This window comes from Variovorax sp. P5_A3 (assembly GCF_056400665.1).
In genome coordinates, this window is the sequence record NZ_JBFUKW010000011.1 from 111,274 (window position 1) to 168,944 (window position 57,671).

At 66.7% G+C, this 57,671-nt stretch carries 47 protein-coding genes (2 of these 47 only partly in view); 23 read left to right on the plus strand and 24 right to left on the minus strand.

The window, feature by feature from the left end:
- Positions 1-598 carry the end of a metallophosphoesterase gene (locus AC1D3B_RS18845; protein ID WP_478192183.1) on the plus strand. The gene continues 884 nt to the left of window position 1, outside the view, so only the last 598 of its 1,482 coding nucleotides appear in the window; its start codon lies off the left edge, out of view; its stop codon occupies positions 596-598.
- A gap of 1 nt (position 599) precedes the next feature.
- Positions 600-2,555, plus strand: a complete 1,956-nt coding sequence (locus AC1D3B_RS18850) for a CHAT domain-containing protein (protein WP_478192184.1) — start codon at positions 600-602, stop codon at positions 2,553-2,555.
- A 22-nt stretch (positions 2,556-2,577) separates the two neighbouring features.
- On the opposite strand, the gene AC1D3B_RS18855 is transcribed toward AC1D3B_RS18850, so the two are convergent.
- The 6 genes from AC1D3B_RS18855 to argS all read right to left on the minus strand — a co-directional run bounded on the left by AC1D3B_RS18855 (position 2,578) and on the right by argS (position 9,045).
- Positions 2,578-4,164, minus strand: coding sequence for an RNA polymerase factor sigma-54 (locus AC1D3B_RS18855; RefSeq protein ID WP_478192185.1), 1,587 nt, complete (start codon positions 4,162-4,164; stop codon positions 2,578-2,580).
- A gap of 121 nt (positions 4,165-4,285) precedes the next feature.
- Positions 4,286-5,080 (minus strand): LPS export ABC transporter ATP-binding protein, encoded by a 795-nt coding sequence (gene lptB / locus AC1D3B_RS18860; protein WP_478192186.1) that lies wholly within the window; start codon positions 5,078-5,080, stop codon positions 4,286-4,288.
- On the minus strand, positions 5,077-5,766 hold the full coding sequence (gene lptA / locus AC1D3B_RS18865; RefSeq protein WP_478192187.1) for a lipopolysaccharide transport periplasmic protein LptA: 690 nt from the start codon (positions 5,764-5,766) through the stop codon (positions 5,077-5,079). The genes lptB and lptA overlap by 4 nt, the downstream gene beginning before the upstream one ends.
- Positions 5,767-5,889: 123 nt before the next feature.
- Entirely contained in the window at positions 5,890-6,537 is a 648-nt protein-coding gene (locus AC1D3B_RS18870) for a thiol:disulfide interchange protein DsbA/DsbL (protein WP_478192188.1), read from the minus strand.
- 82 nt (positions 6,538-6,619) lie between these two features.
- Entirely contained in the window at positions 6,620-7,357 is a 738-nt protein-coding gene (locus AC1D3B_RS18875) for an SPOR domain-containing protein (protein WP_478192189.1), read from the minus strand.
- Positions 7,358-7,371: 14 nt separating this feature from the next.
- Positions 7,372-9,045, minus strand: a complete 1,674-nt coding sequence (gene argS / locus AC1D3B_RS18880; protein ID WP_478192190.1) for an arginine--tRNA ligase — start codon at positions 9,043-9,045, stop codon at positions 7,372-7,374.
- Between the two features lie 141 nt (positions 9,046-9,186).
- On the opposite strand from argS, the gene AC1D3B_RS18885 reads away from it, so the two are divergent.
- Positions 9,187-9,447 (plus strand): hypothetical protein, encoded by a 261-nt coding sequence (locus AC1D3B_RS18885; protein ID WP_478192191.1) that lies wholly within the window; start codon positions 9,187-9,189, stop codon positions 9,445-9,447.
- Positions 9,448-9,578: 131 nt separating this feature from the next.
- Here the strand turns inward: AC1D3B_RS18885 and AC1D3B_RS18890 are convergent, their stop codons facing one another.
- Genes AC1D3B_RS18890 through AC1D3B_RS18900 form a run of 3 tightly spaced genes read right to left on the minus strand, consistent with a single transcriptional unit; the run spans position 9,579 to position 13,051 of the window.
- The gene (locus AC1D3B_RS18890) at positions 9,579-11,630 is read right to left on the minus strand and encodes a fused MFS/spermidine synthase (protein WP_478192192.1); all 2,052 of its coding nucleotides are present in this window, start codon (positions 11,628-11,630) and stop codon (positions 9,579-9,581) included.
- Between the two features lie 6 nt (positions 11,631-11,636).
- A complete protein-coding gene (locus AC1D3B_RS18895; RefSeq protein ID WP_478192193.1) occupies positions 11,637-12,095 on the minus strand; it encodes a DUF2214 family protein in 459 nt (152 codons plus the stop codon).
- A complete protein-coding gene (locus AC1D3B_RS18900; protein ID WP_478192194.1) occupies positions 12,092-13,051 on the minus strand; it encodes a LysR family transcriptional regulator in 960 nt (319 codons plus the stop codon). Before AC1D3B_RS18900 ends, AC1D3B_RS18895 begins: the two co-directional genes overlap by 4 nt.
- Positions 13,052-13,272: 221 nt before the next feature.
- On the opposite strand from AC1D3B_RS18900, the gene AC1D3B_RS18905 reads away from it, so the two are divergent.
- Positions 13,273-13,626: a VOC family protein gene (locus tag AC1D3B_RS18905; protein WP_478192245.1), complete on the plus strand. Its 354-nt coding sequence runs from the start codon at positions 13,273-13,275 to the stop codon at positions 13,624-13,626.
- A gap of 3 nt (positions 13,627-13,629) precedes the next feature.
- On the opposite strand, the gene AC1D3B_RS18910 is transcribed toward AC1D3B_RS18905, so the two are convergent.
- Complete coding sequence (locus AC1D3B_RS18910) at positions 13,630-14,820, minus strand: CaiB/BaiF CoA transferase family protein (protein ID WP_478192195.1); 1,191 nt, start codon at positions 14,818-14,820, stop codon at positions 13,630-13,632.
- Positions 14,813-15,745 (minus strand): hydroxymethylglutaryl-CoA lyase, encoded by a 933-nt coding sequence (locus tag AC1D3B_RS18915; protein WP_478192196.1) that lies wholly within the window; start codon positions 15,743-15,745, stop codon positions 14,813-14,815. The genes AC1D3B_RS18910 and AC1D3B_RS18915 overlap by 8 nt, the downstream gene beginning before the upstream one ends.
- Positions 15,746-15,851: 106 nt before the next feature.
- Here AC1D3B_RS18915 and AC1D3B_RS18920 point away from each other — a divergent pair, with 106 nt between their 5' ends.
- The 4 genes from AC1D3B_RS18920 (at position 15,852) to AC1D3B_RS18935 (ending at position 19,836) form a co-directional block, all read left to right on the plus strand.
- Entirely contained in the window at positions 15,852-16,592 is a 741-nt protein-coding gene (locus AC1D3B_RS18920) for an IclR family transcriptional regulator (RefSeq protein ID WP_478192197.1), read from the plus strand.
- A gap of 153 nt (positions 16,593-16,745) precedes the next feature.
- Positions 16,746-17,159, plus strand: coding sequence for a hypothetical protein (locus tag AC1D3B_RS18925; protein ID WP_478192198.1), 414 nt, complete (start codon positions 16,746-16,748; stop codon positions 17,157-17,159).
- Positions 17,156-17,428: a hypothetical protein gene (locus tag AC1D3B_RS18930; protein ID WP_478192199.1), complete on the plus strand. Its 273-nt coding sequence runs from the start codon at positions 17,156-17,158 to the stop codon at positions 17,426-17,428. Before AC1D3B_RS18925 ends, AC1D3B_RS18930 begins: the two co-directional genes overlap by 4 nt.
- Before the next feature lie 233 nt (positions 17,429-17,661).
- Complete coding sequence (locus tag AC1D3B_RS18935) at positions 17,662-19,836, plus strand: malate synthase G (RefSeq protein ID WP_478192200.1); 2,175 nt, start codon at positions 17,662-17,664, stop codon at positions 19,834-19,836.
- A gap of 21 nt (positions 19,837-19,857) precedes the next feature.
- On the opposite strand, the gene AC1D3B_RS18940 is transcribed toward AC1D3B_RS18935, so the two are convergent.
- The 4 genes from AC1D3B_RS18940 to AC1D3B_RS18955 form a co-directional block, all read right to left on the minus strand.
- The gene (locus AC1D3B_RS18940) at positions 19,858-21,123 is read right to left on the minus strand and encodes a DUF1501 domain-containing protein (protein ID WP_478192201.1); all 1,266 of its coding nucleotides are present in this window, start codon (positions 21,121-21,123) and stop codon (positions 19,858-19,860) included.
- 15 nt (positions 21,124-21,138) lie between these two features.
- A complete protein-coding gene (locus AC1D3B_RS18945) occupies positions 21,139-22,629 on the minus strand; it encodes a DUF1800 domain-containing protein (RefSeq protein WP_478192202.1) in 1,491 nt (496 codons plus the stop codon).
- 129 nt (positions 22,630-22,758) lie between these two features.
- Positions 22,759-23,454 carry a ProQ/FINO family protein gene (locus tag AC1D3B_RS18950; RefSeq protein ID WP_478192203.1) on the minus strand — a complete coding sequence of 232 codons (696 nt, stop codon included), beginning with the start codon at positions 23,452-23,454 and terminating at the stop codon, positions 22,759-22,761.
- Positions 23,455-23,523: 69 nt separating this feature from the next.
- Positions 23,524-24,456 (minus strand): LysR substrate-binding domain-containing protein, encoded by a 933-nt coding sequence (locus AC1D3B_RS18955; protein WP_478192204.1) that lies wholly within the window; start codon positions 24,454-24,456, stop codon positions 23,524-23,526.
- An 82-nt stretch (positions 24,457-24,538) separates the two neighbouring features.
- On the opposite strand from AC1D3B_RS18955, the gene AC1D3B_RS18960 reads away from it, so the two are divergent.
- The 6 genes from AC1D3B_RS18960 (at position 24,539) to AC1D3B_RS18985 (ending at position 29,646) form a co-directional block, all read left to right on the plus strand.
- Positions 24,539-24,856 carry a DUF2917 domain-containing protein gene (locus tag AC1D3B_RS18960; RefSeq protein ID WP_478192205.1) on the plus strand — a complete coding sequence of 106 codons (318 nt, stop codon included), beginning with the start codon at positions 24,539-24,541 and terminating at the stop codon, positions 24,854-24,856.
- Positions 24,857-24,982: 126 nt separating this feature from the next.
- Positions 24,983-26,161: an acetyl-CoA C-acetyltransferase gene (locus AC1D3B_RS18965; protein ID WP_478192206.1), complete on the plus strand. Its 1,179-nt coding sequence runs from the start codon at positions 24,983-24,985 to the stop codon at positions 26,159-26,161.
- Position 26,162: 1 nt separating this feature from the next.
- A complete protein-coding gene (locus AC1D3B_RS18970) occupies positions 26,163-26,957 on the plus strand; it encodes an enoyl-CoA hydratase-related protein (protein WP_478192207.1) in 795 nt (264 codons plus the stop codon).
- 4 nt (positions 26,958-26,961) lie between these two features.
- Positions 26,962-28,125 carry an acyl-CoA dehydrogenase family protein gene (locus AC1D3B_RS18975; RefSeq protein WP_478192208.1) on the plus strand — a complete coding sequence of 388 codons (1,164 nt, stop codon included), beginning with the start codon at positions 26,962-26,964 and terminating at the stop codon, positions 28,123-28,125.
- 43 nt (positions 28,126-28,168) lie between these two features.
- Entirely contained in the window at positions 28,169-29,425 is a 1,257-nt protein-coding gene (locus AC1D3B_RS18980) for a 6-phosphofructokinase (protein WP_478192209.1), read from the plus strand.
- Entirely contained in the window at positions 29,425-29,646 is a 222-nt protein-coding gene (locus AC1D3B_RS18985; protein WP_478192210.1) for a cysteine-rich CWC family protein, read from the plus strand. Before AC1D3B_RS18980 ends, AC1D3B_RS18985 begins: the two co-directional genes overlap by 1 nt.
- Here the strand turns inward: AC1D3B_RS18985 and AC1D3B_RS18990 are convergent.
- Positions 29,637-30,962, minus strand: coding sequence for a zinc-binding metallopeptidase family protein (locus AC1D3B_RS18990; protein ID WP_478192211.1), 1,326 nt, complete (start codon positions 30,960-30,962; stop codon positions 29,637-29,639). The genes AC1D3B_RS18985 and AC1D3B_RS18990 overlap by 10 nt on opposite strands.
- 112 nt (positions 30,963-31,074) lie before the next feature.
- On the opposite strand from AC1D3B_RS18990, the gene AC1D3B_RS18995 reads away from it, so the two are divergent.
- The 3 genes from AC1D3B_RS18995 (at position 31,075) to AC1D3B_RS19005 (ending at position 35,655) form a co-directional block, all read left to right on the plus strand.
- Entirely contained in the window at positions 31,075-32,532 is a 1,458-nt protein-coding gene (locus AC1D3B_RS18995; RefSeq protein WP_478192212.1) for an MFS transporter, read from the plus strand.
- Positions 32,533-32,565: 33 nt separating this feature from the next.
- Positions 32,566-33,339, plus strand: coding sequence for a class II glutamine amidotransferase (locus AC1D3B_RS19000; protein WP_478192213.1), 774 nt, complete (start codon positions 32,566-32,568; stop codon positions 33,337-33,339).
- 108 nt (positions 33,340-33,447) lie between these two features.
- On the plus strand, positions 33,448-35,655 hold the full coding sequence (locus AC1D3B_RS19005) for a TonB-dependent receptor (protein ID WP_478192214.1): 2,208 nt from the start codon (positions 33,448-33,450) through the stop codon (positions 35,653-35,655).
- Here the strand turns inward: AC1D3B_RS19005 and gshB are convergent.
- The 8 genes from gshB to leuS all read right to left on the minus strand — a co-directional run bounded on the left by gshB (position 35,652) and on the right by leuS (position 47,099).
- Entirely contained in the window at positions 35,652-36,599 is a 948-nt protein-coding gene (gene gshB / locus AC1D3B_RS19010; RefSeq protein ID WP_478192215.1) for a glutathione synthase, read from the minus strand. The two genes, AC1D3B_RS19005 and gshB, sit on opposite strands and share 4 nt — an antisense overlap.
- A gap of 1 nt (position 36,600) precedes the next feature.
- Positions 36,601-37,878, minus strand: a complete 1,278-nt coding sequence (locus tag AC1D3B_RS19015; protein WP_478192216.1) for a benzoate/H(+) symporter BenE family transporter — start codon at positions 37,876-37,878, stop codon at positions 36,601-36,603.
- Positions 37,879-38,003: 125 nt separating this feature from the next.
- Positions 38,004-39,872, minus strand: coding sequence for a potassium transporter Kup (locus tag AC1D3B_RS19020; RefSeq protein WP_478192246.1), 1,869 nt, complete (start codon positions 39,870-39,872; stop codon positions 38,004-38,006).
- A 149-nt stretch (positions 39,873-40,021) separates the two neighbouring features.
- Positions 40,022-41,317, minus strand: coding sequence for a glutamate--cysteine ligase (gene gshA, locus AC1D3B_RS19025; protein ID WP_478192217.1), 1,296 nt, complete (start codon positions 41,315-41,317; stop codon positions 40,022-40,024).
- 182 nt (positions 41,318-41,499) lie between these two features.
- Positions 41,500-42,789 carry a glutamate-5-semialdehyde dehydrogenase gene (locus tag AC1D3B_RS19030; RefSeq protein WP_478192218.1) on the minus strand — a complete coding sequence of 430 codons (1,290 nt, stop codon included), beginning with the start codon at positions 42,787-42,789 and terminating at the stop codon, positions 41,500-41,502.
- 81 nt (positions 42,790-42,870) lie between these two features.
- A complete protein-coding gene (holA, locus tag AC1D3B_RS19035) occupies positions 42,871-43,935 on the minus strand; it encodes a DNA polymerase III subunit delta (protein WP_478192219.1) in 1,065 nt (354 codons plus the stop codon).
- A 6-nt stretch (positions 43,936-43,941) separates the two neighbouring features.
- The gene (locus tag AC1D3B_RS19040) at positions 43,942-44,460 is read right to left on the minus strand and encodes an LPS-assembly lipoprotein LptE (RefSeq protein WP_478192220.1); all 519 of its coding nucleotides are present in this window, start codon (positions 44,458-44,460) and stop codon (positions 43,942-43,944) included.
- Positions 44,457-47,099: a leucine--tRNA ligase gene (gene leuS / locus AC1D3B_RS19045; RefSeq protein WP_478192221.1), complete on the minus strand. Its 2,643-nt coding sequence runs from the start codon at positions 47,097-47,099 to the stop codon at positions 44,457-44,459. The genes AC1D3B_RS19040 and leuS overlap by 4 nt, the downstream gene beginning before the upstream one ends.
- A 112-nt stretch (positions 47,100-47,211) precedes the next feature.
- On the opposite strand from leuS, the gene AC1D3B_RS19050 reads away from it, so the two are divergent.
- The 6 genes in view from AC1D3B_RS19050 to AC1D3B_RS19075 are tightly spaced (at most 35 nt apart) and all read left to right on the plus strand, a layout consistent with a single transcriptional unit that may run on beyond the window.
- On the plus strand, positions 47,212-48,834 hold the full coding sequence (locus AC1D3B_RS19050) for an alpha-glucosidase (protein WP_478192222.1): 1,623 nt from the start codon (positions 47,212-47,214) through the stop codon (positions 48,832-48,834).
- Positions 48,824-50,983 carry a 1,4-alpha-glucan branching protein GlgB gene (glgB, locus tag AC1D3B_RS19055; RefSeq protein WP_478192223.1) on the plus strand — a complete coding sequence of 720 codons (2,160 nt, stop codon included), beginning with the start codon at positions 48,824-48,826 and terminating at the stop codon, positions 50,981-50,983. The genes AC1D3B_RS19050 and glgB overlap by 11 nt, the downstream gene beginning before the upstream one ends.
- A gap of 14 nt (positions 50,984-50,997) precedes the next feature.
- Positions 50,998-53,064, plus strand: a complete 2,067-nt coding sequence (glgX, locus tag AC1D3B_RS19060) for a glycogen debranching protein GlgX (protein WP_478192247.1) — start codon at positions 50,998-51,000, stop codon at positions 53,062-53,064.
- Between the two features lie 35 nt (positions 53,065-53,099).
- Positions 53,100-54,395: a glucose-1-phosphate adenylyltransferase gene (gene glgC, locus AC1D3B_RS19065; protein ID WP_478192224.1), complete on the plus strand. Its 1,296-nt coding sequence runs from the start codon at positions 53,100-53,102 to the stop codon at positions 54,393-54,395.
- A 2-nt stretch (positions 54,396-54,397) separates the two neighbouring features.
- Positions 54,398-55,858: a glycogen synthase GlgA gene (gene glgA / locus AC1D3B_RS19070; RefSeq protein WP_478192225.1), complete on the plus strand. Its 1,461-nt coding sequence runs from the start codon at positions 54,398-54,400 to the stop codon at positions 55,856-55,858.
- A 31-nt stretch (positions 55,859-55,889) separates the two neighbouring features.
- On the plus strand, positions 55,890-57,671 hold the 5' portion of the coding sequence (locus AC1D3B_RS19075) for a glycogen/starch/alpha-glucan phosphorylase (protein ID WP_478192226.1). Its footprint extends 690 nt past the window's final position; only the first 1,782 of its 2,472 coding nucleotides appear in the window; its start codon is at positions 55,890-55,892; the stop codon falls past the right edge of the window.

Genomic DNA, 57,671 nt, shown 5'->3' on the forward strand with positions numbered 1-57,671 from the left:
GGGCGGAAGCGCCGAAGACATGCTGCTCGACGCCGAGCGCAATCTCGGCAAGCCCAGGTCGCCGACGGCGCAGGTCGACGGCACGCTGGGGACGCCCCAGTTGATCATCGACCGATTGACCGGTTGGTTGACCGGCGTCAGCCAGGCCGAGGCGCTGCGCCGTGCGCTGCTGGACTGGCTGAAGGACGACAAGTCCTTCGACATCCATGACCGCGACGACACCTTCGACAAGGTCACGGCGGCGGTCGGGCCGGCGATCGACTTCATCGTCACCGGTCACACGCACCTCGAGCGCGCGATCGACATGGGCCAGGGGCGCTACTACTTCAACAGCGGGACGTGGATACGCCTGCTCCAGTTCACGCCGGCCATGCTCGCACGGGAAGACGCGTTCACCGAGGTGTTCAACGTGCTGGTCGACGGGCGCATGAAGACGATCGACGAAGCGCGCATCGGCGGACAGCCGTTCGTCATGGACCAGACCAGCGCCGTGTCGATCAGCGCCGGTCCGGGCGGTGGGACCGTCGGGGCGCTGGTGCATGTCGAAGGCGACGGAACCGGCGAACCGCGCGAGATCCAACGCTACACGAGAGGATGAGATGAGCGATACATCCGACGTCCGGGATATTCGCCTGGAGTTCCTGCGCTCAGGGCCTGCACACAACCAGCTGCTGTCGCCGCTGACCGCCTACATGGCGCTGTGCGGCGCCGACGGGCCGGTCAGCGTGCATCTGCCTTTCGAACACGCGCAATTGCTCACGCGGCTGAATCGGCTTCGCTATGAAATCGACGGCACGCCCATTGCGGCATCGCAGCGGGCGGCCGAACTGCAGGAACTGGGCGAAGCGATCGCACGGGTGCTCGGCAAGATCCCGGAGCTGGTGTCGGAGCTTCGTTCGGCCCGCGGGGATACGAGTCGCCTCGTCAACATACGGCTGCTGATCTCGGCCTTCGAACTGGGCCTGGTGCCATTCGAAGCGACGATGTCGCCGGCCGACACCTCCGGCTCCGGTGCGCCGCTGTTGCTGCGCACGCTCACCAACATCACGCGCGAGATTCGCCGCGGTCGGCCGCTCCAGTCGGAGTGGAACCGCGCGCCGAAGATCCTCTACGCCTTTGCATCGCCGTCAGGCTTTGCCGCCGTGCCGGCACAGGCGCACCTGGAGGCACTGCGCCGCGCCATCGACCCGTGGGTCAAGGCCAGGGACACGCCCGCCGAACGCGTCGTCGAGGTGCGCAAGTTGCTTACGGTGCTGCCCAATGCCACGGCGCGCAGCATCAGCGATGCCTGCCAGGCCGAGGATTACACCCACGTGCACCTGCTGGCGCACGGTGCGCCGCTGCCCGGCTCGGACCGCCGCTACGGCATCGTGCTATGCAAGGAAGGCGAGGCCACCGAGCACATCGTCGTCGACGGGCAGAGCCTCGCGATGGCGCTCAAGAGCATGAACTCCAACGGCCGGGCGAAGCAGCCGCCGACGGTGGTGAGCCTGGCGACCTGTGATTCCGGCAATGCCAGTTCGGTGCTGACACCGGGCGGCAGCATCGCGCACGAGCTGCACGCGCAGGACATTCCGTGGGTCATCGCCTCGCAGTTTCCGCTGTGGATGCGGGCGTCGAACGTCGCGGCGGAACTGCTCTACAGCGGACTGCTTGCAGGCAACGATCCGCGCTGGGTCGTGCATGAACTGCGACAGCGCCTGAGGATCGACCTGCCGGACACCCACGACTGGGCCAGCATCGTGGTGTACGCAGCCGTCGCGCCGGACCTGGAAGCCCAGGTGGACGCCTTTCGTAGCCGGCAGACCAAGTCGAAGATGGAGGTCAAGTTCGACCGGATGGACTCCCTGGTGCGTGGCAACGAGACGGACCCGGCCCGGCCCGGCACACCCATCAGCACCGAGACCGCCGCCGAACTCGACCAGCTCAGCGACCAGATCCGCGTCGACCTTGCGGCCTGGCGCGACAGGCCGGTCGCGCAGCGCAATCTCAAGGAGAAGGCAGAACGCCTCGGGATGAGCGCAGCCAGCGAGAAACGCATCGCCATCATCCACGCGCTGGTCGGCAATGTGGCTCGCAGTACCGAGGCTTATCGCAAGTCGCGCGAGTTCTACGAAGCGGCACTGAAGATCGAATCGGTCAATCACTGGGTGATGACGCAGTATCTGTCGCTCGCAGCCATTCCCGCGCTGGCGCCGGATGAGGGAGCGCTGAGTGCGTTGCGCACCGAGTACGGCAAATGGTGGCTGGTGGCCTGGCAGCTGGCGCAATGGCAGCTTCGTACGGCGGCCATCACGGATCGGGTTTGGGCGCACGGCACGCTGGCAGAGCTGGAGCTGCTCGGTGCTGTTTATGGGGGCGACGCATTCCAGCCCCAGGTCGCCAGGGATCGCATCGTCGAGCATTGCAGGCAGATCCGCGAGTTGTCGACGGATTCGTTTCCGGTGCTCTCGACGCAACGCCAGTTCAGGCGCTATGTGGATCACTGGTCGCGCATGCAGTGGGAAGGGCTCGCGCAGGCGGCGCTGGTGACGCTGGAAGGGCGCGAGGCCTGACCTGAGGCCCCTCGCAGGCCCTTCAGAGCGCCTTGCGCAGATTCGCGGGTGCGATGCGCAGCGCTTCGCGGTATTTCGCGACGGTGCGCCGGGCGCATTCGATCCCCTGCTCCTTGAGCATCTCGGAAATCTGGCTGTCGGACAGTGGTTTCTTCAGGTCTTCCGCACTCACGAACTGCTTGATCAGCGCGCGCACCGCCGTGCTCGACGCATTGCCGCCCGTTTCCGTGCCGAGCGCCGAGCCGAAGAAGTATTTGAGCTCGACCGTGCCGTAAGGCGTCGCCATGTACTTGGCAGTGGTCACGCGGCTGATGGTGGACTCGTGCAACCCGAGTTCGTCGGCGATCTCGCGCAGCACCAGCGGACGCATGGCGAGTTCGCCGTGCACGAAGAAGCTCTTCTGCCGCTCGACGATGGCGTTCGACACGCGCAGGATGGTGTCGAAGCGCTGCTGGATGTTCTTGATGAACCAGCGCGCCTCCTGCAGGCGCTGCGAAAGCGCCTGGCTGCCCTCGCCCTTGTGCTGCTTGAGCGCACCGGCATAGATGTCGTGCACGCGCAGGCGCGGCATGACTTCGGGGTTGAGCATCACGCGGAACTTGGTGTTGGTGCCGTTGCCGACGCGCGTGACGATCACGTCGGGCACGACCACGTTGCGCTCCACGTCGACGAAGCGGCGCCCGGGCTTGGGCTCCAGCTTCGCGATGAGCTGCAGGGCGGCGCGGACTTCCTCTTCGTTGCTGCGGGTGAGCGTGGCCAGGCGCTTGAAGTCGCGACGGGCGAGCAGTTCCATCGGTTGCTTGCAGATCGCGATGGCGGTCTTGCGCACCTGTGCCTCGTCATCGGTCTCGTCCTCGTCGGCCAGGGCGCGCAGCTGGATGGTCAGGCATTCGCCCAGGCTGCGCGCGCCCACGCCGGACGGCTCCAGGCTTTGCAGCAGGCCGAGCCCGACCTGGAAGTGGTGCACGAGGTCGTCGAACTGGTCGTTGTCGTTGCCCGCGAGGCCGGACGCCAGGGCGGGCAGCGAGTCTTCGAGGTAACCGTCTTCGTTGAGCGACTCGATCAGGAAACGGAGTGCCGCGCGATCGGTTTCGCTCAGGCGCAATCCCAGTGCCTGCCGGTGCAGGAAGGACTGCAGCGATTCCTGGCTGCGCGCGAGTTCGGTCGCGTCCGTGCGCTCGTCGTCGCCGAGGTTGTTGGCACGCGCGGGGGCGTCGCCGCCCCATTCGCTGTCGTCGGGCGCGAGGTCGATCGTGCCATCGCCTTCCCAGTCGGGCTCGCCATCGGCGGTGTCGGCTGTGGCGACTTCGGTGTCGCCAGTGGCCGCGACGGCGACTTCCGGCGCAGACGCCGACGGGCCGGGCGTGAAATCGCCCTCCCCATCGGCAAACCGATCGTCATCGCGAACCGGCGTATCGGCCGTCTCCAACCCGAACTCCTCGCGCGTAGCCTCCTCGGCCGTGCGCTCGAGGAATGGGTTGTCATCAAGCATCTGCTCGACTTCCTGCGTCAGCTCGAGCGTGGAAAGCTGCAACAGCCGGATCGACTGCTGAAGTTGAGGCGTCAACGCGAGATGCTGCGAAACCCGCAGCGACAAACCCTGCTTCATGGAGATAGTGAAACCCTCTTGACCAGAAGGCCGCCGCGCCCGGCCGCCCGTAGCGGCCGGCCTGCCCCCGGCAGGGGGTAGGCGGAGCACGAAGTGCGGAGCCTGGGGGCGAGCAACATGTTCACATCCGGAAATGTTCGCCGAGGTACACGCGCCGCACCTCGGCGTTGTCGACGATCTCGGCCGGCGTGCCCTGGGCCAGCACATGCCCGTCGCTGATGATGAAAGCGTGATCGCAGATGCCCAACGTTTCACGCACGTTGTGGTCGGTGATCAACACGCCGATGCCACGTTCCTTCAGGAAATTGATGATCCGCTGGATCTCGATCACCGCGATCGGGTCGATGCCCGCGAAGGGCTCGTCCAGCAGGATGAAGCGCGGCTGCGTGGCCAGGGCGCGCGCGATCTCGACGCGGCGACGCTCGCCGCCCGACAGGGACAGCGCGGGGGAATCACGCAGGTGGTCCACGCGCAGGTCGGCCAACAACTCGGTGAGGAGTTCCTCGGTGCGCTGCTTCGACAGCGAAACCTGGCGTCCGTTGGCGTCGGGCTCGCGCTGCAGTTCGAGCACGGCGCGGACGTTCTCCTCGACCGTGAGCTTGCGGAAGATCGATGCTTCCTGCGGCAGGTAGCTCAGGCCCATGCGCGCGCGCCGATGGATCGGCATGTGCGCGATCGGCTCGCCGTCGATGGTGATGTCGCCGGCATCGGCGCGCACCAGGCCGACGATCATGTAGAACGAAGTCGTCTTGCCGGCGCCGTTGGGCCCCAGCAGGCCGACGACTTCGCCCTTCTGCACACCCAGCGTCACATCCTTGACAACCTTGCGGCTGCCGTAGCTCTTCTGAAGCCCACGCGCCTCGAGGCGGCTGCCCGGAGCGCCTGCGCCCTCGCTCATGCCTGCGGTTTCGATCACTTCTTTGACTCTCCGCCAAGGGTGGTGGTGGCGCGCAACCCGGTGCCCGGCGCAGGGGCCGGGGCGGGCGCGGCGGCGGCCGGCTTTCCGCCGGCGGCGGGTGCCGCTGGAGCGGCCTTGGGGGTGAGGATCGCCTTGACACGACCACCCGGCTGGGTCGCAACGCCGGCATTGGGCGGCAGCGAGGACCCGTTGACGGTGAAGGTGTCGTTGCTCTGGTCGTAGACGATCAGCGGACCGCTGCTCTCGTCGTTGGGCGTCGCCCCGATCAGTCGGCGCATCACCGCGCGGCGGATGAACTTCACGTTGTCCGCACGGCTGTCGTATTCGATGACTTCGCCCTCGCCCTCGATCCACTCGTCGGGACCCGAGTCACGCTTCTGCTTGTAATAAGCCAGCTTGCCCGGCGCCGCGGTCACGACGCCGTACTGGTAGCCCTCGGGGTCCTGTCGGACGTCGATCTTGTCGCCACGGATGATGATCGTGCCCTTGGTCACCACCACGTTGCCCGTGAAGACGCTCGTCTGCTTCAGATCGTCGTAACGCATCGAATCCGCCTCGATGTTCATCGGCTTGGCGCGATCGGCCTTCTCGGCGTGCGCGCCCGATGCGAACCCGGCCAGCGCCAGGGCAACAAGCAGTCCACGACCGAGATGGCGAAGGGGGGAGGAAGGTGGCGAGATCATAGAGGCACGAAACTTGCTGCGCATTGTATGCGGCCGACGGATTCGGTCTCGCCGGGCGCCGACAAAAAAAGCCCGCCGAAGCGGGCTTCACGGACGGACGGGTGGTCGGACCACCCCGTTTGCTCAACCCTTGCGGGCTTCGCCGATGAGGAAATCGACGGCCTGCAGCGCACGGTCGAGCGAGCCGGCGGTATCGCCGTCCACGTACCAGCGGCCGGCCACGCCGAGCGCCGGAACCCCGGCGACCTGGTAGTCGCTGGTGAGCTGCGCGGCGCGCTTGGCCTTGCCGGAGACCGAGAAGGACTTGAACAGCTCGGCGAACTTCTTGGCATCCAGCCCCGGCTGCTTCTCGACCCAGGCGAGGATCGCCGCGTCGCCGGTCATCGGCACGCGCTCCTTGTGGATCGCGTTGAAGATCTTCTGCTGGTACTCGTCGACCTTGCCCATCGCTTCGAGCGTGTAGTACAGACGCTGCTTGGCTTCGGTGTCGTTGCCGACGAAGGGGACCGGAATCCGCTTGAAGTTGACGTACGGGGGCAGTTTCTTGACCCAGGCTTCGAGTTGCGGCTCGAAGGCCGCGCAGTGCGGGCAGTTGTACGAAAAGAATTCGACCACCTCGACCTTGCCGGCCGGCGTGTCGACCGGCGCGGGCTTGCCGAGCACGATGTAGTCGGTGCCGGCCTTGGGCGGGCGCTGCTGGGCGTGCGAGGGGGCCACGAGCGGAAGAAGGCCCAGCGAGGCGGCGGCCAGCGAAAAGTCACGACGTTTCATTAAGAGGTTCTCCTATCGGCTGAAAGAGCCCGCGCTCCGGAGTGGAGTTCCCCGAGGGCGCGAAGTAAAGATAAGTGAAAGTTCAGCGCTGGACGCGGACCAGGGCCGATTCGAGACCGCCGCTGTCGAGGCGCTCCTTGAGTTGATCGGCATCGTCCTTCTTGTTGAATGGGCCTGCGCGCACGCGATAGACGGTGCGGCCGGCCTGCTCGCGCTCGGTCACGCGGGCTTCGACGCCCATGAGCGACAGCTTGGCGCGCTGCGCCTCGGCGTCCTCGGACGTGCGGAATGCGCCAGCCTGCACGAAGTACATGAAGGGATCCGTACTGGCGCTCGAACTGCTGCTGCTCGCGCCGGAGCGCGCCCTGGCGAGGTCGCCCAGCGGATCGCTCGACGGCGTGGCATTGGCCTCGGCCGGAACTGGCGCGGTGCGTGCCGTGCGCGGCGGCGTGGTGGTGGTGGCCGGCGTATCGCTGCCGCGAGCGCCGGGCGCGACCACGACCGGAACGGGTGCGGATGGCGGATTGAGCGGACCGACGGTCGCAGGTTGCGTAGACGCTGCGGCCGTGGCGGGGGTCGGTGCCGGCGTCGCACCACGGGCCGGCGCAGCCGACTTGCCCGCGAGCGGCGCATTCGGATCCCAGTCGCGGTTCTTGCGTGCCTCGGCCTCGTCCTGCTCGGCGCCGCCGCGCTGCGTCTTGGTCATGAACGGGATCGGCACCTTGGTCACGTAGACCGCGATACCGAGCGCCACGCCGAGCCCGAGCACCAGGCCGATGATCAACCCGATGACGATGTTGCCGCTTTGTCTTTGTTTCATGGTGGAGGTGGAAATCACATCTTTCTCGGCGCGCTGACGCCGAGAACAGCGAGGCCATTGTGCAGCACCTGCGCAGTGGCGGCGACGAGCGCCAGGCGGGCCAGCTTCACGGGTTCCTCGTCGACCAGGATGCGCTCTGCGTCGTAGTAGCTGTGGTAGCTGGCTGCGAGCTCGCGCAGGTAGAAGGTGACGTCGTGCGGCGCGAAATCCTTCGCGGCCGCGGTCAGCATGGCCGGGTACTTGGCGAGCTGCAGCAGCAGCGCCTGGGAGGCCGGACTTTGCAAGGGCGAGAGATCCACGTTCTCGAGCGTTGCGACGTCGCCGCCCCAGGCGGCCAGCACGGAGCAGATGCGCGCATGGGCGTACTGCACGTAGTAGACGGGGTTGTCGTTGTTCTGCGCAAGCGCCAGGTCGATGTCGAAGGTGTATTCGGTATCGGGCTTGCGGCTCAGCAGGAAGAAGCGCACCGCATCGGTGCTGGTCCACTCGATCAGGTCGCGCAGCGTGACGTAGCTGCCGGCGCGCTTGCTGATCTTGACCTCTTCGCCGCCACGCATCACGCGCACCATGGTGTGCAGCACGTAGTCGGGATAGCCGGCCGGAATGCCGACGCCTGCCGCCTGCAGGCCGGCGCGCACGCGTGCGATCGTGCCGTGGTGGTCGGTGCCCTGGATGTTGACGACCTTGTGGAACCCCCGCTCCCACTTGGCGATGTGGTAGGCCACATCGGGCACGAAGTAGGTGTAGGTGCCGTCGCCCTTGCGCATGACGCGGTCCTTGTCGTCGCCGTACTCGGTCGACTTCAGCCACAGGGCGCCGTCCTGCTCGTAGGTCTTGCCGGCGTCGATCAGTTTCTGCACCGTCGCCTCGACGCGGCCGCTGGTGTAGAGGCTGGACTCGAGGTAGTAGTTGTCGAACTTGACCTGGAAGGCCTTCAGGTCCAGGTCCTGCTCGTGGCGCAGATAGGCGACGGCGAACTGGCGGATCGAATCGATGTCGTCGACGTCGCCGCTTGCCGTGTACTCGCGGTCGTCGGAACGGACGGTCTTCTTCGCCTTGAAGTCCTCGGCGATGTCGGCGATGTATTCGCCGTTGTAGGCCTGCTCGGGCCACTCGGCATCGCCCGGCTTGAAGCCCTTGGCGCGCAGTTGCGTGCTGTTTGCGAGCGTCTGGATCTGCACGCCCGCGTCGTTGTAATAGAACTCGCGCCAGACGCTGTCGCCCTGCGTCGCGAGCAGGTTGCAGATGGCGTCGCCGAGCGCGGCCTGGCGGCCGTGGCCGACGTGCAGCGGCCCGGTCGGATTGGCGGAGACGAACTCGACCAGCACGCGCTCGTCATGCGCCGGCTGCTTGCCGAAGTCGGCGCCGGCGGCCAGAACTTCGCGCACGACCTGCTGCTTGGCGGCGGTCTTCAGGCGGATGTTGAGGAAGCCCGGGCCGGCGATCTCGATGGCATCGACCCATTGGGCGAACGCCGGAGTCGCCTGCAATGCGGCACTGAGTTCTTCCGCCAGTTCACGCGGCTTGCGCTGGAGCGGCTTGGCGAGCTGCATGGCCGCCGTGCTTGCGAAGTCGCCATGCGCCGCGACCTTGGGCGACTCGAACGCGGCTTTGCTGCCGGCGCCGGGCGAGAGGGATTCGAGCGTGTTCGCGAGCGCCGCGAGCAGCTCCTGTTTGACCAATAGCATTCGCGAATTTTACCGGGGGCAAAACCGCCCGCCTCAACGATCGTCAATGAAGGTCATCCAACTGTGAAGGTCGGCCGTTAGGATGGTCAGCCCCGGGGCGGGGGAACACCTGTCACAACTTTCCTCAAGGACCACTCCATCATGAAAAAGCTCCTTTCCCTGCTGGCTCTGGGCGCCTCGCTCTCGTTCGGCGCCGCACACGCGCAATCCGCCTGTGACGCGCAAGCCGCGGACAAGAAGCTGAATGGCGCCGCCAAGACCAGTTTCGTCAAGAAGTGCGAGAAGGACTCCAAGGCTGCTGCGGCGTCGACCTGCGCTTCGAAGGCGATCGACAAGAACGGCAAGCCGCTGGCCGGTGCCGCAAAAAACAGCTTCATGAAGAAGTGCGAATCCGCGGGCTAGCTGGCTCGCCCCCAGGCTTGCTCACTTCGTGTAGCCGCCCACCCCCCTACCGGGGGCAACACCGGCGGCCCGGCGGAGCCGGTTCCGCGGTGTTTCATCAAAGGGCCTTGCTGCACGGGCTTGGCGACTGGCTATTTCAGGACGCCGAAGAGGTTGTTGTAGTCGTCGGTCCAGGGCTCCAGGCCTGCGATCTGGTTGATCTTTGAACTGGCCATTCGGATGGCGTCGCTGGTCAGCCGTGCGGGGTCGCGGGCGACCAGTACCCAGTCGGTGTTGCGCAGGGCCGGGTTGGTTGGCTCGTCGTGGACCAGTGCGACATGCAGGCCCTTGGCCAGTGCGATCTTCTCCACCACCGGCGCGAGTGCCAGAAATCTGTTGGTGACGTGGAAGGCGATGATGCCTTCCGGGCGCATGTGCCGCAGGTACACGTCCATCGCCTCGGACGTGATCAGGTGGATCGGCACCGAATCGCCCGAGAACGCATCGACGGCGAGCACGTCGAAGGCCTGCGATGGTTCGCGCTCCAGGGCCAGGCGGGCGTCGCCGAGCACGCGTTCGATGCGGGCCGGGCTGTCAGCGAGGAAGCTGAATTCGCCGTCGGCCAGCTCGAACACTTCCGGATTGATTTCGTAGACGCGGTAGACGTCACCCCGCCGTCCATAGGTGGCCAGCGTGCCGGCGCCCAGTCCGATGAGGCCGACATGTCGTGGCGCGGGCGGCGCCGCCGCGATGGCCAGTCCGATGCCCGAACTGGGCCCGTAGTAAGTGGTGGGTTCGCGACGACGATCAGGGGCGAGGTACTGCTCGCCATGCTTGACCGAGCCGTGGTACATCTGGCGTACGCGGTCCTTCGCGTCGCCGCGCAACATGTCGAGCGTGACCAGCGTGCCGTAGAAGTTGCGCTGCATGCGGCGCACACCCGTTGCGTCGCTTTCCACCTGCAGGACGAGGAACCACGCGCAGGCACCCGCCAGCGCAAGCGAGGCCGCCATGCCGACGCGCCGCTGCCGCCAGAGCACGGCCGCGATCAGCGCGCACAGCGTGAGGCCGACGCCGAGTTCGTAGTACGCGGGCAGCACATGCGGCGCGATCAGTCCGACGCTGACGCCGCCGAGCGCACCGCCCAGCGACAGCATCAGGTAGAAGCGCGTCAGGTAGGCACTGCCGGGCCGCAATTGCGCCATCTCGCCGTGCAGGAACATGCACAGCGCGAACAGGCCGAGGACGTAGATCGGCAGGGCCGTCCGCAGGTTGGAACCCAGGTTGTCCTGCAGCCCGAACGCGCACAGCGCCAGCATCACCGCCGCGAGCGGCACGAAGACCGCGCGGCGGTACCAGCGATCGCTCTCGAAGGTCAGCACGAAGCTCAGCAGGTAGACAGACAGCGGCAGCACCCAGAGGAAAGGGATGGCCGCGACGTTCTGCGTGATGTGGTTCGTGATCGCGAGCAACAGCCATGAGCCCAGCGCCGGCAGGGCGAGCCACATCAAGTGATTGGCGAGTCCCGGCCTTCTCGTCGGCGTCGGCGTCAACGGCGTCGCCTCGACGTTCGGCTTGCCGCCGTCAGGCGGCACGGGCGCAGCCCAGTACCGCGCCACGTACAGCGTGGTGATGGCGCACAGCACCACGAACACACCGTAGGCCAGCGACCAGCCCCAGGCCTGCTGCACCACCGTGCTGCGCGGCTCGATCAGCACCGGATAACTCAGCAGCGAAGCGAGCGACGCGAAGTTGGAGAGGGAGAAGTACCGGTACACCTGTGCGCCCCAGGGAGTCCGAGCGACCCACGACTGGACCAGCGGCCCCGTGGTCGACAACAGGAAGTACGGCAGGCCGATCGTGCCGAGCAGCAGTCCGAGAATCCACAGCGTGGGGTCTTCGGCGCCGGTCGGCTTCCAGCGCGCGCTGGTCACGATCGGAAGGAAGGCCAGGCTCAGCAGCAACAGCCCGACGTGCAACTTCGCTTGTGTCCGCGAACCGAGCCGGCGCGTGGTCCAGTCCGAGTACGCGTAACCCGCGAGCAGCACGACCTGGAAGAAGACCATGCAGATCGACCACACCGCCGCCGACCCGCCGAACCACGGCAGGATCTGCTTGGCAATCAGCGGCTGGACCAGGAAAAGCAGGAAGGCGCTGGTGAAGATGGTGCCGGCGAACAGTGCCTTGATGCTTGCCGGCCGCATGGGAGGCTAGCTCCTTGCGCCGAAGCCACGTGCCAGAAACACGGCGACGAGCGGGATCAAGGCAATGATGTGCGCCTGGATCATCACCAGCTTGCGCGTCTTGCGGATCTCGGCCTCGGCCGGCAGCGATCCGCTCGACCGCAGCGCCTTGCGCCAGCGAAAGTAGGTGAGCGTGGGAAAGATCGAGATCACGCCCACGATGATGAAGAGCGTGAGCTTCACGTGCAAGAGAGGATTCGTCCAGTACCAGGCCGTACCCTTGATGCCCCACCAGGTGCGTGCCACGCCCGTGGCGAGCACCGCGATCGCGGCGATGCCGTAGACCATGTCGACCTTCGCCAGCCGCTCGACCACCGCGGCGTTGAGCCATTCCACGCGGCACAGCGCGGCCTCGCTCGCGATGAAGACGACCATCGTGAGGATGGCCAGCAGGTGCAGGTAGGCAAGGATCGCTTCGAGCGTCATCGTGGGGTTTCCTTCGTTGTCGGGAGCGCAAGGATTGTGCCGCCCCAGAACTCCGGGCGTGCGTACTGCGCTTTCAGGAAATCGAGCCACAGGCGCACCCGCAAGGGCAGGTGCTTGCGCTGCGGGAAGACCGCGTAGATGCCGTTCGGCGGTGCGGCGAACTCGTCGAGCAGGGGCACCAGCAGGCCGGCGTCGATCTCGGCCTCGACCTCCCAGGTGCTGCGCCAGGCGATGCCGTGCCCGGCGAGGCACCAGTCGTGCAGCACCTGCCCGTCGGAGCAGTCGAGCGGACCGGTCGGCTTGAGGTGAATCACCTCGTGTTCGCCGTCGCCGGCCGGCACGCGAAAGGCCCAGCCACGAGTCTGCGAGGCGTCGCTCGACAGGCTGAGGCAGGCAAAGCGCGACAGTTCGCCCGGGTGGCGCGGCGCGCCGTGCCGGCGGACGAACTCGGGCGTCGCGACGCAGAGGCGCCGGTTGTCGGCAAGCCGCAGGCTCACCAGCGATGAATCGGGCAGATCGCCGACGCGCACCGCGCAGTCGAAGCTCTCGCCCGCCATGTCGACCAGCCGATCGCTCAGGTTCAGCGAGATCGTGACCTCCGGATGGAGTTCGTGAAAGCGCGGCACCAATGGCGCCACGTGCCGACGGCCGAAACCCGCCGGGGCGGTCACGCGCAGATGCCCGCTGGCCTTGACGCCGCCCGCGCTCACGCTGGCCTCCGCATTCGCAAGCTCGACCAGCAAGCGCTGGCAGTCCTCGAGGAAGGCGCTGCCCTCGTGCGTGAGCGAGAGCCGGCGCGTGGTGCGCAGCAGAAGCTTGACGCCCAGCCGCTCTTCGAGCGCGTCCAGCCGCCGGCCGATGATCGCCGGCGCCACGCCCTCCGCCTTGGCCGCCGCCGTGAGGCTGCCGCGCGTGGCGATCGCGACGAAGGATTCGAGTTGCTTCAGGCGGTCCATGGCCGGGGATTATGCGTAGCGCATTCTCGAAAACCGCGGTCGCCCTGGCTCAGTTCCGCTTCAAGGCCGGGGTGATGCCGCTGCTCGGCGCCTGACACTGACGGATGGCGGCATAGGCATTCCTACGGATGGCGGGCGGGCCGCGATCGGCCTACAAGGAGTGCGTCAGGACTGTCCGGAGCACCATCGTGAACCCACTTGCCTCCAGTCGCGTCACCTGCATGCTTCCCGTGAAGGATCTCGCCCGCGCGCGGCACTTCTATGAGGATTCACTGGGCTTGGAACCGCTCGGCGCCAAACCGGACGGCAAGTTCATCTACCACTGCGGCGGCACCGAGCTCGCGCTCTTCCCCAAGCCTGAAGGCACCAAGGCCGAACACACGGCGTTGAGTTTTCGTGTCGAGCACATCGGCGATGCCGTGAAGGCACTGGAACAACGCGGCGTGCGCTTCGCCGACTATGACCTGCCCGGGCTGAAGACCGTCGAGCACGTGTGCGTGCTCGGCTCCGAGAAGGCCGCGTGGTTCGAGGACACCGAGGGCAACATCCTCTGCCTGCACGAGGACCTCGCCTGAGCCTCAATCCCCGGTCACGGCCTGCTGCGCCTTGAGTTCGGCGATCTGCGCGTCGCTGTAGCCCACTTCCTTGAGCAGCGCATCCGTGTGTTCCCCGAGCAGCGGCGGCTGCAGGCGGATGCCCGGCCGTTCGCCGCCGAGCGTGAAAGGCATCAGCGGCACCTTCGACTGGCTGCCGTCGTTCATGCGGATCGGCGCGAGACCGCCGGTCGCGTTGAGGTGCGGGTCGTCGAACAGGTCCTGCGGCTTGGTGATGGGCGCGAAGGGCAGCTCGTTCTTCTCGAACACGGCGCTCAGTTCTGCTGCGCTGTGATCCGCGAGGTGCGAGCGCAGGATCGGCATCATCCATTCACGCGAGAGCACGCGGTCGTTGTTGGTCTTCAGGCGCGGATCGGCCAGCATCTCGTCCAGTCCGAAGGCCTTGCAGAAGACGGCCCACTGCCTGTCGCTGACGACGGCCAGGAAGATCTGCTCGCCGTCCTTGACGGTGAACACGTCGTACACGCCCCACGCGGAGATGCGGCTCGGCATCGGGTCGGCCGCCTTGCCGGTGGCCGCGAACTGCATCATGTGCTGCGCCACCAGGAAGATGTTGTTCTCGAACAGCGCCGACTGCACCTCGCAGCCCTTGCCGGTGAGTTCGCGCTGGCGCAGCGCCGCCATCGCACCGATGGCGCCGAACATGCCGCCCATGATGTCGTTGACGCTGGTGCCGGCACGCAGAGGATCGCCGGCACGGCCGGTCATGTAGGCCAGGCCGCCCATCATCTGCACCACTTCGTCGAGCGCGGTGCGGTGGTCGTACGGGCCGGGGAGGAAACCCTTGTGGCTCACGTAGATGAGGCGGGGGTTGAGCTTGTGCAGGCGGTCGTAGTCGAGCCCGAGCTTTTTCATCGTGCCGGGCTTGAAGTTCTCGCTCACGATGTCGGCGGTCGCGATCAGGCGCAGCGCGGCCTCGACGCCCTCGGGCTTCTTGAGGTCGAGCGCAATGCTCTTCTTGTTGCGGTTGAAGGTGGGGAAGAAGCCGGCGCCGGAGCCCAGCAGCCGCCGCGTGTTGTCGCCTTCGATGGGCTCGACCTTGATGACCTCGGCGCCCAGGTCCGCGAGCAGCATGCCGCAGGTTGGGCCCATGACCATGTGGGTGAACTCGACGACGCGGATCCCCGCGTAAGGCAATGGTGCGGAGTCAGACATGTGCGTTTTCCTGCGCGAAGCCCTTGGGCAGCCCGGCCTCGGGCGTCATGCCGTAGACGGGTTCGCCCGGCAGGCCGGCAATGAGCGGCGCGCGGGCCGCGATGAGTTGGTTGATGTCGATACCGGTGCAAACACCCATGGCCTCGAACATGAAGACGAGATCTTCGGTGACAACGTTGCCCGACGCGCCCGGCGCATACGGACAGCCGCCCAGGCCGCCCAGCGACGAATCGAAGGTGCGAACGCCTTCTTCGTAGGCAGCCAGGCAGTTGGCAAGTCCGAGCCCGCGGGTGTTGTGCATGTGGGCGGCACCCGCCTTGTCGCCAAGTTCCGCGCGCAGCCGCCTGAAGAGACGATGGACCTGCGCCGGATTGGCATAGCCCACCGTGTCCGACAGGCCTGACTCGTCGGCGCCCGCGGCCACGCATTGCACCGCGAGGCGGATGACCTCGTCCTCGGGCACATCGCCTTGCATGGTGCAGCCGAAGGCCGTGGAGATGCCGGCTTCGAGCTTGATGTGCGGCGCAATCTCGCGGCGCAGGTCGGAGATGGCGCGGACCTCCTCGACCATCTCCTCGCGCGTCTTGCGGACGTTGGCGAGCGAATGTGCCACGCTCGCGGACACCGGCATCGTCAGCTTTTGCACGCCCGCTGCGATCGCGGCTTCGGCGCCTCTGCGGTTGGGCACCAGCGCCATCACGGTCAGCCCCGGCAGCGTGATGGCATGGCGAACCACCTCGGCAGCGTCCGCCATCTGCGGCAGCAGCCTGGCAGGCACGAAGGAAGCGACCTCGATCTCGCGGAGGCCGGCCTTGTGGAGCGCGTCGATCCAGCGCAGCTTGTCGGCCGTGGGCATGGTCGCCTTCACCGACTGCAGGCCGTCGCGCGGGCCGACCTCGCTGATGAGGACTTCTGGGGTTGTCATGGGAATCGACTCCTGGAGCGGCGGCGTTTGACAGTTCTATCTTATAGAACTACATTCCGTAAAACAGAATTAGACTGGCGCGCGCCCTCCCTGTCAAGTCCAGCCCATGCCACGCAAAGCCCAAACCGAATCGGTGTCCGACCTGAATGCAGCGCCCGGTGGCGCTGCCGCGGTCGATCGCGCACTGAGTCTCCTCTCCGCTTTCCAGGCCGGTGACGATGCGCTGACGCTGGCGCAGTTTGCCGAGCGCACGCAGCTCTACAAGAGCACGGTGCTGCGCCTGCTCGCCTCGCTCGAACACGCGCGCCTGATCCGCCGGCAGGATGATGGCCGCTACACCCTCGGCACGGAAATCGCCCGGCTGCATGCGCTCTACGCCGCGTCGTTCTCGCTCGACGCCATCGTGATGCCGGTGCTGCGCGATCTCGTGGTCGCCACCGGAGAAAGCGCCGCGTACCACGTGCGCCAGCAACAGGGTGACGCGTGGGCACGACTGTGCCTCTATCGCGTCGACTCGCCGCACCTGGTGCGCGACCACGTGCGCGCCGGTGACCTGCTGCCGGCCGACCGCGGTGCCGGCGCGCGCATCCTGATCGCTTTCGGGCCGGACAGCGAACGCCCGCGCGGTGCGAAGGAGCGCAAGTTCTATGCTGAGATCCGCGCCCAAGGCTACTGTGCATTGGTCGGCGACCGCACCGCCGAACTCGCCGGCATCTCCGCACCGGTGTTCCATGCCGACGGCACCTTGGCTGCGGCCGTCACGCTGACCATGCCGACGCACCGCTACGACAAGCACTACATCAAGCCGGTGCAGGCGGCGGCGCGGCGGCTCAGCGGTTGGGTCTAGCGGACTCGGCGCGCGTTATTCGTCGCGCTGGACACTGCATTGTCGATCCCGCAAATTCGCGTCTCGCCAGCGGTACGGGGCAGCGAAAGTTGACCTCTTCCGTGCGGCACGGCTTGAACGATTTCAACGAGGCAGTGACTCAGGGAGTTGCACATGAAACGCCCCATCGACATGTCATTTGATGTGATTCACCTCATCGATCGCAGCGAGCCTGAAGAGCGGGCCATCATGGCGGTCCGGCGCGACGACCTCGACGCGTTGCTTGCCGCGAACAAGGCCGCCGGCGAGCGCCTGCAGGCCATGGTCCGGCAACAGCGCGAGCTTCTCGGCGAAGCCCTTCAGCGCATGAAGGAGTCCGGGATCATCCCGGAGGGTGACCGCGACACCACCGCCGACCTCGCGCGCAAGATCTGGAACGAGGCGTCCATCGAGCTGAAGGCCTACACGGAGCGGGCGTTCAGCGCACAGATCGACGCCATGGTCGGCATCGGCAAGCGCGCGGGCGAGCGTGTCTTCGAGATCCGCAACCTCATCAAGGCACAACGGATAACGGATTCGCGCCCATGACTGACAACAATCCCAAGGGCATGCGGTCCGCCTTTCCCAAGGACCTGGCGTGGGACATCTTCACGCTCGATTGCATGCTGGCCACGATCGTGGCCATGGCGCTCGCTGCACTGGCCAGCCTGAGCGACGACATCTCGCAGCGGCTTGCCGACTCCGAACGCTGGATCTGGGTGACCGCGGCGACGCTGGGCATCGTCGCGCTCGTCTGCCTGCTGCGCCTCGCACTCACCGACGACGAGTTCTCGCCACTGAACGCGTGGGACGACTGACCGTCCGCCGCTTCCGGCCCGCCTGCCGGTAGGCGGCGGAACTGGCGCCGCCGTTGAACGCAAACACCGACCGCTATGGCCCAATGGGGCCTGTGCCCATTGGTCGGTCGTCATGGCGCTCGAGCCTTCGATTACCTTCAATTTGGTCACTGATCATTCACATTTTCGGCTCTTACTCGCCAGCCAGGTATCGAATAAAGTCCTCGGCTGCACCCTCTCAAGGAGAAAGAACCATGACCGCCCGCACCACCGTTCACGGCCTCCAGGTCGCCGACGAACTCCACCGCTTCATCGAGGACAAGGTCCTGCCCGCCACCGGCGTTGCCAGCGACACCTTCTGGAAGGGCTTCGACGCCATCGTCAGCGAGTTCGCGCCGAAAAACATCACCCTGCTCGCCGAGCGCGACCGCCTGCAGGGCGAGATGGACAAGTGGCACAAGGCGCACCCCGGCCCGATCGCCGACATGCCGGCCTATCGCGCCTTCCTGGAATCGATCGGCTACCTGTTGCCGCAGCCGAAGGACGTGCAGACCACCACGTCCAATGTCGACGCCGAACTCGCCCTGCAGGCCGGCCCGCAACTGGTGGTTCCCATCCTCAACGCGCGCTACGCGCTCAATGCGGCAAACGCACGCTGGGGCTCGCTGTACGACGCGCTCTACGGCACCGACGCGATCCCCGAAACCAGCGGCGCGGACAAGGGCAAGGGCTACAACCCGGTGCGCGGCGCGAAGGTGATCGCGTTCGCGCGCAACGTGCTCGACCAGGCCGCTCCGCTGGAGAACGGCTCGCACAAGAACGCGACCGGCTACAAGGTCGAACACGGCAAGCTGGTGATCGCGCTGCAGAGCAGCAGCACGGAGCTCAAGGATCCGTCGCAGTTCATCGGCTACCAGGGCGATGCAGCGGCGCCGAAGTCGGTGCTGCTCAAGCACAACGGCATCCACCTCGACATCCAGATCGATCGCAGCACCGCCATCGGCAAGAGCGATGCGGCCGGCGTCAGCGACGTCGTGCTCGAAGCGGCGCTTTCGACCATCCTCGACCTCGAGGACTCGGTCGCCGTGGTCGACGCCGAAGACAAGGTGCTCGCCTATTCGAACTGGCTGGGCATCCTGCAGGGCACGCTGACCGAGGAAGTCGTCAAGGGCGGCAAGACCTTCACCCGCGGTCTCAACCCCGACCGCGAATACACCGGCGCCGACGGCAAGCCGGTCAAGCTGCATGGCCGCTCGCTGATGTTCGTGCGCAATGTCGGCCACCTGATGACCAATCCGGCCATCCTGTACGCGGGCGGCAAGGAGATTCCGGAAGGGATCATGGACGCGGTGATCACCACGACCATCGCCACCGTCGACCTGAAGCGCAAGGGCAACTCGCGCACCGGCAGCGTCTACATCGTCAAGCCGAAGATGCACGGCCCCGCCGAAGTCGCGTTTGCGAGCGCACTGTTCGGCCGTGTCGAGGAACTGCTCGGCCTGCCCGCCAACACCGTCAAGCTCGGCATCATGGACGAGGAACGCCGCACCAGTGTGAACCTCAAGGCCTGCATCGCCGAAGCCGCCGCGCGCGTGGCCTTCATCAACACCGGCTTCCTGGACCGTACCGGCGACGAGATGCACACCGCGATGTACGCCGGTGCGATGCTGCGCAAGGGCGACATGAAGACGACGCCGTGGATCCAGGCGTACGAGAAGAACAACGTGCTGGTCGGCCTCTCGTGCGGCCTGCGCGGCAAGGCGCAGATCGGCAAGGGCATGTGGGCCATGCCCGACCTGATGGCCGCGATGCTCGAACAGAAGATCGCCCATCCCAAGGCCGGCGCGAACACCGCCTGGGTGCCTTCGCCCACCGCCGCGACGCTGCATGCGCTGCACTATCACCAGGTGAGCGTGGCCGATGTGCAGAAGCAGTTGGAGAAAATCGACGCCAACGCCGAGCGCGACAACATCCTGAACGACCTGCTCAAGGTGCCGGTCACGGCGCACGTGAACTGGACCGACGCCGAGCGCCAGCAGGAGCTGGACAACAACGTGCAGGGCATCCTGGGCTACGTGGTGCGCTGGATCGACCAGGGCGTCGGCTGCTCGAAGGTGCCGGACATCCACGACATCGGGCTGATGGAAGACCGCGCGACGCTGCGCATCTCGAGCCAGCACATCGCCAACTGGCTGCTGCATGGCGTCGTGACGAAGGAGCAGGTCGACGCGACCTTCCAGCGCATGGCCGCCGTCGTGGACCAGCAGAATGCCGGCGATTCGCTCTACCGGAACATGGCGGGCAACTTCGACACTTCGGCCGCATACAAGGCGGCGCAGGACCTGGTCTTCAAGGGCATCGAGCAGCCGAGCGGCTACACCGAGCCATTGCTGCACGCATGGCGGCTGAAGGTGAAGGCAGCGGGCTGATCCGCCAGGAGCCGGGCGGGATCAAGCGCGAATCAGATCCCTCGCCCCGGCAGGGTCGGCGGCAAAGCCGGGGAAGACCTCTCCCAGGCGCGCGTCGGGCAGGCGCAGATGCCGCTCGGCCACTGCCGCCAGCACCTGCCTGAAATCGGTGGTCACGGCCAGGTCGCGACCTTCATGCAGGGCGCTGGCGTCCAGACCGGGCCAGCGGCCGTGGACCTTGCCACCGGCCACCTTGCCGCCGAGCAGCCACATCGCGTTGCCGTGTCCATGGTCGGTGCCGCCGTTGCCGTTCTGGTGAACGGTGCGGCCGAACTCGGACATGACGACGACCACGGTGTCGCTCCATACGGGTCCGAGCCGGGTGCTCAGCACCTGCAGTCCCCTCCCCAGCGGCCCGAGGCGATTGGCGAGTTGCCCTGTCGCGGCGCCCTGGTTGGCATGGGTGTCCCATCCGCCCAGGGCCACGAAGGCGAGTTGCACGCGATGGTCGTTGCGCATCAGCGCAGCCAGGCGCGTTGCATCGTCCGGGAAGCCGTTGGGCAGCGGCGCGCCGTTGTTGGCAGCCTGCATCTCGCGGTCCAGGCTGTCCTTGTTGATCGAAACCATCACTTCCTGGTGCGCCTTGCGGGATTCCTGGTAGGCACGCGACAGGGCATCGTCGCCGGCATAGAGCTGGCCGAAGGCGCTGGCGATCTGCGGGCGGTCGAGCAGCGTCGGCTTGCCCGCCGCCGCACCGAGCGGGACATTCGCGACCGTGTTGCGGCCCGCGTAGATGCGCGGCAACACCGGGCCCATGCTGATGGCGCGCGTGGCAGCGGCCGGGCCATCGGTCTCGTCCGGCAACGTGCCCAGGAGGCGGTTGAGCCAGCCGTCTGCGGTCGACTTCCGTCCCGGTGTGCCGGACTCCATGTAGTCCTGGGCGTCGAAATGCGAGCGCGTGGCATCCGGCGATCCCGATGCCTGCACGAAGCCGAGTTGGCCGGCCTGCCAGAGCGGCATCAAGGGCGCCAGCGCCGGGTGCAGGCCGAAGCGGCCGTCGAGGTCCAGCACACCGCCATCGGCGCCGGGACGTGGCAGCGCGATGGAAGAGCGCGCGCGGTAATAGCCATCGTCCGCATACGGCACGACCACGCTCAGGCCATCGACCGCGCCGCGCAGAAAGACCACGACCAGTCGGGGCGGCGATGGGCCGCGGACGTCTCCCACGGCCGCCATGGCGGATCGACCGACAGGCAGCAGCACAGCCCCCGACTGCACAGCGAGCTTCAGCAAATCGCGACGCAACATGGTGGACTCCTGCAATCAGTGGCGCATGAAATCGGGGCTGCCCAATACAAGGGCCGCGCGCAATTCTGGTGTGACATCAGCCATGGCGGCCCGCGTCTTCACGGAAACGCCGCTGCCGAGCGTGGCCAGCAGCGCATCCGCGTCGACGGGCCCTGACGGCGCATTGGGCAGGCGACCCGCCGCGAGCGCCGTCGCGAATCCGATGCGGCGGGTGATGGCGTCCGGGTTGAGCCAGGCCTCTTCGGTGTTCTTGTAGCCGTCCGGTGTCTGGCATCCATAAAGTGGCATGCCCAATTGCCGCAGCGTGCCAAGGAAGGGCTGCACGTTGTCGAACGAGACGTTCGTGGCGCGCACGGCGGAGATCACGTACTCGTAGGGCGTCTTGAACTTGGCGTCTCGAACGGCCGGACTCCGGAATTCGGGGCTGTCGAACAGCACCTTGAGGACCGCACGGATGTCGCCGCCGGTCTGCAGGTACCGCTTGCCGAGGCGATCCACCAGCGCGGGCGGCGGCCGGTCGCTCACGAAATACTGCGCCAGCTGGAAGCTGATGTGACGCGCCGTCGCCGGATGCGTCGCCAACATGTCCAGCGCCCGCTCTCCTTCGGCCTGCCCCCCGTTGCCGAAGCGCTGGCCGAGCCAGAGTTTGTCGCCGCCGTCGTGCCGGCGCGCGTCGAAGTAGAAAACGGACGCGCCGGTGGTGAGTCGCGCATTGAAGGTCCAGCCGGTGAGGATCCGGGCCAGCTCCGTCACGTCCTTCTGGGTGTAGCCGCCATCCACGCCGAGCGTGTGCAGTTCCATCAACTCGCGGGCGTAGTTCTCGTTCAGCCCGGTGGCCCTGGCCGCGGGGCCGGCCAAGCCCGTTGGCTGGTAGCCCGGTGCCGCGGATTGCCAGTTGTCCAGGTAGAACAGCATGGCGGGATGGTGCGCCGTGGCGCCCAGCAGGTCACGGAAGCGCCCGAGCGCATACGGACGGATGGCTTCGCGCTCGTAGTTCTCGACCAACACGCGATCGAGGCCCTTGCCCACGAAGACGTTGAAGTGGTTGAACCAGAAGTCCACCATCCGCTCTTCCAACTGCCGCGGACTCCGGGCGGCATTCCACAGGCGCGCTTCGCCGGCCTCGATGCCGACCTGCCGATAAAAGTCGCGCCGCATCGCCTTGCCGTCTTCGCTGTCGTTCTTGGCGGCTTGCGCGGCCTCGCGGAACTTGGTGATCAGCTCGCGCTGCGACGCGGACGTCGATGACAGGGAGGCGAGTTGTTCCGCCAAGTCGCGTGGCAGGGGAAGGCGCTCGGGATGCAATTGCTCGTCGACATAGCGATCGAGCCCGAGACGCATCACGCGGCCGACCTCGCCGGGCCCGGGACCATAAGCGAGGCGATTCAGCGCATGGATCGCTTCGGCCTCCGATGCCGGCTGCGCCTGGGCCGGCGCGATGGCGACGATGACCCACAGGAGCGCTGCGGCGGCGACTTTGACATGCGACATCGGACGGTTCGGCATGGGGGCTCCTGGCTGAAGACGCGCGCGGCCCGAAGGCATCGCAGACGCCATAACGGCCGGGAGCGAATACCGGTAGACCTGCCGATGCCGCCTGCCAGGTAAAGCAGCGAGTCCGGCTGACCTCGGCGGTCAGTCTTGCCCGGAACGCCTCAAGGTGCGCGCAACCTCGGCCGGGTCCATGCCGTACATCTCGGCGAACTCCGCCACGGTGCGCCCGCTGGCCTCGAAGGCCCGCTGCAGCGCCTCGCGTTTCGCGGTCCGCGCGCCCACTTCGGCGAAGGCCTCGTCGAGCACGGCCGTCGTCGCCTCGTCCTGGGTGCGAACGGCCAGCACATATTCCTCGCGCGTCAGGCCCGAGGCTTCGATCGCCTCGACCAGCCGTGCGCGCAGCATGGGCCGCAAGTCTTCGGCCGTGCGCGACTGCCGCCGCTTGAACACTTCGAGGATGGCGTGGTGGACATGCTCGGGGGAAACATCCTCCACCGGCACGCCGTTCAGGTCATGCCGCTTTTCGCCGGCGGCGACAGCTTCGAGGTAGCGCGTGGAACGGGCGTGCAGACCCAGCGCGATCTTGAGGTCTTCCTTCTTGAACTCGTCCGGATGCAGGGCCAGCAGTTCCTGGTACACGCCCAGCTTGAGCGGCAGGAAGCGCGCGCCGAACATCTTCGGATAGAGCTCGAAAAGCTTCTCGAGCGCGGGATGGACCTTGCGTGCGCGCGGCTGCGGCGCCGCTTTCGGCTTGGCGGTCGTGGCGTTCTGCCGCCCGGGGCGGCCGCCTTTCCTGGCGGCGGTTGGCGCGGAAGCGGTGTCGGTTGTCGGAGTCATCGAGATGTGTTGTCTGCGGAATCGGGTCGCCAGCGGGCGAATGCGTTGCCCCGACTGTAATGCGGTCGCTCAGCCCCTTCGCGCCGCCTCGGCTTCGGCCCGCAGCCAGCGCACGAAGTCCTGCGCATCGGCATTTCCGGCCGCACGGCGCGACGTCTCGATGAAATAGCCGCGGCGCGATGCGGCGCCCTCGCTGAAAGGCGCGACCAGCTGCCCGGTCTGGACCAGTTCGCGCAGCAGCGGCAGGCGGCCGATGACGACCCCCTGGCCGGCAACCGCGGCGGCGACGGCATCCGCGTACTGGGTGAAGCGCATGGTGTTCTTCATGCGCAGGTCGGCCAGGCCCATCACCTCGAGCCAGGGCTCCCAGTCGGCGGTGGGTGCCTCCGCGTGGTTGGGCATGTCGACCGTGAGCAGGGTCTGTTCCACAAGATCGCCCGGCACGTGCAGCGCGGCGGCGACGCGCGGGGCGCACAGCGGCATGACGGACTCTTCGAACAGCGTTGGTCCGGTACCTCGCGTGATCGGCACGAAGCGCACGGCCACATCGAGGCGGCTGCGTTCCAGATCCAGCACGTCGAGCGTCGCGGACATGCGCACGTCGACCAGCGGGTGGTCCGCCGTGAAACGGGCCAGGCGGGGGATGAGCCACAGCGAGGCAAATCCCGGCGTGGTGGTGATGGCGACCTGGCGCAGCACCGGTACCGCCCGGACTCGCGCGGTGGCGTCGCGCAGCCGCTCGAGGCTCTCGACCACCGCGCGCTGGAGCACGCGCCCGGCCTCGGTCAGCGCCAGCGCCCGGTGGCGGCGCTCGAACAGCAGCACGCCAAGGCTGCCTTCGAGCTGCTGGATCTGCCGGCTCACCGCCGATTGCGTGAGAAACACCTCCACGGCCGCCTGCGTGAAGCTGAGCGTGCGCGCGGCCGCCTCGAAGCTGCGCAAAAGCTCCAAAGGGGGCAGTTCGACCGCCGGTGCCGGCGCCTTCGCATTCTCTGGATGCATGCAACGAGTTCCGAATGACCGTATGACATGGACAGTTCAGCTCACTATATTCATTCTCATGACGAATGCCAAGGAGCCCTCGATGAACACCCGCCCTCAGCGCCTCAGTCTCAGCATGCCGAAGAAGGCCATCTTCACCTTGCCCGATGCCCACGACGTGGACATCGAATGCCAGAGCGGCTCGTTGTGGATCACGCTCGACCACGACCGGCGCGACATCGTCCTGGAGCAGGGCCAGCGCTTTCGCAGCGACACCCACCGGCGCGTGCTGGTGGCGGCGCTGGAACCCTCTTGCGTGCGTTTCACCGCCGAACGCCTCACGGTGGCGGCGGAGCGGGCGCGGCCTGAACGCTCGACGTCGCCTTGGCGACTGTGGTCCCACGGGATGTCCCCGGCTTGACCCGGGCGCCCGGGCGTTGAACCATCGACGCTCGTGGCCATGGATGCGCGGGTCTCGGCGCCGTCGTGAATCGACGGCGCTTTGCCGTTTGCGCCGGGCCCTCATCTCACGGACGAAGGACATTCCATGGCAGAGGCATACATCGTGGCCGCCGCGCGCACCGCGGGCGGCCGTCGCGGCGGCAAGCTCGCGGGCTGGCATCCGGTCGACCTGGCGGCGCAGGTCATCGACGCACTGGTGACACGCAGCGGCATCGATCCGGCCGCAGTCGAGGACGTGATCCTCGGCTGCGTCAGCCAGGTCGGCGAACAGGCGACCAACGTGGCGCGCAATGCGGTGCTGGCGTCGAAGCTGCCGGAGTCGGTGCCGGGCACATCGGTCGATCGCCAGTGCGGCTCGTCGCAGCAGGCGCTGCATTTCGCGGCGCAGGCCGTGATGTCGGGCAGCATGGACGCGGTGATCGCCGCCGGCGTCGAGAGCATGACGCGCGTGCCCATGTTCACGCCCAACGCGCTGCCCGCCAAGGCGGGTCTCGGCACGTACATGAGCCCCGCGATGCAGCGGCGCTATCCCGGCGTGGAGTTCAGCCAGTTCACCGGCGCCGAGATGATCGCGAAGAACTACGGCCTCACGAAGGACGCGCTCGACCGCTACGCCTTCGAAAGCCACCGGCGCGCCATCGCCGCCACCCGCGAAGGCGCGTTCAAGGACGAGATCGTGCCGGTGGAGATTCGCTTGGCCGATGGCTCGGCCAGCGGCGAGATGCACACCGTCGACGAAGGCATCCGCTTCGAAGCGACGCTCGAAGGCATCGCAGGCGTCAAGCTGATCGCCGAGGGCGGACGCTGCACTGCGGCCACCGCCAGCCAGATCTGCGATGGCGCCAGCGGCGTGCTGGTCGTCAACGAACGCGGCCTGAAGGCGCTGGGCGTGAAGCCGCTCGCGCGCATCCACCACATGAGCGTGATGGGGCACGACCCGGTGATCATGCTGGAGGCACCGATCCCGGCGACGGCGCGCGCCCTCCAGAAGGCAGGCTTGAAGATCGAGGACATCGACCTGTACGAAGTCAACGAAGCCTTCGCGCCCGTGCCGCTGGCGTGGCTGCAGAAGTTGGGCGCCGACCCCGCTCGTCTCAACGTGAACGGCGGCGCCATTGCGCTGGGGCATCCTCTGGGCGCCTCCGGCACAAAGCTCATGACCACGCTGGTCAATGCGCTCGGACAACGCGGCAAGCGCTACGGCCTGCAGACCATGTGTGAAGGCGGTGGCATGGCGAACGTGACCATCGTCGAAAGACTTTGAGATGAGCACCGTTCTCTACGAACTGAACGACAGCGTTGCGACGATCACGCTCAACCTGCCGGCCAAGCTCAACCCGATCGCGCTGGAATTGCAAGCCGAGTTGCGCGATGCATTCGCCCGCGTGCGCAACGACCACGACGTCCGCGCCGTTGTGCTCACCGGCGCCGGCAAGGCCTTCTGCGTGGGCGCCGACCTCGGCGCCATGCGCGAGCCCGAAGAGGGGAAATCCCTCGGCGACCAGACGGCCGACTGGATGCAGTCGATGAGCAACCCGCTGATCGAGGAACTGCGGGCGATGCCCGTGCCGGTGGTCTGTGCGGTCAACGGCCCTGCGGCCGGGGCGGGCGTGGGACTGGCCTTGGCGTGCGACATCGTCATCGCGGCGCGCAGCGCGTATTTCTACCTGCCCTTCCTGCCGAAGCTGGGGATCGTGCCCGACCTCGGATGCACCTGGTTCATCCCTCGGCGCGTGGGGCCCGCGCGCGCGCTGGGCATGGCCTTGCTCGACGAAAAGCTCGGCGCGGAAACGGCGGAGCAGTGGGGCCTGATCTGGGCCTGCATCGACGATCAACTCCTGCTGCTCGAAGCGTCGAACATCGCGCAACGGCTGGCGCAACTGCCCGTGCACGCCGTGATCGAGGCACGCAAGGCCCTGGAGGTGTCGGAGCGGCACTCCCTGCCAGACCAGCTTCACTACGAGAGCGAGCGCCAGCGCGAGCTGATCGAACAACCGACCTTTGCAGAAGGTGTGATGGCCTTTCTGCAGAAGCGCGCACCGGTATTTCCCAAGCGCTGAAACCATGATCGAACGCACCCTTTTCACGCCCGACCACGAGGCCTTCCGCGACAGCTTCCGCCGCTTCATGGACAAGGAGATCGCACCTTTCCATGACGCGTGGGAGGAACAAGGCTATGTCGACCGCAAGGTCTGGGACAAGGCCGGCGAGAACGGCTTTCTCTGCATGGCACTGCCCGAGGAATACGGCGGCTCCGGCGCCGACCTGCTCTATTCGGTGATCCAGTTCGAGGAACTCTGGATTCGCGGCTTCACGGGGATCGGCTACGCGCTGCACAGCGAGATCGTCGCGCCGTACATCCTGCGCTATGGCACGGAGGAACAGAAGAAGCGCTACCTGCCCAAGCTTGCGAGCGGCGAAATGATCGGCGCCATTGCGATGAGCGAGCCCGCCGCAGGCAGCGACCTGCAGGGCGTGCGCACGACCGCCCTGAAGCAGCCCGACGGCAGCTACCTGATGAACGGCAGCAAGACCTTCATCACCAACGGCTGGCACGCCGACCTAGTCATCGTGGTCGCCAAGACCGACCCGGCGGGCGGCGCCAAGGGCACCAGCCTGTTCCTCGTCGAGCGCGGCATGCCGGGCTTCGAGAAGGGCAAGCGCCTGAAGAAGCTCGGCCTCAAGGCGCAGGACACCTCGGAACTGTTCTTCAACGACGTCCGGTTGCCGGCCGACGCGCTGCTCGGCGGGGCGGCGCAGGAGAACCGCGGCTTCGTCTGCCTGATGGAACAGTTGCCTTGGGAGCGCCTGCAGATCGCGATCAGCGCGGTGGCGGCGTCGCAGGCCGCCATCGACCAGACCGTGGCCTACGTGAAGGACCGCAAGGTCTTCGGCCAGACCGTCGGCGCCTACCAGAACACGCGCTACACGCTGGCCGAATTGCAGACCGAGGTGCAGGTGGCGCAGGTCTTCGTCGACAAGTGCATCGAACTGCTGATGCAGGAAAAGCTCGACACCGCGACCGCCAGCATGGCCAAGTACTGGACCACCGACCTGCAGTGCAAGGTGATGGACGAGTGCGTGCAATTGCACGGCGGCTACGGCTTCATGTGGGAGTACCCGATCACGCGCGCCTATGCCGACGCGCGCGTGCAGCGCATCTATGGCGGCACGAACGAGATCATGAAAGAGGTGATCACGCGCTCGATGGGCCTGCCCGGGCGCTGAAGGAGGCACTGGCATCCGGCGGAGGGCTGCGGGAGAATGCCGCATGCCCACCCTCAACGCCTTCTACGCCCAGTCCGGCGGCGTCACCTCCGTGATCAACGCCTCGGCCTGCGGCGTGATCGAGACAGCGCGCCGGCATCCCGATCGCATCGGCAATGTCTATGCCGGCCGCAACGGCATCATCGGTGCCCTGACCGAGGACCTGATCGACACGGGCCGCGAGTCGGCCGAGGCGATCGCGGCCCTGCGATCGACGCCGTCGGGTGCTTTCGGATCGTGCCGCTACAAGCTCAAGTCGCTCGAGAAGAACCGGCGTGAATACGAGCGCTTGATCGAAGTCTTCAAGGCGCACGGCATCGGTTATTTCTTCTACAACGGCGGCGGCGACTCGGCGGACACCTGCTTCAAGGTCAGCCAGTTGTCGCAGTCGATGGGCTATCCGCTGCAGGCCATCCACGTGCCGAAGACCATCGACAACGACCTGCCGCTGACGGACTGCTGCCCCGGCTTCGGGTCGGTCGCCAAGTACGTGGCGGTGTCCACGCTCGAAGCCTCGCTGGATGTGCGCTCCATGGCGGCGACGTCGACCAAGGTGTTCGTGATCGAGGTGATGGGACGCCATGCAGGGTGGATCGCGGCAGCCGGTGGATTGGCGGCGGACCATGGCATTCCGGTCGTGATCCTGTTCCCCGAAATCCCCTTCGACCAACCCGCGTTCCTCGCGCGCGTCGATGCGCTCGTGAAGTACCACGGCTACTGCACGGTGGTGGTGTCCGAGGGTTGTCATCACCCGGACGGCACATTCCTGGCGGAGCAGGGCACCAAGGACGCCTTCGGCCATGCCCAGCTCGGCGGCGCGGCACCGGTGGTGGCGCAGATGGTGAAGGAGGCGCTGGGGCACAAGTTCCATTGGGCGGTTGCCGATTACCTTCAGCGTTCGGCGCGGCACATCGCGTCGGCGACGGACGTGCGCCAGGCCTACGAACTCGGTCGGCGCGCGGTCGAACTGGCACTCGAAGGCAAGAATTCGGTAATGCCGACCATCGATCGAACGTCCGACGAGCCGTACGCGTACAGCATCGGCATGGCGCCGCTCGATGCGGTCGCCAATGCCGAGAAGTTCATGCCGCGCGACTTCATTTCCGACGATGGCTACGGCATCACCGAGAAGTGCCGGCGCTATCTGCTGCCGCTCATCCAGGGCGAGGACTATCCGACCTACCGCGACGGGCTGCCGGTCTATGTCACGCTGCAGAACGCCGCGGTCGAAAAGAAGTTGCCGGCGTTCGAGGTCGCGTGATGGGCGAATCGGCGGGGCCCGATCCTTCTCGTTGCCCCCTGTGCGGCGAGGCGAACCGGTGCGCGATGGAGGTCGCGCGCGAGACCGGCCAGGCGCAGCCCCCCTGCTGGTGCATGGACGCCGACTTCAGCACCGACTTGCTCGCCCGCGTGCCGGCCGAGAAGCGTCGCCTCGCCTGCATCTGCGCACGATGTGCCGCGCTGGCGGTGACTCAGGGCTGAACATCCGCAGCCGGCTCGGGCTCCACGTCCGCCGACGAGGCAATGTCGTTCTGCGACACCATGACGGGCAGCCCGCCACGCGCGCGCTGCTCGGTGATCACTTCGTGGATGAACTGCAGCTTGCCGACGGCCGCGCGCGGCAGCACGAAGGGGTAGTAATCGGGCTGGCCCATGCTGCGCGACAACTCGTTGAGCACATTGGTGAGCCGGATCCAGCCGTTGAGGAAGTCGAGGAACTTGCCTGCGTTGGGGTCCTCCGGCTGCCAGAGATCGGCCAGCTCGAACAGATCGCTCGTGAGTTCGACGTTCTGCGCGTCGACGCCAAAGCTCATCGCGGTGTCCGCGGTGTCGGCCATGTGCAGGTAGTGTGCCCAGGTCTCGGCCCAGTCTTCCCAGGGGTGCGAACTGGCGTAGCTGGTCACATAGCGGTTGGCCCAGTCGGGGGGAGGGCCGTTGTCGTAGTGGTTGCGCAAGGCCGTGGCGTAGTCGGCCCGTTCGTCGCCGAAGAGGTCTCGGAAGCTGTCGATCCACGGCGTCGGGAGCACCAGCAGGTCCCAGTAGTAGTGACCGATCTCGTGCCGGAAATGGCCGAGCAGCGTGCGGTAGGGCTCGCGCATCTCGGCGCGGATGCGCTCGCGCACAGCGTCTTCGGCCTCTTCCGCGTTGAGGGTGATGATGCCCATCTCATGGCCGGTCATCACGTGGGGCCCGCCCGGCATGTGGCTCAGGAAGTCGAAGGCGAGTCCGTGGACCGGGTCGCTCAGCCGCGTCACCACCGGCAGGCCGAGCGCGAGCAACTGCGAGATCAGCCGCCGCTTCGCCAGTTCGAGGCCGCGCCACAACTCGCCGTTGCTTTCGATGGAAAGGTCCGGGATCGTACGCGTCACACTGCATGAAATGCAGAGGCCCGGCACGAGGCCGTCCGTATTGAAGGCGGGGTCGTCGCCTTCGCGTGGCGCGGGCACCATCCAGTTGCAGGCGGCCTCGGTCATGAGGTTGGCGCAACGGCGATAGGCTTTCCCGTTCGTATCGCCGAACACCGTGAAGGTGTCCGGCTCGGCGCCTTCGTGCGCGGCCGGCGCCAGCGGGACCACGCCGAGACTCTCGACTACGTAGCCCAGCGGCGTCTGGCAGGCGAGGCACTGGCTGTTGCGCAGGAACACCGGACGGCCGCACTGGCACTGGTACGCACGGCTGACCGATGGTGCCTGCAGCTCCGCGGCCAGCGTCGGCGCGGCGTCGGGGGCGGGTTCCGGAGCGACGGCGAGGTCTTCGTGGCCTGCGTTGTCTTCGTTGATTTCGGTTTCGGCTTCCATGGCGGCGGAACTTGTCAAGGCTGCAAAACGCATTGTGGACACGAGTGGCCGGCCGATCGCGTGCTCAAACGCCCGTATCCTTGTAGGACGGCCTGAGCCGATTCTCCGCCCCATGATCAATCCCCCCGCGCATTCCCTCAGCAGCCGCTACGGCGCGCGCTACCGCTGGTACCTCCTGTTTTCCGTGATGGTGGGCGTGATGGCCTCGATCATGTCGTCGACCATCGTCAATGTGGCGATCCCGGGCATGAGCCACTTCTTCTCGCTCGGGCAGGAGCGCGCCCAATGGGTCAGCTCGGGCTTCATGGTCGCGATGACGGTCTCGATGCTCACCACGCCCTGGCTGCTGTCGCGCTACGGCTACCGGCGCACCTATGTGGGAACCATGGTGCTGCTTCTGGCGGGCGGGTTGCTCGGCGGGCTGTCGAACAACTTCTCGCTGGTGCTCTTCGCGCGGGTGGCGGAAGGCCTCGCGGCGGGCGTGGTGCAGCCGATCCCCGCGATCATCATCCTGCGCGCCTTCGAGCCGCACGAGCAGGGGCGCGCCAGCGGCATCTTCGGCATGGGCGTGGTGCTCGCTCCGGCGATCGGCCCGAGCATCGGCGGCGTGCTGGTCGACCTGTTCGGCTGGCGCTCGATCTTCTTCATGGTGGTGCCGTTCTGCCTCGCCTCGGTCTGGCTTGCCTACAAGTTCGTGCCGACCACCGCGCCGGGCGGCGTGGTGGCGGCACGCAGCGGTGGCCTGGATTGGCGCGGGCTCACACTGGGAACAATCGGCACGCTCTGCCTGCTGAACGGGCTGGTCGCGTTGCGCGGCGATTCGCCCTGGCAGGCTGTCGGTCTGCTCGCGGCCGCAGCCGTCGCATTCGCGGCCTTCATCGCATGGCAAAAGCGCTTTGCGGCGTCGGGAGGGGTGCCGCTGATGAACCTGGCGCTGTTTCAATACCGGCAGTTCGCCATGGGCAGCGTGGTGGCCTTCATCTATGGCACGGCGCTGTTCGGCTCGACCTACCTGCTGCCGGTCTACATGCAGGTCGGGCTGCAACTGTCGGCTTCACACGTAGGCACCATCCTCCTGCCCGCCGGCATCGTGCTGGCTGTGACCATCGCGGGGGTCGGGCGGCTGGCGGACCAGCATCCGACTTACCTGCTGGTGTGTACCGGCCTGGCGCTACTGGCCGCATCCTTCGCGTTGATGATGGTGCTGCGCATCGACAGCGCCATCTGGTTGCTGGTGGTGTTCGCGGTCGTCGGCCGGGTGGGGCTTGGCTTCATCCTGCCGTCGCTCAATCTGGGCTCGATGCGCCCGCTGGCCAAGCCACTGATTCCCCAAGGCGCCAGCGCCATCAATTTCCTGCGCATGCTCGGTGGCGCTGCCGGCGTGAGTCTCTGCGCGATCGTGCTCGAATGGCGGTTGGCGGCGCATGGCGACTCCTTGTCCAACGCCGTCACCAGCCCGGCGAGGCTCGCCGCCTTCGACGAAGTGTTCGCGATGCTGGCGGGACTGTGCGCCCTGGCCATCTGCGCGGCCTGGCAACTGAGGGAGACGGCGCCGCCGAGCTCGGCGTAGCGGCAGTTGTGTTCTGACGTTCTAATAGTCGCCATGTGCCAATTGTTGGGAATGAACTGCAACACGCCGACCGATGTGACTTTCAGCTTCACGGGGTTCGCGCAGCGAGGTGGCCGCACCGATCATCATGCCGACGGCTGGGGCATCGCCTTCTTCGAGGATCGCGGCCTTCGGCATTTCGTGGATCACCAGCCGGCCTGTGAATCGCCCGTCGCGGAGCTGATCCGGCGCTATCCGATCCGGAGCCGGAACGTGATCGCGCACATCCGCAAGGCCACGCAGGGCGCAGTGAACCTGCAGAACTGCCATCCTTTCGTTCGTGAACTCTGGGGCCGCTACTGGGTGTTCGCGCACAACGGCGACCTGAAGGACTTCCGGCCGCGCCTGCACGGCAACTTCCATCCGGTGGGCAACACCGACAGCGAGCACGCCTTCTGCTGGATCATGCAGGAGCTGGCCAAGTCGCACGCGGACGTGCCCAGCGTCGATGAGCTCACGCTGACGCTGCGGGAACTGGCGCCCCGACTTGCCGCGCACGGCACGTTCAACTTCATGCTGTCGAACGGGCAGGCGCTGTGGGCGCACGCGTCGACGCATCTCTGGTACGTGGAGCGCAAGCATCCGTTCGTCACGGCGGAGCTTTCGGACGAGGACCTGAGCATCGACTTCGCGGAGCACACCACGCCGAACGATCGCGTCGCCGTCGTAGTGACGGCCCCGCTGACGACCAACGAGACCTGGACGGCCTTCGCGCCTCAGGAGTTGGCGGTGTTCGTGGACGGTCGGCGGTCCGGCCAAGCCACCTGAATCGACATCAAAACAACGTCGACGGCGATTTCGGTCGCTGGTGGAGGGGCTCTGTGCGGCAGCGCGTAGATAATAACGGTTCTCATTTGCAAGAACGAAGACCGCTCCATGTCCTCCCTCCGATTCCCGCTGCGACCCGTCGCGCTCGCCACCACGCTCGCCCTCCAATCGCTGATCGCGTCGGCGCAAACTGCCCCGGCGGCACCTGCGGAATCGCCCGCAACCCTGTCGACCGTCACGGTCGAAGCCAGTGCGGATGCCTCGGCGGAAGGCCTGAGCAAGCCCTTCGCGGGCGGCCAGGTGGCTCGTGGCGGCCGCATCGGGATTCTGGGAACCCAGGACATCATGGACACGCCCTTCTCGGTCACGACCTACACCAACGAACTGATTCAGGACCAACAGTCGAAAAGCGTGGCGGACGTCCTGCTGAACAACCCGTCCATCCGCCAGGCACGCGGCTTCGGCAACTTCCAGGAGTTGTACGTGGTGCGCGGGTTTCCGGTCCTCTCGGATGACATCGCGTACAACGGGCTCTACGGCATGCTGCCGCGCCAGTACATCGCCTCCGAATTCTTCGAGCGGGTGGAAGTCCTGCTCGGCGCCACGGCGTTCCTGAACGGTGCGGCGCCCGGCGGCAGCGGCCCGGGCGGCGCAATCAACCTGTTGCCCAAGCGGGCGCCGAGCGAGGCACTGACGCGTGTGGGCGTGGGCGTTCAGACGGGCGGCCAGGCCTCGGCATCGGCGGACATCGCGCGCCGCTTCGGCCCGGACCAGAGCACCGGCATCCGCCTGAATGCCGTGCGGCGCGATGGCGGCACCGGCGTCGACAACGAGAAGCAGGAACTCAGCGCCGTGGGCGTGGGCTTCGACTGGCGCAACCGCAATGTGCGAATCTCGGCCGACGTCGGCTACCAGGACTACAAGCTGAGCGAGGGCCGCCCGAGCGTCACACCGGCGTTCGGGCTGCCGATCCCGTCCGCGCCGGACGCCAAGAGCAACTTCGCGCAACCCTGGACCTATTCGAAGGAACGCGACACCTTCGGCACCGTGCGCGGCGAAGTCGACTTCACCGACAACATCATGGGCTGGGTGGCCGCCGGCGTCCGAAGCGGGGACGAAACGAACGTGTTGTCCAACCCGACCCTCACCAACGTCTTCGGTGACACCCTCAGCGGCCGCTTCGACAACCATCGCGAGGACAAGATCAGCACCGGCGAAATCGGCTTGCGCGGCAACTTCAAGACCGGCTCGGTGGGCCACACGGTGATCGCTTCGGCCAACGCCTACGACAGCGAAGAGCGCAACGCCTATGCCATTTCGGCCAACACGCTGGTGAGCAACATCTACAGGCCGGTGGCGTCGGTGCCGCCTGTCGCCAACCTTTTCACCGGCGGCGTTCTGAACGATCCGCATGTCGTGCAGAAGACGAAGACCTCGAGCTTCGCGCTGGCCGACACGATGTCCTTCGCGCAGGACACGCTGCTCGTCACGCTCGGCGCGCGTCGCCAGACCATCGAGCAGACCGGCTTCGACTACAACTCGGGCCTCGAGACGGGCAACTACGACGAGAGCAAGACGACGCCGGTCGCGGGCGTGGTGTTCAAGGCGACCAAGGAAATCTCGGTCTACGCCAACTACATCGAAGGCCTGATCAAGGGCGATGTGGCGCCTGCCACGACCTCGTCAGGCGCGCCCGTGCTCAACGCCGGCCAGATCTTCGCGCCCTTCAATTCGAAGCAGAAGGAAATCGGCGTCAAGTACGAGAACGGCGGCTTGGGCGCGACGGCAGCCTTCTTCTCGACCACGCAGCCGCTCGCCTTCGTGCAGAACCAGGTCTATGGCACCTATGGCGAGCAACGCAACCAGGGCCTCGAGCTGGCCGTGTTCGGCGAGCCGATTCGCGGCCTGCGCCTGCTGGGTGGCCTGACCCTGCTCGACGCCAAGCAGGAGAGCACGCCCGGAGGGCTGACCAACGGCAACGATGTGATCGGTGTGCCGAACCAGCAACTCAACTTCGGTGCCGAGTGGGATATCCCGGGCGTGCGCGGCCTGGCGGTCAACGCGCGCTTCATCTACACCTCGAAGCAATACGCCGACGCGGCCAACACCCAGCAGCTGCCCGACTGGAACCGTTTCGACATCGGTGCCCGCTATCTGATGGACATCGGCAACGGACGCCTTCTCACGCTGCGCGCGCGCGTCGACAACGTGTTCAACAACTCGTACTGGGCATCGGCCGGTGGCTACCCCGGCTCCAACTACCTCGTGATGGGCGCGCCGCGCACCTTCGTGCTCAACGCGAGTGTCGACTTCTAGGACTTGACCTCGGTTTCCAGCGCATCGATGAACATGGCCGGCACGTCGAAGCCGGTCTGTTCGGTGATCTCCTGAAAGCAGGTCGGGCTCGTCACGTTGATTTCGGTCAACGAGCCGCCGATCACATCCAGCCCGATCAGCAGAAGCCCGCGCTGGCTCAGCACCGGGCCGATCGCCTCGGCGATCTTGCGGTCCTGCTCGGTCAACGCCTGGGCAACGCCCTTGCCGCCCGCCGCCAGATTGCCACGCACCTCGGTGCCTTGCGGGATGCGCGCGAGGCTGTAGGGCACTGGCTGGCCGCCGATCACGAGCACGCGCTTGTCGCCCTGCGTAATCTCCGGCACGAAGCGCTGCACCATGATCGTCTCGGCGCCGTTCTTGTTGAGCGTCTCCACGATCGATCCGAGGTTCAGCGCATCGGCCTTCACGCGGAAGATGCCCATGCCGCCCATGCCGTCGAGCGGCTTCAGGATGATGTCCTGGTGCTCGGCGTGGAAGGCGCGCACGGCAGCCGCATCGCGGGTGACCAGTGTCGGCGTGGTGAACTCCGCGAACTCCATGATCGCGAGCTTCTCCGGATGATCGCGCAGCGCCCGCGGCTTGTTGACCACACGCGCGCCTTCGCGTTCGGCCTGTTCTAGCAGGTGCGTCGCGTAGATGTACTCGGCGTCGAAGGGCGGGTCCTTGCGCATCAGCACGACACCAAACTCATGCAAAGGGCGCTCCTGGACCGCGTCTTCGGTGAACCACACATCGGGATCGCCCGTTAGCGTGATCGAGCGCACCTTGGCCGTGACCGGCCGGCCGCGCTGCCAGCTCATGTGGCGCGGCTCGCAGGCCGACAGGGTGTGACCGCGGCGCTGCGCCTCGCGCATCATCGAGAAGGTGGTGTCCTTGTAGATCTTGAAGTGCTCGAGCGGGTCGGCAACGAAGAGGATGTGCATCTCAGGAGGTCTTTCCGGCGGTCGTCGTGGAAACGTTGGAAGGGGCCGCATCGGCGGCGGCCCGGTTGTCGAGCCTGATCTTGCAGGCAGGCGCGATGTCCTTGCCGGAGAAGGGTTTGCGGCCGAGCTGCTGGATGCCCAGCGCGATGGCGCCCGCCGCAACGCCCCAGAAGGCGGACCCAATGCCCACGAGCGTGACGCCCGAGAGCGTGACCAGGAAGGTGATCAGCGCAGCCTCGCGGTGGGATTCGTCGCGCACTGCGGCGGCGAGTCCGCTGCCGATGGTGCCCAGCAGCGCAAGTCCGGCGATCGTGGCGACCAGCTCCTTCGGAAAGGCCGTCAGCAGCCCCGTGACAGCCGCGCCGAACAGGCCGATGACCACGTAGATCGCGCCGCAGCTTACCGCCGCGGTGTACCGGCGCGCCGGATCTTCATGCGCCTCGCGGCCCATGCAGATGGCCGCGGTGATCGCGCTGAGGTTGAGCGCAAAAGCGCCGAAGGGCGCGAACACCAGCGTGAACAACCCACTGATCGTGATCAGCCTGGACACCGGCAGGTCGTAGCCCGCGGCGCGGATGGCCGCGACGCCCGGCAGGTTCTGCGACGCCATGGTCACGACGAACAGCGGCAGGGCGAGGCTGACGGCCGCCTGCCAGGTGAAGACCGGCATCGTGAACACCGGCAAGGCCACGCTGAAATGCACCGCGCCCCAGGCCAGTTCGCCGCGCGCCGCCGCGAAGCCGATGGCGACCAGCAGCGTGAGCGGAACGGCATAGCGCGGAAGCAGACGCTTCCCGAGCAGATAGGTCCCGAGCATCAGCAGCACCAGCGGCAACGCCGTCTGCGCAGCGATGAACGCCTGCAGCCCGAAGCGCGCCAGCACACCGGCCAGCAGCGCCGAGGCCAGGGCCATCGGAATCCGGTTCATCACGCGCTCGAACCAGCCGGTCGCACCCGCAATGGTCATCAACACCGCGCAGACGATGAAGGCCCCCACTGCCTCATTCATGCCATAGCCCGCCCCGGCCACCGCCAGCACCGCAGCGCCGGGCGTGCTCCAAGCGATCATGACCGGCTTGCGCCACCACAACGAAGGCAGCGCCGAGGCCAGCCCCATCCCCAGGCCCAGCGCCCACATCCACGAAGAGATCATCTCCGGCGTCGCGCCGAAGGCCTGAGCGGCCTGGAACACGATGGCGACAGAACTCGTGAATCCCACAAGCACAGCGACAAACCCCGCCGTAAAAGCCGAGAGGCTCAAATCCTTGAAAAAACGCATCCCGCAGATTGTGCCCGCGGGATCTCCCCAGCCAGAAACACCGCGGAACCGGCTCCGCCGGGCCGCCGGTGTTGCCCCCGGCAGGGGGTAGGCGGCTACACGAAGTGAGCAAGCCTGGGGGCGAGCTAAATCTCTATCTTCGACCCAAGCTCGACAACCGCATTGTTCGGCAAGCCGAGAAAGTCCGCTGCGCCGCTCGCGTTGTGATGCATCTGCGCGAAGAGCTTCTCCCGCCATGGCGCCATGCCGCTGCCCAGCGTGGGGATCACCACGTCGCGCGACAGGAAGTAGCTGGTCGCCATCGGCTCGAGCTGGCACCCGCGCAGGCGCGCGTGCTCCAGGGCCCGTGGCAGGTCGACGTCGTTCTTGAAGCCGTAGTGGACGATCACCTGCCAGCAATGGTGGCCGAGCGGCTCCATCTCGATGCGCTTGTCCATCGGAATCCACGGCACTTCGTGATTGCGCACCGTGACGAAGAGATTCTGGTCGTGCATCACCTTGTTGTGCTTCAGGTTGTGCAGCAGCGCATTGGGCACCACGCCCGGCTCCGCGGTCATGAACACGGCGGTGCCGTCCACGCGTGCCGGCGGATTCACGAAGACCGAGCCCAGGAAGTCCCGCAGGTCGATGGCTTCGGCCAGTTGCATCTCGCCCATGAGGCGCCGACCTTCTTTCCAGGTCAGCATCAGCATGAAGACCGAGCCGCCGATCAACAGCGGGAACCAGCCGCCTTCGAACAGCTTGAGCAGGTTCGACGCGAAGAAGAGGAAGTCGACCACGAAGAAGGCGCCGGTCGCGGCGATGCACAGGGCCAGCGGGTACTTCCACGCGTAGCGGATCACGAAGAAGGTCAGCACGGTCGTGATCAGCATGTCGGTGGTCACGGCGATGCCGTAGGCCGCAGCCAGGTTGCTCGACGAGCGGAACATGACGACCGCGAGCACGATGGCGACGAACAGGCCCCAGTTGACGAAGGGCATGTAGATCTGGCCCGCCGTGCGCACGCTCGTGTGCTCGATGTTCAGGCGCGGCAGATACCCGAGCTGGATCACCTGCCGCGTGACGCTGAACGCGCCGGTGATGAGGGCCTGGGACGCGATCACGGTGGCGGCCGTGGCGAGGAACACCAGCGGCAGCAGCGCCCACTCGGGCGCCATCAGGTAGAACGGGTTCTGCACCGCCAGCGGGTTCTCGAGCAGCAGCGCGCCCTGGCCGAAATAGTTGAGCGTGAGGGCCGGCATCACCACCGTGAACCATGCGACGCGGATCGGACGCTTTCCGAAGTGCCCGAGGTCGGCATACAGCGCCTCGGCACCGGTCACGCACAGCACGGTCGCGCCCAGGATGATGAAGCTGGTTCCCGGGTTGTCCCACATGAAGCGCAGTGCGTAGTGCGGGCTCAGCGCCTTCAGGATCTCGGGATGATGCACGATCTGCGACACGCCGAGCAGCGCGATCGTCGCGAACCACACCAGCGTGATCGGGCCGAAGAAGCGGCCGATGCCCGCGGTGCCGCGCTTCTGGACCGCGAACAGGCAGAACAGCACGACCAGCGTGATCGGTATCACGTAGTGCCGGAACTGCGGGGACACCACTTCAAGGCCCTCGACCGCCGACAGCACGGAGATCGCTGGCGTGATGACGCCGTCGCCGTAGAAGAGGGAGGTGCCGAAGATGCCGACCACCAGCAGCACGTGGCGCAGCCGCGGCCGGTCCACGACGGCCTGCGAGGCCAGCGCAAGCATCGCGACAAGACCGCCCTCGCCTTCGTTGTCGGCCCGGAGCACGAGCACCACGTACTTGAGCGAGACGATGACCGTCAGCGTCCAGAAGAACATCGACAGGATGCCGTAGACGTTCTCGATGGTGAAGGGGACGTGGCCGTGGCCGAAGACCTCCTTGACCGCGTAGAGCACGCTGGTGCCGATGTCGCCGTAGACGACACCAATGGCGGCGATGATCAACGCAAGGGAGCTGGATTTAGGGGCGGACACGAGGTCGATGCAAAGGGCTGTGAGCGTATGCACGCCCGGCGCGGCGCCGACCCGGTCGGGCCGCCGCATCACCTCCACCCTCAAATTTGCGTTGCTATGGGGTCGCTATTTTGCCGCTGCCGCATAGGCTCGCAAGATGTAGAGCGAAATCATTCATAAACTTCGGCATCGGGGTCGGTCGCCTCGAGTTCATAGCTGGCCGCCACCATCGCCAGGCGACCGATCACGCCATACATGTAGAAGCGGTTCGGCGCACTCGCCCCAGGTTTCGCTCCCGGCTGCGGTAAGTGCGCACTCTCCGAAAATGCCAGCGGCACGAAGCTCGCGCCCGGCAGATTGAGGTTCTCGTCCGGGTTGCGTTCGGCATGCACCCGGTAGAAGCCGCCCACCACGTAGCGGTCCATCATGTAGACCACCGGTTCTGCGACGCCGTTGTGCACGCGTTCGTTGGTGAGCACGCCTTCTTGCACGATCAGGTCATTCAGATCCTGGCCATCAGCGGCGGCACCAGCCTTGCCGCGCATGCGCTCGGCGAACGCCTCGATCTCCTTGGCATCCCGCACCGTCAGGACGCCCATGCCGCGGGCGCTGTTGTCGGCCTTGACCACGACGAACGGCTTCTCGTTGATGCCGTATTCCTTGTACTTGCGCCGCACCTTGGCCAGCAGCGCGTCCACGTGGCTCGTGAGCACGTCGATGCCCTGGCCGCTCGCGAAGCTGACGTCGCCCGCCTTGGCATACATGGGGTTGATCAGCCAGGGGTCGATGCCCAGCAGCTTGCCGAAGCGCTTGGAGACTTCTTCGTAGCTGTGGAAGTGGTTGCTCTTGCGTCGAACCGACCAGCCGGCATGCAGGGGCGGCAGCAGGTACTGCTCGTGCAGGTCCTCGAGGATGCCGGGCGTGCCTGCCGAGAGGTCGTTGTTGAGCAGGATCGTGCAGGGATCGAAGTGCTTCAGGCCGAGGCGCCGCTTGCTGCGCACCACCGGCTCCAGGCACACGGTCTCTCCATTCGGCAGCTCGATCTTCTTCGGCGACTTGATCGCCGGATCGATGGAGCCCACGCGCACGTTGAGCCCCGCCATGTGGAAGATGCGCACAAGCTGCGCCACGTTGGCCAGGTAGAAGGTATTGCTTGCGCGGTTCTCCGGGATCACCAGCAGGTTGCGCGCCTCCGGACAGATCTTCTCGATCGCCGCCTGCGCGGCCTGCACTGCCAGCGGCAGCATTTCCTGCGTCAGGTTGTTCCAGCCACCCGGATAGAGATTGGTGTCGACCGGCGCCAGCTTGAAGCCGGCATTGCGGATGTCGGCCGAGCTGTAGAAGGGCGGCGTGTGCTCCATCCATTCGAGTCGGAACCAGCGTTCGATGGCCGGCGTGGAATCGAGAACGCGCTGCTCGAGTTCGTTGATGGGGCCGGTCAGGGCGGTGACGAGATGGGGGACCATGCGGCGGCCTTCTTGGATTTGCGGCTTGAGCTAAGAGCGGATTGTAGATTTGGGGCCTGATGCCCCAATGACAAGCGCTGCAGGAGGCTCCTTCCCCCTTTGGGGGAAGGTTGGGATGGGGGCAAAGGCCTACGGTGGAGGCCCCGCGTGTCCCCCCCGCCCTCCCCCAGAGGGGGAGGGAGTCAGGAGCGAACCTCTCCTTGGCCGAGAACGACGTATTTCAGGGAGGTCAGGCCCTCGATGCCCACCGGACCGCGCGCATGGAACTTGTCCGTGCTGATGCCGATTTCGGCACCCAGCCCGAATTCGAAGCCGTCGGCGAATCGCGTGCTGGCATTCACCATCACGCTGGCGGAGTCCACCTCGCGCAGGAAGCGCTGCGCGTTCATGTGGTTGCGCGTGACGATCGCGTCGGTGTGATGGCTCGAATAGCGGTTGATGTGCGCGATGGCCTCGTCCACACCCTCGACCACCTTCACGCTGATGACGGCAGCCAGGTATTCCTCCGACCAGTCCGACTCCACGGCATCCACCACGGCCTTGCCCGGCGCATGCAGGCCTTCGCGCAGGATCCGCGCCGCAGCCGGGTCGCAGCGCATCTCGACGCCCTTGGCCGCGAAGATCGCGCCGATTTCCGGCAGGAAGGTCTCGGCGATCGAAGCCGCCACCAGCAGGCCTTCCGCGGCATTGCAGGGGCTGTACTTCTGCGTCTTCGCGTTGTCGACGATCTTCAGCGCCATGTCGAGCTCGGCCGTGTCGTCCACGTAGACGTGGCAATTGCCGTCCAGGTGCTTGATCACCGGCACCTTGGCATCACGGCTGATGCGTTCGATCAGGCCCTTGCCGCCGCGCGGAATGATCACGTCGACGAATTCGGGCATGGCAATCAACTGACCCACGGCCTCGCGGTCGGTGGTCTGCACCAGTTGCACCGCCTCGACCGGTAACCCGGCCTCGGCGAGCGACTCCGACACCAGTTGCGCCAGCGCCTTGTTCGACTCGATCGCCTCCGAGCCGCCGCGCAGGATCGCCGCATTGCCACTCTTGATCGCGAGGCTCGAAGCTTCGATGGTCACGTTCGGCCGGCTCTCGTAGATCATGCCGAAGACGCCGATCGGCACGCGCATCTGCCCCACGCGGATACCGCTGGGCTGCTGCTTCATGCCGATGACTTCGCCGATCACGTCGGGCATGGCAGCCAGTTGCTCACAGCCGAGGGCCACGGTTTCGATGACCTTCGGCGTGAGCTTGAGCCGGTCGACCATCGGCGCGGAGAGGCCGGCGCCTTCGGCTCGCGCCAGATCCTTTGCATTGGCTTCGGCCAGGGGGCCGCCGACCGCGCGCAGCTTGCGCGCAAGGGCCCGCAGGGCCTTGTTCTTCGTGGCGGCGTCCGCACGCGCCATCTGGACGGAGGCCTGCTTGGCCTGCGAGCCCAGTGCACGTACGTACTCGGGGATATTCAACATATTCATCCCCCGGATTGTGCCGCGAGCTCAAAGGTCGGCGTTCGCGAAGGGGCAGGAAATGCACCGTCTCGGTGCATTGGCGCCGAACTACGCGGTAGTCCGCGGGCTCGCGCAGGCGCGACACAGCATCAATGCGAGCCGCTGCAAGGCCTGCCAGCCATTGGCCGGCCAATCGGGCTGCTTCAGTCCCTTGACGATGCCGTCGACCACGTGGGCCGCGCGCAGCATGCGCGCCAGTGCGCGGTCGTCCAGACGCGGCAGCACCCGCTCGAAGGCGCGCTCGCGCGGCCCCCAGATGCGGTTCTCGCGCAGCGCCATGGGCAAGGGACGGCCGGCCGCCATCGCGTCCTTCACGCGCTTCAGTGCACGGATGTCCTCGGACAGCGTGTAGTGCACCAGCACTTCCGCTTCGCCTTCGGCCTGCAACCCTTCGAGCATGCGCGAGACACGCTGCGGATTGCCGGCCAGCACGGCCTCGGACAGCTTGAAGACGTCATAGCGCGCGACGTTGTTCACGGCGCCTTCGACCTGCTCCCAGCTCAACTCGCCTTCGGGGTGAAGCAGTGCGAGCTTCTGGATTTCCTGGTGCGCGGCGAGCAGGTTGCCCTCCACGCGGTCGGCAAAGAACTGCAGCGTCCGCTGACCCTCCTCGCCGGCCCTCACCCGCTGACCCTGCTGCGCCAGGCGCTGCGCGATCCATTGGGGCAACGCGGTGCGTTCGACGGCCTCGATCTGCAGGCTGACGCCGTTGTTCTCCAGCGCGGAGAACCAGGCGCCCGTGCGCGTGGCCTTGTCCAGGCGCGGCAGCATCACCAGCGTGAGCGTGCTGTCGTTGCCCTGCGCGGCCTCGGCGATCTGCTGAAGCGCCATGCTCCCGTCCTTGCCAGGCTTGCCGGAAGGAACGCGAATTTCGACGATCTGCCGGTCGGCAAAAAGGCTCAGCGAGCCACCCGCCGCGAGTACGGCGCCCCAGTCGAAATGCGCCCCGGCCACTGTGTACGAGCTTCGCTCTGTGTACCCCTGTGTGCGCGCGGCCGCGCGGATCGCGTCGGCCGCTTCCTGCGAAAGCAGCGCTTCATCACCATGGATGACATACAGCGGCGCCACTCGCTTGGCGAGGTGTGCGGCAAGTTGTCCGGGCGCGAGTTGCACGAGCGATCAGGCGACCTTGATCGCGGACAGGCGACGCAGGATCTGCTGGGCGATGTCGGTCTGCATATCACGGAACAGCAACTCGGACTCGCCTTCCTTCGCCAGCGCCGCGGTTTCGTTGTAGGTGATGTCGCGGGTCTGCTGGATCTCGGTCGGCCCGAGCAATTCCTTGCCCCCCTGGCCGCGAACCCTGAAGCGAACGGTCAATCGCAGGTTCAGTTCGCGCACCTGGCCGGACGCGTTGGTCGAGATCACGATGTTGTCGCGGTTCTCGCCCAGGATTTCGAAGGTGGCTTCCGCCTTCGCGGCATCTTCGCCGGTGAGAACCTGGACCGTGCCTGCCGCCCGCAGGTTGCGCCGCAGGTAGTTCGCGAATGCCGTGTTGCCCGGCACGGCGATGCTCTTGAAGGGGAAGTCAGGCGCCTTGCGCAGTTCGAAACCACAGCCGGCGAGCGCGAGCGAGCCCGCCGCCACGGCCAGGAAACCGCGGCGCGGAAGGACGGAGCCTGCTGTATTGCGCTTCACAGGACGACGTTGACCAGGCGGCCCGGCACCACGATCACCCGTTTGACAGGCGCTCCTTCGGCATGCCTGGCGAGGATTTCGCTGGCGAGCACGAACTTCTCGATCTCCTGCTTCGAAGCGGTCGCCGGCACGTGCAGCGAACCGCGCAGCTTGCCGTTGACCTGCAGCATCAGCTCGATCTCGTCCTGAGCAAGCGCACCGACGTCGACCTCCGGCCAGGCCGCATCGAGCAGTTCGCCCATGTCCTTGTCGTAGCCGAGTTCCTGCCACAACTGGTGCGCGATGTGCGGCGTCGCCGGGTAGAGGCAGCGCAGCAGGATGCCGAAGCCCTCGCGCACGGCCGACCGATCGCCCGCATCGCCCGCGGCAGGCTTGAAGCCCTCCAGCGCATTGAGCAGCTTCATCGCGCCCGACACCACGGTGTTGTATTGCATGCGCTGGTAGTCGTAGTCGACCTGGCGCAGCACGGTGTGCACCTCGCGGCGCAGCGACTTGGCGGCCTTGCCGAATTCGACTTTCTTGCCCGCGGCGCCGGCTTCGGCCTTCGCCTCGTGCAGCGCGACGCCGAAATTCCAGACCCGGCGCAGGAAGCGGTAGCTGCCTTCCACTGCCACGTCGTTCCACTCGAGCGTGGCTTCGGGCGGCGCTGTGAACATGGTGTAGAGCCGCGCGGTGTCGGCACCGTACTTCTCGATCAGGTCCTGCGGGTCGACGCCGTTGCGCTCGGTCTTGCCCATCTTGCCGACGCCGCCGTACTCCAGCTTCGTGCCGTCGGCCAGCGTGCCGCCGGTGATGCGGCCCTGCGCATCGAGCACGGGCGTGACTTCGGACGGCGGGTGGTAGTCCTTGCCGCCTTTCTCGCCGCGCGTGTAGTAGATGTGGTTGAGCACCATCCCCTGCGTGAGCAGCTTGCTGAAGGGTTCGTCGACCGTCACGAGGCCCAGGTCACGCATGACCTTGGTCCAGAAGCGCGCGTAGAGCAGATGCAGGATCGCGTGCTCGATGCCGCCGATGTACTGGTCCATTGCCATCCAGTACTTCGCGCCGTCGGCCACCATGGCCTCGTCATTCTTCGGGTCGCAGTAGCGCATGAAGTACCACGAGCTGTCGACGAAGGTGTCCATCGTGTCGGTCTCGCGGCGCGCGGTCTTGCCGCACACCGGGCAAACGACGCCGGCGTGGAAGCCTTCGTGCTTGGCGAGCGGATTGCCCGAGCCGTCGGGCACGCAATCGGTCGGCAGCACGACCGGCAGGTCCTCCTCGGGCACCGGCACCGCGCCGTGCTCGTCGCAATGGATGATCGGGATCGGCGTGCCCCAGTAGCGCTGGCGGCTCACGCCCCAGTCGCGCAGGCGCCAGGTGGTCTGCATTTCGCCCAGGCCCTTCTGGCCGAGCGCATGCGCCACCGCTTTCACGGCTTCGCCGTAGTGCATGCCGCTGAAGTTGTCGGAGTTGATGGTCACGCCGCGCTGCTTGTCGGCGTACCAGTCCTGCCAGCGGTGATAGTCGAAGTGCGGCTCGTCGTCGACCAGAACGACCTGGATGATCTCTATGCCGTACTTGTTGGCAAAGGCGAAATCGCGCTCATCGTGCGCGGGCACGCCCATCACGGCGCCGTCGCCGTAGCTGATCAGCACGTAGTTGCCGACCCAGACCGGAATCTGCTCGTCGGTGATGGGGTGCTTGACGGTGAGCCCCGTGGGCACGCCCTTCTTTTCCTGCGTGGCGAGTTCGGCCTCGGTCGTGCCGCCGCTCTTGCATTCCTCGATGAAGGCCGCGACCTTGGGGTTCGTCCTGGCGGCGTGCATCGCGAGCGGATGCTCCGGCGCCACGGCGCAGAAGGTCACGCCCATGATGGTGTCGGCGCGCGTCGTGAAGACGTACATGCGGCCGCCCTGGATCAGTTGGCCTTTGTCGTCCTTGATCTGGTGCGTGAAGGCGAAGCGCACGCCTTCGCTCTTGCCGATCCAGTTCTCCTGCATCAGCTTGACGCGCTCGGGCCAGCCGGGCAGCTTGTGCTGGGTGTGGTCGAGCAGTTCCTCGGCGTAGTCGCTGATCTTGAGGTAGTAGCCGGGGATCTCGCGGCGTTCGACCGTCGCCCCGGTGCGCCAGCCCTTGCCGTCGATCACCTGCTCGTTGGCCAGCACGGTCTGATCGACCGGATCCCAGTTCACGACCTGCGTCTTGCGATAGGCAATGCCCTTTTCGAGCATCTTCAGGAACAGCCACTGGTTCCACTTGTAGTAGTCCGGATCGCAGGTCGCGATCTCGCGGCTCCAGTCGATCGCCAGCCCCATGGCCTGGAGCTGGCTCTTCATGTAGCCGATGTTCTCGTAGGTCCACTGTGCCGGCGGCACGCCGTTCTTGAGCGCCGCGTTCTCGGCGGGCAGGCCAAAGGCGTCCCAGCCCATGGGCATCAGCACGTTGTACCCGCTCATGCGCAGGTAGCGCGTGAGCATGTCGTTGATCGTGTAGTTGCGCACGTGGCCCATGTGCAGCTTGCCGCTGGGGTAGGGCAGCATCGAGCAGGCGTAATACTTCTTCTTGCGCGCGTCCTCGGTCACGCGGTAGGCATCCGCGGCCGTCCAGTGGGCCTGGGCGGCGGACTCGACCTCGCTGGGTTTGTAACTAGGGTTCATTGGGCTTCGCAACAGCCCGGCACCAGGTGGCCGGGGGAAGGCGGATTATCGCGGGTTGGGCAATGGCCCACTTCTCGCATGCCACAATGATTTTCGAACCTGAGGGGCACGCATGGTGAAGGACTGGTGGCGTGGGGCGGTGATCTACCAGATCTACCCGCGCAGCTTCATGGACAGCAACGGCGACGGGATCGGGGACCTTCCGGGGATCACGGCCAGGCTCGACCACGTCGCGGAGCTGGGTGCGGACGCCATCTGGGTTTCGCCCTTCTTCCGGTCGCCGATGAAGGATTTTGGCTACGACGTGGCCGACTACCGCGAAGTCGACCCCATGTTCGGCACGCTCGCCGACTTCGATGCGCTCCTGGCAAGGGCCCACGCGCTCGGCCTCAAGGTCATCATCGACCAAGTGCTCTCCCACACCTCCGACCAGCATGCCTGGTTCGCTGCCAGCCGGGCGAGCCGCGAGAACCCGCAGGCCGACTGGTATGTGTGGGCCGACCCGAAACCCGACGGCACGCCGCCCAACAACTGGCTGTCGGTCTTCGGCGGCTCGGCCTGGCAATGGGACTCGCGCCGGCGGCAGTACTACCTCCACAGCTTCCTGACCGAACAGCCCGATCTCAACTTCCATTGCCCCGCCGTGCAGGACGCCTTGCTCGGCGAGGTGCGCTTTTGGTGCGAACGGGGCGTCGACGGCTTCCGCTTCGACGCCTGCAACCATCAGTTCCACGATGCGCAATTGCGCGACAACCCACCCGCGGATGGCGGCGAAGTGAGCACGGTGCGCGCCGACAACCCCTACGCGATGCAGCAGCACCTGCACGACAAGAGCCGGCCGGAAAACCTGGTCTTCCTCGAGAGGCTGCGCAAGCTGCTCGACGAATACGGCGCGGTGGCGCTCGGCGAAGTCGGCGACGAGAACGCACCGCCGGTCATGGCGCAGTACACCGAGCGCGGCAAGCGGCTGCACCTGGCCTACAGCTTCAGCCTGCTGACCAGCGAACACAGCGCGCGCCATTTGCGCACGCAGGTCGAGGCCCTGGACCGCGCACTCGCGGAAACCGACGGTTGGGGCTGCTGGGCCGTCTCGAACCACGATGTGCCGCGTGTGGCCACGCGGTGGAATGCCGGCGGTCTCGAGGACACGCGCCGCGACCGCCTCTGGCTCGCGCTGTTGCTGTCGCTGCGCGGGAGCGCCAGCGTCTACCAGGGCGAGGAACTCGGGCTGCCCGAAGCCGAGGTCCCCTTCGAGTTGCTGCAGGACCCGTACGGTCGCGCCTTCTGGCCCGAATTCAAGGGCCGCGACGGCGCCCGCACACCGATTCCCTGGCACGCCGCCCATGAGCACGCCGGTTTCACCAGTGGAATGCCATGGCTGCCCGTGTCCGAAACGCACATCCCACTGGCCATTGACCAACAGGCGGGCGACCCGCAATCCATGCTCAGCTTCAGCCGCGCCCTGTTGCGCTGGCGTCGCGGCCAGCCGCTGCTGCGCACCGGGCACATGAAATTCCTCGACGCGCCCGAACCCCTGTTGTGGTTCGAGCGCCGCGACGGGAACGCCTCGCTCCAGGCGGTGTTCAACCTCTCGGCCGAGCCGGCTTCGCTGACCCTGCCGCAAGCCCTCGCGCCGATCGCTGGCGCCCCTTTCGCCGGCGCGCAAGTGGAAGGGCGAACGCTCTCATTGCAACCCTTCGGCGTCTTCTTCGGAGAACCGACCCATGCTGCCTGATGCCGAAGTCCGCGCCCTGATGCGCGCCGAACATGGCGACCCGTTCGCCGTGCTGGGCCCGCACCAAAGCGATGAAGGCCTGTGGGTCCGTGCCCTGCTGCCAGGTGCCAAGGCCGTGGCGGTGATGCATTCCGGCTCGGGCTGGCCGCTGGCCGAGCTCGACCGCCAGGGCGGCAGCGATCTCTTCGCCGGGCTCGTGCCCGCCTCGGAGGCACGGCTGGGCTACAGCTTCAAGGTCGACTGGGGCACGCACAGTTCGATGCTTGACGATCCCTACCGCTTTTCCTTCGTGCTCGGGGAAACCGACGTCTGGCTGCTGGCGGAAGGCACGCACCTGCGCCCCTTCGAGCAACTCGGCGCGCACCTGCGCGAGATCGACGGCGTGCGCGGCGTCGCTTTCGCGGTCTGGGCGCCGAACGCACGGCGCGTTTCGGTGGTCGGCGACTTCAACCAGTGGGACGGCCGACGCCACATGATGCGGCTGCGTCGCGAGTGCGGCGTGTGGGAAATCTTCGCGCCGCACGTGGCGCCCGGCGACAGCTATGAATTCGAGATCCTCTCGGCACAGGGGCAGGTACTGCGCAAGGCCGACCCCTTCGGCTTCTCCGCGCGCCTGCGACCCGACACGGCGTGCGTGGTGCAGCCCTTGCCGCTTCCCGCCAAAGTGCCGCCTGGACGCGCCGAAGCCAATGCGCGCGGAGCGCCCCTCAGCATCTACGAAGTCCACCTCGGATCGTGGCGGCGCAAGAACGGCCACGAATGGCTCGACTATCGCGAACTCGCCGACACGCTCGTGCCCTATGCGCGCGACATGGGCTTCACCCACGTTGAGCTATTGCCGATCAGCGAACACCCCTTCGATGGCTCGTGGGGCTACCAGCCGATCGGCCTCTATGCGCCAACGTCGCGCTTCGGCACGCCCGGAGACTTCCGCGCCTTCGTCGAAGCGGCCCATGCGGCGGGGCTGGGCGTGATCCTCGACTGGGTGCCCGCGCATTTCCCCACCGATTCGCATGGCCTCGGCAATTTCGACGGCACCGCCCTCTACGAATACGCGGACCCGCGCGAAGGCTTCCACAACGACTGGCAGACGCTGATCTTCAACTACGCCCGGACGGAGGTGCGCAACTACCTCGTCGGCAATGCGCTGTACTGGCTGGAGCGCTACGGGGTGGACGGACTGCGCGTCGACGCGGTCGCCTCCATGCTCTACCGCGACTACAGCCGCGAGCCGGGCCAGTGGGTCCCCAATGCGCAGGGTGGCCGCGAGAACCTCGAAGCGATCGATTTCCTCCGGCGCATGAATCGCGTCGTCGGTGTCGAACGGCCCGGCGCGGTCACCATTGCCGAGGAGTCGACCAGCTTCCCGGGCGTGACGCGCCCGCCGGAGAACGGCGGGCTCGGCTTTCACTACAAGTGGAACATGGGCTGGATGAACGACACGCTTGCCTACACCGGCATCGACCCGGTCTACCGCAAGCATCACCACGAGCAGATCACCTTCGGGCTGATGTACGCGCACAGCGAGAACTTCGTGCTGCCGCTGTCGCACGACGAGGTGGTACACGGCAAGGGCTCGATGATCGGCCGCATGCCGGGCGACCACTGGCAGAAGTTTGCGGGCCTGCGCAATCTCTACGGCTACCTGTGGGCCTATCCGGGCAAGAAGCTGCTGTTCATGGGTGGTGAGTTCGCCCAGTGGGCGGAATGGGACGCGGACCGGAGCCTCGACTGGCATCTGCTGGAGCAGGCGCCGCACCAGGGGATCCGGCGCCTGGTGCGGGATCTGAACAATGTCTATCGGCATTTCCCGGCGCTGCACGAGCTGGACTGCGAATCGCAAGGGTTCGAATGGCTCAGCCACGACGATGTCGAGCACTCGGTTTTCGCCTTCGTGCGGCGCGCGCGCGATGGTGCGTTCGTGGTGGCCGTGTGCAATTTCACGCCGCTCGTGCGCCACGGCTATCGGCTGGGGGTTCCTGCCGCGGGGCGGTACCGGGAAATCATCAACACCGACAACCATGTCTACGGCGGAAGCGGCGTGGGGAACGGGGAGATCGCGAGCGAGCCGGTGGGCTGGCAGGGACAGGCGCAGTCGCTGGTGATTTCGGTCCCGCCGCTCGGGACAGCGATGTGGGTGCTGGCGTGAGCGGTCCACGCGCCGTGTCAGGCGACGGCTCACCCTATCCCCTGGGCGCCACACCCGGGCCTGAAGGCATCAACTTCGCCCTCTGCGCCCCCCGCGCCACTGCCGTCGAGCTGTGCCTCTTCGACACGACGGGCCAGCACGAACAGCAGCGCCTGCAGGTGGCGTCATGCGTCGACGGCGTCTGGCATATGCGACTGCCGAGCGGCCGACCCGGCCTGGTCTACGGCTGGCGTGTGCACGGCCCCTGGGCGCCGCACGAGGGCCTGCGCTTCAATCCCGCCAAGGTGCTGCTCGATCCCTACGCGCGTGAAGTGGTCGGGACGTACAGCGGCGAGGACCTGTTCCTGGGCCATGACCCCGCCGACCCGAGCCGGCGCGATGCGCGCGACAACGCATCCGTCGCCCTCAAGGCGCGGGTCACCGCACCGCTGCTTCCGGCGGGCGAGGTGCGCCCTCGCGTCGATTCCGGCGCTCGCGTGATCTACGAGCTGCATGTCCGCGGGCAGACCCGGTTGCACCCTGGCGTGCCTGCGGCGCTGCAAGGCACCTATGCCGGCCTCGCGGAACCGGCGGTGCTCGACCACTTGCAGCGCCTCGGCATCACCACCCTGAACTTGATGCCGGTGCAGCATCGCGCCGACGAGTCGAGACTGCTGGGCCTCGGCCTCAGCAACTACTGGGGCTACAGCCCCATCGGCTGGTTCGCGCCCGAAACCCGCTACTGGAGCGGCCGGCCCGGCACCACGCCCGCGGGCGAGTTCCGGGCGATGGCCGACGCAGTGCACGCACGCGGCATGGAGCTCGTCATCGACGTGGTCTTCAACCACAGCGCGGAGACCGACGAATTCGGCCCGACGCTGAGCCTGCGCGGCATCGACAACGCGCTCTACTACCACCTGCGGCCGGACGACCGGTCGCTCTACGAGAACTGGACCGGCTGCGGCAATTGCCTGAACCTCGCCGAGCCGCGCGTGGTGCAACTGGTCATGGACAGCCTGCGCCACTGGGTCACCGAACTCGGCGTCGACGGCTTTCGCTTCGATCTCGCGCCGGTGCTGGCGCGCCGCGAGGGCGGCGAGTTCGACCCCCGCGCACCTCTCCTGGCAGCCATGGCGCAGGATCCGGTGCTGGCCCAGGTCCTGCTGATCGCCGAGCCGTGGGACATCGGGCCCGGCGGCTATCGGCTCGGTGAATTCCCGCCGGGCTGGATGGAATGGAACGACCGGTTCCGCGACACACAACGCGGCTTCTGGCTGCACCAGAGCGCGAGCCTCGGCGAGTACGCCCGGCGCTTTGCCGCATCGAGCGACGACTTCCGCCACGATGGGCGCGCCCCCACCGCCAGCGTCAACTTCGTCACCGCGCACGATGGCTTCACCTTGCGCGACCTGCTCAGCTACAACAAGCGCCACAACCTTGCGAACGGTGAAGACAACCGCGACGGCCACGGCCACAACCTGAGCCGCAATTGCGGCGTCGAAGGCGATACCGACGACCCCGCCGTGCTGGCCGAGCGCAGGCGGCTGGAGCGTGTGCTGCTCGCGGCGCTGTTCCTCTCGCAAGGCACGCCGATGCTGCTCGGCGGCGACGAACTGGGCCGGACCCAGCGCGGCAACAACAACGCGTATTGCCAGGACAACGAGACCACCTGGCTCGCCTGGAACCGCGCCGATGCCAACCTGACGGCATTCGTCACGCGCGTACTGGCACTTCGCCGCGAGGCCGAACCGCTGCGAAGCACCCGCTGGTGGCCCGCAGCGCCAACGGCAGGCGTCGCCATCCTGCGCTGGCTGACGCCGGAGGGCCGGGACATGACGCCCGGCGACTGGGACCATGGCGGCCGGCACGCGCTGGCGATCCTGTTCGAGGCCGTGCCCCCTGCCGCCAACTGGCTGGTGCTGGTCAACGCCGAAGAACGCGAGCTCGAATTCAGGTTGCCCCCGGGACGCTGGCTGCATCGTCTGGCGAGCGACACGGACGACGCACTGTCCGACAGTCCCCTCGACGGCACCCAGGTCCTGCGCCCCGGCAGCCTTTGGGTGGCAAAAAACGTAGGAGCCAATCGCCCGCCGGGATGCTAGGCTGGCCCACCGGGATAAACAAACGGAGACACCTGATGGCCGATATCGAACAACCGACATTGCAGGCTCACCAACTCGTCCGACGCACCATCGCCCTCGTGCTGGCAGGTGGACGCGGTTCCCGACTCAAGCAGCTCACCGATCGACGAGCCAAGCCGGCGGTCTATTTCGGCGGCAAGTTCCGGATCATCGATTTCGCGCTGTCGAACTGCCTGAACTCCGGCATCCGGCGGATGGCGGTCGTGACGCAATACAAGTCGCACTCGCTGATGCGCCACCTCCAGCGCGGATGGAGCTTTCTGCGGGCGGAGCTCAACGAGATGGTCGATGTGCTGCCGGCCCAGCAGCGCGTCGGCGACGAGCACTGGTATCGCGGCACGGCCGATGCGGTCTACCAGAACCTGGACATCATCCAGACCCGCTCGACGCCGCACGACTACGTGGTGGTGCTCGCGGGCGATCACGTCTACAAGATGGACTACTCGATCATGCTGATCGACCACGTCGCGCACGGCCTGGGCTGCACGGTAGGCTGCATCGAAGTGCCGCGCATGGAAGCGGTGGCCTTCGGCGTGATGGCGGTCGACGAGAACCGCAAGATCACCGAATTCCTCGAGAAGCCGGCCGATCCGCCCGCGATGCCGGGCCACCCCGACGTGGCCCTGGCCAGCATGGGCATCTACATCTTCGACTCCGAGTACCTCTATCGGCTGCTGGAGGACGACAGCGCCAACCCGGACTCGAACCACGACTTCGGCAAGGACATCATCCCGCGGGCTGTCGCCGAAGGCCGGGCGGTGGCCCATCCCTTCGGCATGTCCTGCGTGACGCGGGCCAGCCGCGGCGCCGATGCCAAGGCCTACTGGCGCGACGTGGGCACGATTGATGCATTCTGGGCAGCCAACCTGGACCTGGCCTCGATCACCCCCGAACTCGACATCTATGACACCGACTGGCCCATCTGGACCTACCAGCGGCAATTGCCGCCGGCCAAGTTCGTGCTCGATCGCGACGGCAAGCATGGCATGACCGTCAACACCATCGTCTCGGGCGGCTGCATCGTCTCGGGCTCCAAGGTGAGCAGTTCGGTGCTGTTCTCGGGTGTACGGGTGCATTCCTTCTGCGAGATCAACGAAGCGGTGCTCCTGCCGGATGTGGAGGTCGGTCGCGGCGCCCGGCTCAACAAGGTGGTGATCGACCGCGCCTGCGTGATTCCCGACGATATGGTGGTCGGCGAGGATCCGGTGGCCGACGCCGCGCGCTTCGAGCGCACGGAAGGCGGCGTGGTGCTGATCACGCGCGAGATGTTGAAACGCCTCGAGTTGCAGTAGGCATGAGGGTCCTCCAGGTCAGTGCCGAACTGTTTCCCCTGCTGAAGACGGGAGGGCTGGCCGACATTACGGGTGCGCTGCCGCTGGCGCTCGCGGCTGCGGGGCAGGAAGTGCGGGTGCTCCTGCCGGGTTTTCCGGCCATCGTCGCCGGCGTGAGCGACGCGGTGACTGTCGCCGAGTTCGCGGCACCGTGGGGCGACCGGGTCAATCTTCGCCTCGGCCGCATCGCGATCCCTGGCGCGCCGGCCATCGTGGCCTATGTGATCGATGCACCGTGGCTGTACGACCGGCCCGGCAACCCCTATGAAGACGCGGGCCGCCAGCCCTACGGCGACAACCACCGGCGCTTCGCATTGCTGGGCTGGGCTGCCGCGCAGATCGCACAAGGGCTGGACCCCACCTGGCAGCCCGAGATCGTGCACGCCCACGACTGGCATGCCGCGCTGGCACCGGCCTACCTGGCATTCGCGCAGCCCAATGGCCGCCCGCGGGTGGGCAGCGTGTTCACCGTGCACAACCTCGCCTACCAGGGGTTGTTCGCGCCTTCGCATTTTCCGGAGCTCGGCCTGCCTTCGGCGGCCTTCGGCATGAACGGCCTGGAGTACTTCGGGCAGTTGTCGTTCATGAAGGGCGGGCTCTGCTTCGCGGACCGCATCACCACGGTGAGCCCGACTTACGCGCGCGAGATCCAGACGCCCGAGCAGGGCTGCGGCCTCGATGGCCTGCTGCGCAGCCGCTCCCACGTGCTCACCGGCATCCTCAACGCGGTCGATCACCAGGTCTGGAATCCGGCCACCGACAAGCTGATTCCGCAGCGCTACGACTTGCGGCGGCTGGGCGGCAAGGCGCAGTGCAAGGTCGCTCTGCAGGAAGAACTCGGCCTGGCGCCACAAGCCGACGCGCCCTTGTTCGTGGTCGTGAGCCGGCTGACTGAACAGAAAGGCCTGCATCTCGTGCTCGGCGGGCTCGACGCGCTGCTGGCCCAGGGCGGCCAGTTTGCCCTGCTCGGCAGCGGCGACGGCCCGATGGAGTCGGCCTTCCGGCAGCGCGCTGCCGCCGCGCCGCAATCGGTCAGTGTCACGCTGGGCTACAGCGAGGCGCTCGCGCACCGCCTGTTCGGCGGTGGCGACGTCACGCTGGTCCCCTCGCTTTTCGAACCCTGCGGCCTGACGCAGATGTACGGGCTCAAGTACGGCAGCCTGCCGCTCGTGCACCGCGTCGGCGGCTTGGCCGACACAGTCGTCGATGCCACGCTGGAAGACATGGCCAGCGGCGAAGCCACCGGCTTTTCGTTCGACCACTTCGATGCCACCGGCTACACGCGCGCAGTTCGCCGCGCCTTCGCGCTCTACCGCCGGCCGACCGACTGGCGCGCCGTTCGCGCCAATGCCATGCGGCGCCCCGCCGACTGGGGCACCGCCGCAGCCCGCTACCTCGACGTCTACGCCGAGGCCCTTGCCTGAAGCTTGTCAGAGAACCCACACCGTTCGAATCATGACCATCGAAGACTTCAAGTACGACCACCCCGACCGTGACGTCGCCGCCTTCAAGCGCGCCGTCGCCAACAAGCTGATCTACGCGGTCGGCAAGGACCCCGTGGCCGCCAGTCCCGACGACTGGCTGCACGCCACCGCACTCGCCGTGCGCGACCAGATCGTCGAACGCTGGATGAGCACCACGCGGGCGACCTATGCGCAGCGACTCAAGCGCGTGTACTACCTGTCGATGGAATTCCTGATCGGGCGCACGTTCACGAACGCGCTGCTCGCCCTGGAATTGCAGGACACGGTGAAGCAGGCGCTGGCCGATTTCGGCGTCGACATCCAGGCGCTGGCCGAGCGGGAGCCCGATGCGGCCCTGGGCAACGGCGGCCTCGGCCGCCTCGCCGCCTGCTTTCTCGACTCGATGGCCACGCTGGGCGTGCCGGGCCTCGGCTACGGCATCCGCTACGAGTACGGCATGTTCCGCCAGCGCATCGTCGACGGCCAGCAGGTCGAGACGCCCGACTACTGGCTCACGCGCGGCAACCCCTGGGAATTCCAGCGGCCGGAAGTGACCTATCGCGTACGCTTCGGCGGCCACGTGCAGCGGCGCGAAGGCAAGACAGCCCCCTACGGCGCGGCGAACTGGGTCGACACCCACGACGTGCTGGCCGTGGCCTACGACACCATCATCCCCGGCTACGGCACGCAGGCCACCAACACGCTGCGCCTGTGGTCCGCCCGCGCGAGCGAGGAGATCGACCTCTCGGCCTTCAACCGCGGCAACTACATGGAGGCGGTGGAGAGCAAGAACCACTCGGAGAACGTCTCGCGGGTGCTCTACCCGGACGACTCCACGCCGTCCGGCCGCGAACTGCGGCTGCACCAGGAATACTTCTTCGTGAGCGCGAGCGTGCAGGACCTCGTGCGGCGCTACCTGCGCAACCACACCGACTTCGACGCGTTGCCCGACCAGGTCAGCATCCACCTCAACGACACGCACCCGGTGCTGGCCGTACCCGAGCTGATGCGCCTGCTGATCGACGAACACAACCTGCCCTGGGACACTGCGTGGGCGCACACGCAGAAGGTGTTCAGCTACACCAACCATACGCTGATGCACGAGGCGCTGGAGACCTGGCCGGTGGAGATGTTCGGGCGGGTGCTGCCGCGGCATCTGCAGATCCTCTTCGACATGAACTCGCGCTTTCTCGCGACGGTGACGCAGGCGCAGGGCCACGACGTGGAGTTGCTGCGCCGCCTGTCGCTGATCGACGAGTCCGGCGAGCGGCGCGTGCGCATGGCGTACGTGGCGGTGCTCGCCAGCCACTCGATCAACGGCGTGTCGGGGCTGCACTCGGAGCTCATGAAGCAATCGATCTTCGCCGACTTCGCGAAGCTGTTTCCGGAGCGCTTCAACAACAAGACCAACGGCGTGACGCCGCGCCGCTGGCTCGCGCAGGCCAATCCGCCGCTGGCGGCACTGCTCGACTCGCGCATCGGCCGCGGCTGGCGGCGCGACCTCACGCAGCTCGAGGTGCTGCGGCCCATGGCACAGCAGCACGCCTTCGTGCGCTCCTTCCGCCATGCCAAGCGCGAGAACAAGCTGCGGCTGGCCAACTGGATCGACGAGCACTTGCGCATCGACGTCGACACCGACGCGATGTTCGACGTGCAGGTCAAGCGCATGCATGAGTACAAGCGGCAGTTGCTCAACGTGCTGCACGTGATCACGCGCTACCACCGCATCCTCGACGCGCCGGATGCCGGCCATGTGCCGCGCGTGATGGTGTTC

Excerpts from the sequence above, each read along its gene's own strand:
- AC1D3B_RS18950 (WP_478192203.1), bottom strand. The coding sequence starts at position 23,454 with ATGACTCCGACAACCGACACCGCTTCCGCGCCAACCGCCGCCAGGAAA.
- AC1D3B_RS18975 (WP_478192208.1), top strand. The coding sequence starts at position 26,962 with ATGATCGAACGCACCCTTTTCACGCCCGACCACGAGGCCTTCCGCGAC.
- AC1D3B_RS18855 (WP_478192185.1), bottom strand. The coding sequence starts at position 4,164 with ATGAAGCAGGGTTTGTCGCTGCGGGTTTCGCAGCATCTCGCGTTGACG.
- AC1D3B_RS18960 (WP_478192205.1), top strand. The coding sequence starts at position 24,539 with ATGAACACCCGCCCTCAGCGCCTCAGTCTCAGCATGCCGAAGAAGGCC.
- glgC (WP_478192224.1), top strand. The coding sequence starts at position 53,100 with ATGGCCGATATCGAACAACCGACATTGCAGGCTCACCAACTCGTCCGA.
- AC1D3B_RS18955 (WP_478192204.1), bottom strand. The coding sequence starts at position 24,456 with ATGCATCCAGAGAATGCGAAGGCGCCGGCACCGGCGGTCGAACTGCCC.
- AC1D3B_RS18900 (WP_478192194.1), bottom strand. The coding sequence starts at position 13,051 with ATGGACCGCCTGAAGCAACTCGAATCCTTCGTCGCGATCGCCACGCGC.
- glgA (WP_478192225.1), top strand. The coding sequence starts at position 54,398 with ATGAGGGTCCTCCAGGTCAGTGCCGAACTGTTTCCCCTGCTGAAGACG.
- AC1D3B_RS18920 (WP_478192197.1), top strand. The coding sequence starts at position 15,852 with ATGCCACGCAAAGCCCAAACCGAATCGGTGTCCGACCTGAATGCAGCG.
- AC1D3B_RS18905 (WP_478192245.1), top strand. The coding sequence starts at position 13,273 with ATGCTTCCCGTGAAGGATCTCGCCCGCGCGCGGCACTTCTATGAGGAT.
- AC1D3B_RS18895 (WP_478192193.1), bottom strand. The coding sequence starts at position 12,095 with ATGACGCTCGAAGCGATCCTTGCCTACCTGCACCTGCTGGCCATCCTC.
- AC1D3B_RS19015 (WP_478192216.1), bottom strand. The coding sequence starts at position 37,878 with ATGCGTTTTTTCAAGGATTTGAGCCTCTCGGCTTTTACGGCGGGGTTT.
- AC1D3B_RS19000 (WP_478192213.1), top strand. The coding sequence starts at position 32,566 with ATGTGCCAATTGTTGGGAATGAACTGCAACACGCCGACCGATGTGACT.
- AC1D3B_RS18945 (WP_478192202.1), bottom strand. The coding sequence starts at position 22,629 with ATGCCGAACCGTCCGATGTCGCATGTCAAAGTCGCCGCCGCAGCGCTC.
- AC1D3B_RS19005 (WP_478192214.1), top strand. The coding sequence starts at position 33,448 with ATGTCCTCCCTCCGATTCCCGCTGCGACCCGTCGCGCTCGCCACCACG.
- argS (WP_478192190.1), bottom strand. The coding sequence starts at position 9,045 with ATGCTATTGGTCAAACAGGAGCTGCTCGCGGCGCTCGCGAACACGCTC.
- AC1D3B_RS18970 (WP_478192207.1), top strand. The coding sequence starts at position 26,163 with ATGAGCACCGTTCTCTACGAACTGAACGACAGCGTTGCGACGATCACG.
- gshB (WP_478192215.1), bottom strand. The coding sequence starts at position 36,599 with ATGCACATCCTCTTCGTTGCCGACCCGCTCGAGCACTTCAAGATCTAC.
- AC1D3B_RS18965 (WP_478192206.1), top strand. The coding sequence starts at position 24,983 with ATGGCAGAGGCATACATCGTGGCCGCCGCGCGCACCGCGGGCGGCCGT.
- AC1D3B_RS18885 (WP_478192191.1), top strand. The coding sequence starts at position 9,187 with ATGAAAAAGCTCCTTTCCCTGCTGGCTCTGGGCGCCTCGCTCTCGTTC.
- AC1D3B_RS18995 (WP_478192212.1), top strand. The coding sequence starts at position 31,075 with ATGATCAATCCCCCCGCGCATTCCCTCAGCAGCCGCTACGGCGCGCGC.
- lptA (WP_478192187.1), bottom strand. The coding sequence starts at position 5,766 with ATGATCTCGCCACCTTCCTCCCCCCTTCGCCATCTCGGTCGTGGACTG.
- AC1D3B_RS18990 (WP_478192211.1), bottom strand. The coding sequence starts at position 30,962 with ATGGAAGCCGAAACCGAAATCAACGAAGACAACGCAGGCCACGAAGAC.
- gshA (WP_478192217.1), bottom strand. The coding sequence starts at position 41,317 with ATGGTCCCCCATCTCGTCACCGCCCTGACCGGCCCCATCAACGAACTC.
- AC1D3B_RS18935 (WP_478192200.1), top strand. The coding sequence starts at position 17,662 with ATGACCGCCCGCACCACCGTTCACGGCCTCCAGGTCGCCGACGAACTC.
- AC1D3B_RS18915 (WP_478192196.1), bottom strand. The coding sequence starts at position 15,745 with ATGACAACCCCAGAAGTCCTCATCAGCGAGGTCGGCCCGCGCGACGGC.
- AC1D3B_RS19030 (WP_478192218.1), bottom strand. The coding sequence starts at position 42,789 with ATGAATATGTTGAATATCCCCGAGTACGTACGTGCACTGGGCTCGCAG.
- AC1D3B_RS18940 (WP_478192201.1), bottom strand. The coding sequence starts at position 21,123 with ATGTTGCGTCGCGATTTGCTGAAGCTCGCTGTGCAGTCGGGGGCTGTG.
- glgB (WP_478192223.1), top strand. The coding sequence starts at position 48,824 with ATGCTGCCTGATGCCGAAGTCCGCGCCCTGATGCGCGCCGAACATGGC.
- leuS (WP_478192221.1), bottom strand. The coding sequence starts at position 47,099 with ATGAACCCTAGTTACAAACCCAGCGAGGTCGAGTCCGCCGCCCAGGCC.
- AC1D3B_RS18870 (WP_478192188.1), bottom strand. The coding sequence starts at position 6,537 with ATGAAACGTCGTGACTTTTCGCTGGCCGCCGCCTCGCTGGGCCTTCTT.
- AC1D3B_RS18985 (WP_478192210.1), top strand. The coding sequence starts at position 29,425 with ATGGGCGAATCGGCGGGGCCCGATCCTTCTCGTTGCCCCCTGTGCGGC.
- AC1D3B_RS18910 (WP_478192195.1), bottom strand. The coding sequence starts at position 14,820 with ATGTCTGACTCCGCACCATTGCCTTACGCGGGGATCCGCGTCGTCGAG.
- AC1D3B_RS18930 (WP_478192199.1), top strand. The coding sequence starts at position 17,156 with ATGACTGACAACAATCCCAAGGGCATGCGGTCCGCCTTTCCCAAGGAC.
- AC1D3B_RS18875 (WP_478192189.1), bottom strand. The coding sequence starts at position 7,357 with ATGAAACAAAGACAAAGCGGCAACATCGTCATCGGGTTGATCATCGGC.
- AC1D3B_RS18850 (WP_478192184.1), top strand. The coding sequence starts at position 600 with ATGAGCGATACATCCGACGTCCGGGATATTCGCCTGGAGTTCCTGCGC.
- AC1D3B_RS18925 (WP_478192198.1), top strand. The coding sequence starts at position 16,746 with ATGAAACGCCCCATCGACATGTCATTTGATGTGATTCACCTCATCGAT.
- AC1D3B_RS18980 (WP_478192209.1), top strand. The coding sequence starts at position 28,169 with ATGCCCACCCTCAACGCCTTCTACGCCCAGTCCGGCGGCGTCACCTCC.
- AC1D3B_RS18890 (WP_478192192.1), bottom strand. The coding sequence starts at position 11,630 with ATGCGGCCGGCAAGCATCAAGGCACTGTTCGCCGGCACCATCTTCACC.
- AC1D3B_RS19050 (WP_478192222.1), top strand. The coding sequence starts at position 47,212 with ATGGTGAAGGACTGGTGGCGTGGGGCGGTGATCTACCAGATCTACCCG.